Here is a 57,267-nt window from a genome sequence, read left to right as displayed (position 1 = left end):
TAACAAAGTCTAAGTACAAGGTTAATGCGCCCATAACAGCTAAACCAGAAACCGAAATTTCACCAGTTGCGCCGTATTGACGGTACATCATACTTAACTTTTGATTGTCCCATGCTGTTAAAATGATAAAAATAATTAACATAGCGTATGACAAGAAGTAGCTAATTGCAGCTGATGCCATGAAGAAGTTAACCAATGAGACAATAATCACACCGATTAACCCCATCATTGCAAACTTGCCAAAGCCGCTTAAGTTATTCTTTGTCATGCGACCATAAATCGACATGGCAATGAACACTAAAGCACTTGATGCGAAAGCTGCCCCAATTTCACCAATGTTATACACCAGTAAAACGGCCGTAAACGTCAATCCGTTCAACGCCGCATATGCCACAAACATGGCTAACGAGGCCGTTGGATTCTTCATTGAACGCCGACTAATCTGAACGACTAAAATTAATTCTGCAATCATCAAGCCCCAAACCATCCACGAGCTACCACTTGATAGGATTGTGTAAGTTTGTGCTTTAAACACAGTCACCATTAAAACAGCAATCAGTGCTGAAATTCCGACACCGACAGCCATCAAACCATACACTTTACTGAAAAAGCGGGCTTCGCTGTCGACATTCACAACGCGTCTTTCTTCCATGAATATTCACCTCTTATATTTCTAAACGGGCCCATAATCACCCGATTAGGAATATTGTAACAAATCCATCCAGAAAGACAATCAAAATGCCTAAATCTTAATTATCTTTAGGACTTAAATTACTCAATAATTCTTCGTAAGCATATTCGTATTTTTGCACATCACCAGCGCCCATGAAGACAACGACTGGTTGGTCGAAGTCTAAGAGCGGTGACATATTGTCTAATTTCAAGACGCGGCCACCTTTAGTGATTTTCGCACCTAAGTCAGCACTTGAAACCTTCCCTGCTTTTTCACGCACTGAACTAAAGATATCCGTTAAGAAGACTTCATCCGCAAGGTTTAAGCTAGCGGCAAAATCATCCATTAACGCAATTGTCCGTGTGAACGTATGGGGTTGGAAAACCGCTACAATTTGTTTGTCTGGATATTTTTGCCGTGCTGCATCCAATGTGGCTTTAATTTCTGATGGATGGTGCGCATAATCATCAATGATTGTCACGTCAGCAACTTTCTTTTCTGTAAAGCGGCGTTTAACACCCTTGAAGTCTGCCAATTCGCGTGCCACTTCTTTGCCATCAATTTTTTCTAAATGACTGACAGCAATTACGGCTAAACTGTTTAAGACATTGTGTTCACCGTAAAGTGGGACGTGGTAATGGCCGATGTTTTCGCCATGATAGTAAGCATCGAATTCTGAACCTTGCACCGTCCGTTGGATGTTGCGGGCTTGGAAGTCATCGTCTTCGCGTGTCCCATAATAATAAACGGGCACATTAGCTTTGATTTTCCGTAATTCAGGATCATCACCCCAAGCAAAAATCCCTTTTTGAACTTTGTAAGCTTCTGATTGGAACGCGTCAAACACATCATCTAAGCCTGTGTAATAATCAGGGTGATCAAAGTCGATATTCGTCATGATTAAATAATCTGGTGAATAAGCTAGGAAATGACGGCGATATTCATCCGCTTCAAATGCGAAGAATTGCGCATCTTTAATCCCTTTACCTGTCCCGTCACCGACTAAGTAACTCGTCTTAGCCACACCACTTAAAACGTGAGCTAATAAGCCACTCGTACTTGTTTTACCATGCGCACCGGCCACGCCGATACTTGTATAGCCTTTCAATAATTCACCTAAGAATTGGTGATAACGAACGACTGGCAAGCCCATTTCAAGGGCCGTTTTAATTTCAATTTGGTCATCTTGGAAAGCATTCCCGGCAATCACCGTTAAGCCTTCGTGTAAATTAGTTTCTGAGAATGGCAGAATTTTGATTCCTGCTCGTTCTAAATCGCGTTGTGTAAACGTATATTGATCGATATCTGAGCCTTGTACTTGATAGCCTAGGTCGTTTAAAACAAGTGCAAGAGCACTCATTCCTGAACCTTTAATCCCAACAAAATGGTAAACTGTGTCATTTGTTATCATCTTTTAAACGTCCTCTTTTCAATAAATCACAATTATCTATATGATTAAACTAATCCCTTATAGTTTACCATAATGCGGGTTTGAGCTAAATAATGAATGTTTATTTTTCTCTGTTATCAATTGATTGATCTCTAAAACGCAAAAAAAGCAGCCACAAAAATTAATTTTGTGGCTGCACTTAAACGGATTCTATAGGTCACACTCTAGCCTAATGCTAAATAATCTTCGACATTTTGGAAGTAGACTTTATACCATGTTAAGAAGGTAAAGATGGTCCAGATCTTCCGACGGCCGTTAATGCGTTGTTCTTTATTGGCATCTAACAAGGCCAATAACTTATCTTGATCAAAGAATTCTGCAACGAAATCTTCGCTAAAGAGTGCTTTGACTTTTTCATAATACTTGTCATCTTCTAACCATTGCTTAATTGGCACTGGGAAACCTAACTTAGGACGGTTGGCCCAAGCTGTTGGCAAATGTTCAGCAGAAGCTTGACGATAAGCGTATTTCGTATCATGACTATTAATTAAGTATTTAGTTGGGACTTCACCAGCGGCCTTAGCCACCTTAGGATCCAGGAACGGCACGCGTAATTCTAAGCTGTGCGCCATTGAAATCTTATCAGCCTTTTGCAAAATATCGTTTAACATGAAGTGATGTAAGTCGATATATTGCATTTGTGAGACTGGATCAGCATCCGCAACGTTATCAAAATCAGCTTGATAGTTTGCTTGAATCGTTCCATCATTTTGATAAGCAGGTTTCAAGAAAGTATTGGCTTCATCTGCCCCAAAAATACTTGGATTTTCGATATCAAAAATCACAGATTGACCCGTATAGAATTCACGCGGGTTCGCCAAATTCGTGTATAAATGGACGCGACCTGGGAAGGCTGGCATCTTCTTAACGGCTTTGGCTAAACTGGCACGCGCACCCTTAGGTAATTTCTTCAAGCCAGAAGTGAAGGCCTTAATTGTTGAATTGTGGGAGTGCATGCCGTAGTTGACATAGCCAGCGAATAATTCGTCGGCCCCTTCACCAGATAAGGCAACCGTTACTTTTTCACGGGCAAAGCGTGACAAGAACCATAATGGCACACATGATGGGTTCCCATCTGGTTCGTCCAAGTAATATTGGATTTTATCAAATTCAGCAAACGCATCATCGGCATTCACTTTGGTTTCATTGAAGTTCAAGCCTAATTCATCGGCAAGCGCCCGAGCTGCTGTGACTTCATTATAGGTTTGATCATCAAACCCAACACTGAAGACTTCTTGCGGTTGCAAAATACTTGTGACATAACTACTGTCGACCCCTTCTGATAAGAAAGCCCCAACTGGTACGTCAGCCACATTATGGGCTTTAACGGATTCTTCAACTGCAGCATCAATCTTAGCCACTTCTTCTTCGAAAGATAAGTTTGAAGGATTAAATGACATATCCCAATATTTTTCGATGTCCAATTGGCCATCTTGATAAGTGAAATAATGGCCTGCTGGGAATCTGAAAACACCCTTGAAGAACGTTTCTTGTAAATCATTGTATTGATTCATCATGAATGATTTTAAGGCTGTCTTATTTAGTTCTGGTTTAAATTCTGGATGGCGCATGAAAGTTTTAATTTCACTACTGAACATGAAAGTCCCATCTGCTAAAGTCGTGTAATAAAGGGGCTTAATGCCGAAGAAATCACGAGCACCAAATAATTGCTTAGTTTGTAAGTCATAGATGACAAAGACAAACATCCCACGCAATTTTGTAACAACCTCTTTACCCCATTCTTCGTAAGCATGCAAAATGGTTTCAGTATCTGAATCTGTTTTAAAGTCGTGACCAAGTGCGATCAATTCAGTCCGCATTTCACGATAATTATAAATTTCACCATTGAAAAAGACTAGCTTAGTGTGGTCTTCATTATAAATGGGTTGATCACCCTTTGCTAAATCAATGATTGATAAACGCCGAAAGCCTAATGCGACTTTATCATCGATAAAATCACCATCACCACTTGGTCCACGGTGTTTAATGACGTCCATTTGTTGGTTCAATACTTCTTTTTTCTTTGGTAAATCAAATAATCCACCAGCAAATCCGACAATCCCACACATATGTTTAACCCCTCTTTTGTGTTTTACTGCTTAATTGACTGCAAAACGAAATAACAATTAAAGGGTTTGTCTTTAACCAATTAATTGCTATCTATTATCATACTATTTTAATTTTAATAATCCCATAACAAAATCGTAAGATGGATTATTTTAGTAAGGCTGCGACTGCATCTGCTGTCACTTCACGGCCGACTTCCCAATCATCTGGTAAGACCATAATCCCTTTAGCAGGAGCACCAGCAACACCGATTTCACGGGCTGCACAGATCATGCCGTCACTTTGAACACCGCGGAGTTGACCAGGCCAGATAATTTTACCTTCTGGCATGACAGCACCCACTGTTGCCACAATTACTTTTTGTCCTTGTGCGATATTGGCAGCACCACAAACGATTTGAACGGTTTGATCAGGTGCAATCTGTGTTTGAGTAACGTGCATATGGTCTGAATCAGGATGCACATCACATTCTTGGACATAACCAACGACAATGTGTGGTGTTTCATCAGCCACTAAATCACCGGTGAAACCAGCTGCTACAAGTGCTTCATTTAAAACAGCAACTTGCTGTTCAGTTAGTGTTTGAACACCGTTGAATTGTAAATCGGGCAATAACTCATTCACCGCTAAGAAATTATAGCCGATGGTTTGATCTGCCTGATCACTAATCCGTACGATTGATTGTTTTTCAGTTGTCACTTGCTTTTCAACATCAGGTTGGGTCATTACCACTAAGATGTTGGGAAAAGCCGCTTGGTTCATACTTGCAATTAACATTTAATGACTCCTTCAAGGTTAGTTCAATGAATGAATAAATCCAGTAATTTCGCGTTTTGTTTTCCGATCTTTATTGACAAAACGGCCGATTTCTTTACCGTTATCAATCACAACAAAGCTAGGAATCCCAAAGATTTCCCATTCTTCACAAATATCGATAAATTGGTCCCGATCGATTTCAATAAAGTCGTATTCCGGGAATTCAGCTTCAATTTCTGGCATGGCTGGTTTAATAAACCGACAATCACTACACCAAGTTGCTGTAAAAAATAAAACATGTTTCCCTTCAGTAATCAGATGAGTCAGATTCGTATCTGTCATCGCTGCTAATTCTTTCATTATGCACCCCTTCAATTTTACTACTCGTTTTAATATAAGCGGTTTGTCCGTAAATGTCCACTCCTTAGGACCAAAAATTATGCTATACTATTTAAAGACAAAAACGACTGAGGAGTTTTTCTTTGAAAAAAAATGGGCAAACGTTTAAATATTTATTAACCGGCATCGGTTTTGCGCTGGCGGCGGCTGCCAGTGCGAAGCAATATCGGGCGCAACAAAGAATGATCAAATTAAACCAAATTTTAGAAGATGTTAAAGCCGGCTTAAAACATGAAGGCCAGATTGTGGGTTCTTGGATTGAAGAAAGTCCCCACTTATTCTCACAAAACAAACGGACCTTTCCAGTCTATCAAGGTGGCATCATCTGCGAGCGTGAAGATGGTACAAACCAATTTCGATTCAAGGTAGACGCAAGAACCGGCGTCGTGATTGAATTCTCACAAATTTAGAGTGCGCAGCGCGGTGGGCACGTTCTGAGGATTAGCTTAGTCAGACGAGTGACCAATTTATTGGTCGCTTGACTGACGTTGCTAACCGCAGGAACATACCGCGCGGAGCACGTTTCAACCAATATTATAATTAAAAAGGTACGCTATCCTAGATAAAATCTGGATAACGTACCTTTTTGAGTTGAAACGTGCTTTATCACACTGTCTTTTCCGGTTAGCTACAGAAAGGAATCGATGGTAAAGAACCCCCATCAATCCCTTTCTTAGGCTAATCCTCAAAGGCAACCCGTGTGATAAAAACACTCTTGCTGAAACGTGCTATTGACGCTAGATTTCTGCGCCTAACTACACCTGTCAAATTAGCGATTATATCACTCATTCGCCAGCCTATGTTAATGCTCAAAATCTGACCGAGCGTCAAGTGCACTCTTATCTAAAACGTGCTTTCAAAGCTAGCACCCTGTGCATAGCTACGTCCGGCAAACAACCAATTGCATTGGTTATTCACCAGACTAGGCTATTGCTCGGGTGCTGACCAGCTTTGAAAGCACTCTACTTGTAGTGTGCCTCTAATCTGTAAATCACTTGGCCGCGCTTGCTGAATTTTTCTTCGTATTCCGTTTGGATGTTGTCTTCTGCAAGTTCACTATTGTGTAAATCGAGTGAGATGTCGTCAAAAACCATCCCATAATCATTCAGGCTCATCAATGAGTATTCGAATAGACCTTGGTTATCAGTCTTGAAACGTAAGTAGCCCGTTGGTTGCATAATTTGTTGGTATTCCGCTAAGAATGACTTATATGTCAATCGGCGCTTTTCATGGCGCGTCTTAGGCCATGGATCAGAGAAGTTTAAGTACACCCCTGCCACTTCGTTTTCAGCAAAGAAAGTTGTTAAGGCTGCGCCGTTACCCAATAATAATTGGAGATTTGGCAATTTCAATTCAACTTGTTTTTGTAAAATGACGGCAATCGCTGATTCTTGGATTTCAACTGCGATAAAGTTCCGGTCTGGATATTTTTGTGCCATCTGAGTGATAAATTGGCCCTTACCTGAACCCACTTCGATGTAAATGGGTTGTTCTTTGGCAAAACGTATTTGCCACTTGCCGGCGATATCTTCCGGACTCACTAAAATCATGCTGGGGTTGGCCGCAATTAAGTCCGCCGCCCAAGGTTTATTTCTTAAACGCATTATGTTCTCCTTGTTGATGCCAATCAAAAAGGTTGGACACTTGCCCAACCTTTGGCATTTAATTTTTATTAATTATTTCAGAAATCACTGCTTCTAAGCGCAATATGTCACGGTTCATTTCAGTAAAACGACCACGTTGATAATGGTGCTTAATGCTTTGGAGTAGGTTCAAACTGCCGTACCAGTTGACGCGCATCATTAATTCAGGCGTCACCTCTAGGCCGTAGTTCTCAAGCCACTCGTGCCATTCTTGACGTGGAACATATTGAAATAAAATCATTCCGAAATCGACTGCAGGGTCGGCTAACATTGCCGAGTCCCAATCCACTAAGTAGAGTCGATTAATATCCGATAACAACCAATTCTTATGGCTTAAATCGCCATGGCACACCTCTGCAGAAGGTGCTTGTAATTGACGTAACGTTTGCTTCAAATAATCAGCTGTTTGTTCTAAAAATGGGTGTTGCCGTAAATCTTGCGGTAAGTCGTAAAAATAGGCTTGCAACATTTCGTTTGCTGACCAGACACGACCGCCAACTTTTTGTAACATTCGTTTCAATAGTTGGGATTGATGCACCCGTGCTAATAACTTAGCGACTTGTGGGCTATTCATCTCATCACGTTTCAAGGTTCGGCCGTTGAGCCACTCTTGTGCGGTTAAGACATCCCCACTCGAAATCCGCTTCGTCCAGATTAAGCGTGGTGTTATGCCTTCTGCCGAGAGCGCCGCTAAAAATGGTGATGTGTTGCGCTTTAGGAAAATCTTTTCTGACGCGCGAACGCCTAAAAATGCAGCGCCCGTATCACCACCGGCCGGACGAACTTGCCAGCCAGTATCCAGGTCAAAATTCATCAGCCTCGACTCCTCTTCAATAAAATAAAGCGCCAAAATACAGCGCTCACGTTGCTTCAACTGTCTAATAACTAAGGGTATCATATAATAATTAGCCAGTAGTCGTCAAGTAGGAAAGCATGCGTGTCACAGGGACTATGCCCCCAACCGTTTAGGCAAATAGAATTGAACAAAGCCAATCACGAGCACGAACAATGCTAAAACACTTAAACCAACTTGAATCGTCATCCCTAGTGTCACTAATAAAATGACACTAAAGAGTAACGCCTGAAGCAATAATAAAGTCCGCATTAATTGGCTGAACGCTTGAATTCGTTTGGTCGTTGGTACTGGGTATAGATGAGTGAAAATAATTTGATCATACTGATTGTAAAACGGTAATAATTGAAAACCAACTAGATAAATCAATAGAAGTCCGAGTGCCAAACTCAACCACCATATGTGACTGAAGCACAGAATGATGCCCCCTAAAACAACTAACCGGATATATAACCCGCTGAATTCTGTGCCCCGCAAAAAGCCACGCGCATATAAATAGAGGTAAGTATTGGCTGGTTTAGCTGTAATTGGCTTTAATAAGCCATCTAAATAGCGACGACGCTTAACCTGACTACTGAGCCCTGGCACATCCGTGAAGAGGTTATAGAGGCGGTAAATTCGTCCCATTCGTGAATCTTCTGCACCAACTGCCGCTAACCAATCGAATAGCTGTGTCTTTTGAACACGCGCCAATTGTTGTCGCTGATAATAGGCTAGTCCAAGCGCTACAAGCACTCCGACTAAATTTAGCCACTGATATAATTGACTGGCAATTATTGCCAAATCAAGGATTAACGAAAGCCCTTTTGTTGCCTGGGTTTCATCCGCTTGGTACCACTGACGCAACTGGATTGAAAAGCGGCGGTCTTTGATGATTACCAATGTAATCAAGGCAACGGCTATGTGCCATGCCGGGACCGTCTTAGTAATTAACAAGAGTGGCGCCACTAGAAGCGTCACAAAAGCCATTGCAATTAATGGTAACCAGCTACTATATAAACGTGCTGATTTCAAATACGTCACAAGGCCACTTTCTTTTGGCAATAAGAAGACACTATCCGCTTCTTTTAATAATGTTGCTAGGCGACCAAAACTAACTGCCGCAAGTAATACTAAACTCAATACAGGTTTTAGCCACCAAGCTTGTGGATCCAGTCCTTTGACGGCGTTAGCATATGTGTAGCCCAACGCTCCTAATAAAAAGATAATCGCAATCACGAAATGATCATTGAAAACGAGGCGCAAATACTTCACTTGTTCTTGAATATGTTTTTGCACGCGTTTTTGCCATAATGCTTGCATGGTTAACCTTCTTTCGTCATCTGCAGATAAATATCGTCGAGATCGGCGTCAGCCATGTTAAATTCAATCTTTAATTCTTCAAGCGTGCCAGTCGTTCGTACGCGACCCTGATTTAAAAGCACAAATGAATCAGCATATTGTTGCGCCGTTGCGAGAATATGGGTCGACATTAGAATTGCAGCTCCTTGTGCTTTTTTTTCAGCAATGATTTCTAATAAATCATGAATTGCCAATGGATCCAATCCAGTAAAAGGTTCATCGATGATAAACAAGTCAGCATTCGTCATAAATGCATTGACGATCATTACTTTTTGCCGCATCCCTTTTGAAAAGTGAACCGGGAACCAGTCTAACTTATTGTCTAATCGGAATCGTTTTAACAATGCATTGGCTTTAACCCACGTCTCTTCAACGTTTAAATCATAAGCCATCATTGTTAATTCTAAATGCTCCTTTAAAGTCAATTCAGGGTATAAGACAGGCGTTTCTGGCACATAGGCTACTTTTTGGCGGTATTGGTCAGGATTCGACTGTAACGTCACACCGTCTAAAGTAATTGTGCCTTTTTGTGGTGTCAATAATCCAATGATGTGTTTAATAGTTGTTGATTTGCCGGCCCCATTTAAACCGATTAAACCAACCACTTGATTGTTTGGCACAGTAAAGCTGACCTCTTTTAAAACGGGGACGTGCGCGTAGCCCCCCGTTAATTGGTTAATCTCTAAACTCATAATCAATAGCCTCGTTTTTTGGTTTTTAAAACTACTTTTTTAGTGAATCCTTTTTCATATCATATCTTAACACGAAGTAAACTGCGAGTGTATGCCCCCACTCAATATTTTTCCATCCGCTTACAAAGCTGATGGCAGTAGCGAAAAGCCCTTGTTTATGATAGCATTAAGCTGTATTGAGACTTCAAATAAGAGAAAGTAGGCATAATTAATGGATGATTGTATCTTTTGCAAAATCGTTCGAAATGAAATTCCGAACACAGTGGTCTATGAAGACGACGATGTCAAAGCCTTCTTGGACATCACACAAGTGACACCCGGCCATACCTTGTTGGTACCCAAAAAACACGTGGCGGACATCTTTGAATACGATGCTGATTTAGCTGCGGCCGTTTTCAGTCGCATTCCAAAGATTGCTAAGGCTATTAAAGCTAGCAATCCAGCCATCCAAGGAATGAACATCTGCAATAATAACGGTGCGGTGGCTTATCAATCCGTTTTTCATTCTCATATTCATCTTATTCCACGTTACACAGCGGATGATTCATTTGCAATGCAATTCGGTGATAATAGCGCTGATTACACTGCTGACCAACTACAAGCGATCGCAGATGGTATTCACGCACAATTGGAGGACTAATCATGTCATTTTCAGAAGGATTACTAGTTGGTGGCTTATTAGGGACGGCTTATGCCCTTCTCACCGCTTCTACAACCGGCCCCAAACGACAACAAGCGATTGCCCGCTATTTAAACGAGCTCTCAGAAAGTTCAACTGATGTTCAACAAAGTGCTGTTCAATTGCAAACAGCTTCGCAAAATTTATCAAATGAACTCAAAACAACTGCAGTCACATCACTTGGTGGTATCAGTGATGCATTGCAAACATTTTCATTTGAAGCAGCACCACGAATTGCTCAAATCGAAGAATCAGTTGATCGTTTGACACAAAACTTAAAAAAATAAATTCACCAAAAATTAGATTGTATGCAAGCGATAAGGTTAAGTATATCAACGATTCCCGCGTTTTTAGCGTAAAACCTAAATTTGAAAGTTCTGTGAAGTTTTAGACGCTTCGTTCAATTTAGTTAGTTTATGTGTTATATTAATTGGTGAATTCACTACGAATTTATTCATAAATATTTTGATAAGGATGTGTCATACAATGAAGAAATGGCTATTAGCCGCTGCTAGTTTATTAATGGTAGTTTCACTAGCAGGTTGTGGTAGCAAGACTATCGCAAGCCTAAAGGGTGGTAAAATCACTCAAGACGAATACTATAAAGAAATCAAGGAAACATCTGCCGGCAAGCAACAATTGCAACAAATGATCTTGCAAAAAGCGCTTGAAAACCAATACGGCTCAAAAGCCATCGATAAAAAAGTTAAGAAAACTTATGATGGTTACAAAAAACAATACGGTTCATCATTCAACTCTGTGCTTGCACAAAGCAGTATGACACCTACATCATTTAAGAACAGCATCAAAACACAATACTTAACACAAGCAGCACTAAAAGATAACAAAAAAGTAACCAATGCTGACTTGAAGAAACAATGGAAATCATACGAACCAAAAGTCCAAGTTCAACATATCTTAGTTGAAAAGAAAGAAACAGCTCAAGAAGTCATTGATGCACTTGCAAAAGACAACTCAACAAAGAACTTCAACGAATTAGCTAAGAAATATTCAACTGATACTGGTACAAAGAAAGATGGCGGTAAATTACCTGTCTTCGATAGTACTGATACATCACTTGACTCAACATTCAAGACTGCTGCTTTCAAATTAAAGACAAACGAATACACAACAACCCCTGTTAAGACAACTTATGGTTACCACGTTATCCGGATGATCAAGAACCCTGGTAAAGGTAAGATGGCTGATCACAAGAAAGAATTAACAGACATCGTTTACGCTTCATGGCTTAAAGACCAAACAGTGATGAACAAAGTCATCACTAAGGTACTTAAGAACGCTAACGTATCTATCAAGGACAAAGATTTATCAGACATCCTTTCAAGCTACGGCGTTAACAGCAAAGCTTCAAAATCATCATCTAAATAAGCATTAACAAAAAGACCCCCGCTGCGACAGCAGCGGGGGTCTTTTTGTACATTTATTCTGTTGGTTGATCTAAATTAGGATCTTCGACTGGGCGATAGAAACGCCGCCCATCCATTGCGAAGAGCCGTTCAGTAAACTGACCTGCTTCCGCATGTTGTAATGACTGGGTCATCATCGTGATACTTGCATCTAATTCATCAATTTGATGCAGAACTTCTGCTTCAAGAACTTGTGGCCGGACAGGTGAACCATATTCCATTAAACCATGATGGGCCAAGATAACATGCCGCAATAGCAACATATCCTCAGCATTCACGTCGATCTTTAATGTATCACAAGCCCGCACTATCTCTTCATCAACCAGTACAATATGACCGATCAAATTGCCACGAACCGTGTATTCCGTTGAAACAGGACCGGACAATTCTAGCGTTTTACCTAAATCATGCAAGATAACACCAGCATATAGCAATGCCTCATCAATTTGTGGATATTGGGCAGCAATCGTCTTAGCTAAGCGCAACATTGAAAGTGTATGATAGGCCAAGCCGCCACTAAACGCGTGGTGGTTGGTCTTAGCCGCTGGAAAACTGAAGAATTCCGCTTGATGTTTTTGCATTAAATGTCGGACCAGACGTTGCCAATTTGGGTTTGTAATCTCGAATAACATCGCACCAAATTCATCTTGCATCTCGGTTACTTGCACCGGTGCTTTAGGAATAAACTGGTCAACTGTTTGCGGTTCGTCCCCCGTCGTTAAGCGCAGTTTATAAATCTTAACTTGCGGATTATTTTGGTATAATTCCCGCTTACCTTGTAAATGAATCACCTGACCCGCCGTAAATTTAGCAACGTCTTCATCAGAAGCATCCCAGTATTTACCACCGATTTGTCCCGATTGATCTTGGAACGTAAACGCGATGAATTGCTTGCCGTTTTTAGCAATCCGCACGTCCGCCGTTTTAATTAGTACAAATAAATCCAGATTCTCGTCGTTTTGGTAATCAAATAATTTCTTTGCTGTCATGTGTCAGCCCCACTTCCTCTAGATTTAACCAATGATCCGCTTCAAAGTGCGCTTGCGTCCGCGGATTGGCCGTTAAATAAATCACTTGGTTGGCCGCACTGAGTCGTTGGAGTAATGTCCAAACGGCGATTTGGCGTTGATCATCAAAGTTGACAAAGCCATCATCCACCAATAAAGGTAATGAGACTACGTCAGCTACCTCTTCTGCAAACGCAAAGCGTAGCGCAATGTATAACTGCTCTGCAGTCCCCTGTGATAATTCACCGACTTCAAAAAGCACTTGATCCGCCCGTAAAACCGTCATCAGTGTGTCATCGAAGTTAATCTTAATATACCGATTCTGGGTTAGAATTGCAAAATACTGCGTTGCCTTTTCCAATAAACGGGGGAACCGTTCTTGTGAAGCGGCCTTCAGCGTCGCTTGAATCCAATCAATTGCTAACTGCTTAGCAAGCCACTCTTGGGCTAAATCAGTAATCTTAGCCTGTTCTTGTAATTGTCGCTGTCGCTGTTGTTGATAACTGTCATTATCGACAAGTTGCGCTTGCGTCACGCGTAGTTGCGCAACAGCTTGTTGCTGTTCTTGTAACTGACTTGTCAAACTTGCCACTTGTTCTGTAATTTGAGCGGCTTGTTGCTTAAGCTGTTCTTGACTAGCGATTGCTTGTAAAGCCGGCAAGTCCGTTGCCAATTCGCGTTTTAAATCAGCTTGACGTTGTTCATTAGCACGGCGCTGTTGCTCATTAGCAACACAACTGGCTAATTCTGCGGCGATTGTTAAGTTAGCCTTTGCTAGTAATGCTGTTTGTGCAGCGTCTTGTTCTTTAATCGTGTCTGTTAAGCGTGTCACTTGTTGTTGATAATACCGGTAACTCTCGTTGCTTTGTGCAAGGTCTTGTGTGAGTTGGGTAATCCGGGCTTTGAATTGGCTCACCTGGGACAAGTTCTCTTCATGACTGCCCTGTAACGCCCCCACCCAATCACGGGCAAAAGCAAACGCATCCCAATACATATTTAGTGCCGCTTCGATTGCTTGATTTTCGGCTTGTTGTTGTTTGAGCGCCATGGTCAATTGAGTCATCCGGCTTAAAGCATGCTGCATCGCTAAAACTTGACTGATTGGCATCGCCGTTTCGTAGCCAGTTTGCGCCAATAATACCGCGCTTTGTTCGTGCATCGTCTGCAATATTGCTTGTTGTGCTTGTAAGGCAGCTGTCTTGGTTTGCTTTTCAGCCTGCAACACATCCAACTTAGCGAGCGCTTGTTGCCAAGCTTGTTTTTGCACTGGTTGGTCATGGTCAGATTGTTTATTTTGCCACATCATGTAACCACCATAGCCAAGTGCGGCTAGTCCAACGACCGCAATGACTTTCAGAGCGCCCGGCAAGAAAAGACCAATCATGAATATGACTACGCCAATCAGCATACTCAATTGACTGGCACGTCCATCAGTCGTTGGCGTTTCTTGTGGTTCAACCTGACTAACTGCCGCGTTTTGCGTGGCTAATTGCGCCTCTAAATCAGCCAGTTGCTTGGTCAGCACTTGACTGGTCGTGGTTGCCCCATTCATTTCAGCTTCGGCTTGTTCTAGTTGTGCGCGTTGCTCATCTGTCAACGGATTTGGTAGTTGATCCGTTTGCCATTGATACTGCGCTGCTAATTGGGCTTTTTCGCTAGCGAGTTGTGCGCTTTGGTTTTGCCGTAATCCAAGTAATTGAATTTGTTTTTGCTGTTCATTTAATTGTTCAAACAATGGCACCAACGTCTCTTGATTAGCTTGATAAAATCGAAATTCACCTGTTTGATCCAATGTTTCTTGAACAGTTGCTACCTCGGATTTTGCTTCTGCTAACGCCTTTGCATTGCGTTCTCGTTCGACCACTAATGCTTGGTATTGTTCGTCAATCGTTAAGTCAAACGGCGTTGCCTTTTCAAGTTTAGTTTGAAGTGCTTGCCATTCCGCATAACTTGGCCAACGATCAAGCAAATGTTGCAACTGCGCTTGGCGTTGTTTTAATTCAGCCACTTGCTTTTGGTGTTCCGTCATTGTCGCAACGGTACTCTGCAATAGACGTGCGTTCGTTTCATATTCTTGATAACCACGACTAGCTTCGTTAACGGATTGCACTAACTCTGGATAATTCTTCAAAGCAACATTCAATGGCCACTTACGCCCAGAGGGTTTGAAAATTTTCTGACTGTCCTTATCCAGTTCCTTGGCAAAGTCGAGCCACTCATGACTCCCCACCGCACCAATCGTCAATAAATGCTGCAAAAAATCAGCCTGTTTTAGATTAAATATCTGATTTAAATCCTGTTGGTTCGTTTCAAAAATCTGCGTAAACAAAGCTTCATCCGCTGGTGCCAAGAGGTCAGCTAAGTAATCAGCGCCAAATTCTTGGCCTTGATCGATGACCGTTACGTCGCCCCCAAACTTACCGGAAAGCCGCCGAATCACAATATCGCGATCATGATAGCTAACCAGTAATTCACCACCGTATTGCGCGCCGTTTTTGGGCACATATTGTTCATACCGTTGTTTAGCGGTCGCAAAGCCGAATAACACGCCTTTAATAAAGGCTGTAAGGGTTGTCTTCCCCGCCTCGTTTTGACCATAAAGGACTTGATAGTCGGTATTCAAATCAATCGTCTGATCATGCCACTTACCGAAGCCCAAAATGGTGACTGTCTTAATTCGCATGGCTAATCCCCCATCTTCTTCTCTTGTAGAATTGTCGTGACTAAGTCCTTGAGATCCGCTTGAAATTCTGGTGTTTCAATTGCTTCCCGGATAAAGTTTTCCTTCATTAACGGCTTTGCTTTTTCCAGAATATTGTCCGGTGTCAAGATAGCTTCAGCCGCTTGGTCCCAGTAGGCTTGGTCAATCTGACTAAATTGCTGTTGTGCTGCAAACCGCAACTTCAACGCGTATGGCCAATGCAGTGGTTCACTATTTTCCAATTGGTCTTGTAAGACTGCCAATAATTCACCATTATTAATCCGTTGCAATAAGTCACTCGATAATCGCTCCGCGTGTGTTAGCTCTAGCGCCACTAAACTAGCATGATCACTTTGCATCAATTGGGCACTCAAAGCCGTTTGCAATTGAGTTAAGCTCATGTCAGGTGTCACCTCAAACTGTTGACGTTGCCACTCAATGACCGTCGTTGGTTTGAACGTTAAATCGAACTGACCATCTTTGGTGTCCACTAAATAAAAGCCTTTTTCACCAGGTTCATTCTTATGCCGCCCTTGTAAGTTCCCCGGGTAAACAATCGCTGGTCGTTCTTGGAGAATCTGGCGCTTATGAATGTGACCTAATGCCCAATAATCGTAATGGCAAGCGTTCAATTCACTAATCGTAAATGGTGCGTAGTGATCTGTATCGGCCGTTGCTTTTTGACTACCGTGCAACGTCCCAATCGTGTAAGTTGTGCTGGCACGTTGTGGAAAATCAACCACTCGATCAGCTGACAACCACCGTTGATCATAACTGAACCCTACAATGGTCACACTCTCATGTCCTTTGGTAGTCAGTTCAAACGACTCTACTTGTGCTCCAAAAACATGGACATTGGCGGGCAATTCAAAATGCACTTGATTGGCATCCCAGTAATCATGATTCCCGTAACTCAGATAGACCGGAATGTCGACATCTGCCAAACGTTCAAATTGTTGTTTTAAAAATTTCTGAACTGGCAAACTCTGCGCTTCTTGATCAAATGAATCACCAACTAATAATACAAAATCGACGGCTTCATCGATGGCTGTCTGAATTAATTTTTTAAACGCCGTGAAAGTTGACGCATGGATTGTTTCCCACAATGCTGTCGGTGCTTGTTTTAATCCGACAAACGGACTGTCGATATGGGCGTCAGCTGCATGGATAAATTTCATCTTGAAAAACCCCATTCTTTTGGCCGGTCGTAACCAGCTTAGATAAGCTTCATTATACCATTGCCACGCGGTGTGATAAAGGCGATCAGAACAAACGTTCTGTTTTTAGGCAATAAAAAAGCGGTGAATCGAAATCAATCGATTCACCGTTTGAAACGTGCTTCTGGTTGCAACAACTTCCGCTTAATTTAAAAATCGCGTTAATCCTAGAACCTGGATTAACGCGATTTTTGTATTAATGCTCAGTTGCTGACCGCAATCAGTCACACTCTTATTTGAAACGTGCTTTTTGAAACTGACTTTTCCAGTTAACTACAAAATAAGACTGATGACAAAATACGCCATCAGTCTCATTTTTAGGTTAATCCTCAAAGTCAAACCCGTTTCAAACGCATTCTATGCTTGGTAGATATCTGCGATTGGTTTTGAGATGATTTGGTTTAATTCATCCATTGTTTGGCTTAATTGACGTTCTTGTTCCATCAAGTTCTTGATTGCGTCGATGTCCCCAATTTTTTGAGCAAGTTCTTGGATTTCTTTAATTTCGTCGTCCGTTAATTCTTGACCTTGCATTTGTTTTTGTTGAAGTGTCATTTGTTGCGTTTGGAATTTCTTAAACATTGTGAAGGCAATATCGTCTTTTTTCAATGCTGCAAAGGCATTTTGTAAGCCTAAAAATTGTGGTAATTCTTGCAAGTGCGTTGCCATTTGGTTGGCATCATCATAAATATTAACTGTCATTGTACTGACTCCTTTTTCCATGTATTTAATTGAAAAAACCTTTCAAATTATTATACCATTGATTGGCTGTATCTTTCGCTTTATTTATCCCATCTTTAAAACCCGATTCAATTGAATCGACTAATTCGTTCGATGTCCCACTCTGTTCTTTTTTCGCCAACGATTGAGCATCTTCAGTATCAAAGTCCGTCTGTGCTGTGGTTGGTAAGAGTTGTTGCATCTCATATTTAAAGATTGGTGCTAAACCGTCAATGCTAGTGTTCTTCATAAAGTGATCTTGATCCGTCTTGTCATACCCCATCCAAGTCGCAACAACAATATCCGGCGTATAACCGACTAACCATTGATCTTTGGTCCCAAAGCCATAACTATCAGGCACTTCAGTACTACCAGACTTCCCTGCGACTTGATAGCCGTTGGGTTTCGCATAACGCCCAGTCCCATTATTATAAACGCCCAACATCATGCTAGTCATTTCTTTGGCTGTTTTTTGGCTCATAATCCGTGTCTTGGATGGTTCGGTATTATCAACAATCACGGCGCCACTCGCATCAACAATCTTCCGAATAAAATGTGTTTCAGACAATTCACCGTTATTCGCAAAAGCCGTATAAGCACTGGCCATTTGGTAAGGTGAAACCCCACCTTGCCAACCACCTAGAGCCATCGCCAAGTTTTGGTCACTCTTGGGTACTGAAATGCCGAATTTTTCGACCGACTTAATGCCGCGTTTGAGGCCGATTTGATTTAATAACCAAACCGCCGGCGCATTTGTACTGTTGGCTAGCGCCTGATACATTGGCATCGATCCGGTATAAACGTTATCCGGGTTCGTTGGTATATAGTGGTTAGTCCCATAGCTTTGCTTCTTATCTTCAAGTGATGAATCATAGTGGTAGCCATCTTCTAAGGCTGGCGTATAAACCGCCAATGGCTTGATGGTTGATCCCGGTTGACGCTTCATCTGTGTAATGCGGCTATAACCACGGATTGTATACTCACCACGACCACCAACGACGGCTGATACCCCGCCGGTTTTCGGATCAATTGCAACTGAACTACCTTGAACTAAGGTGTCATCCGCAGCGTTATCAGGGAACAACCAATTTTGTTTAAAGGTGGTTTCCATCTTACTTTGTTGGGATTGGTCGAGGGCAGTATAGATCTTGTATCCGTTCTTAACGAGGTCTTCTTCTTTCAACCCAAAGCGGTTAATGGCTTCATTCACAACCTCATCAAAGTAATACGGATAACGATACCCATCCGACTGCTCGTAGGTATTCGTCACGACAAGTTGCTCTTTCTTAGCAGCGTCGGCTTGTGCTTGCGTCAACTTGTTATTATCGACCATCAAGCCGAGAATTAAGTTCCGCCGCGCAGTCGCATTATCTAAATGGTCAGCCGGATTATAGAAACTAGGGCTCCGCAACATCGCTGCAATCACGGCGCCTTCACTAGCATCTAATTCACTCGCATTCTTACCAAAATACCGTTTTGACGCATCCTGAACGCCCCACACCCCGTTACCGAAGTAGGCATTATTCAAATACATCGCTAAGATATCCTGTTTGGAATAGACCTTGGTAATCTGAACAGCTAAGAATAATTCCTCAAACTTCCGCGAGAACGTCTGCTTCTGACTCAACTTGGCATTCTTGGCGAGTTGTTGGGTAATCGTACTCCCACCACCGGTAATCTGCCCATGATGAATCACTAACCCAACTGCTGCTCGTGCTAGCCCTTTAATACTGAATCCATGATTGGTATAAAAGGTCCGATCTTCAGTCGACAAAACAGCATTTTGAATCTGCGGCGATATCTTATCAAGATCGACATAAGTCCCTTTTTGCGAATATAACGTCCCCGCGCGTTCATCCTTAATGTCATAAAGCGCCGTTGGGGTTTGTAAGTTGGCCTTAATCTCACCGACGTTAGCCGTCTTCGCTTTAAACGTGAGCCAGCTGCTCATCGCGAAAATGAGAATTAAAACAGCGAGAATCAGCCATCTCGTCAATTGTAGTCGATACCAGACATAACGAATCACGCGCCAGACGCGTTTCATAAATTGTTTAATCGCCAACCAAAACGGCGAAGCTTGCTTGTTCATGCGATCCCTCTTCTTACGGTCAAAATTAATCTTGTTTAATTGTAGCATATTCGTCAATTGACACTGATGCCAATCGAAGACATTAACAATCTTTTAAAATTTACTTTTACACCAATTTTCGCTAAACTAATAGCTTAAAGGTGGTTGAACTCTAATGATAATTTACCAAAAAAAAGTGACTTTAGCGCCCGACTTTAGTCCGATGTCTGTCCGCGGCCTGCTGAATCACTGGTTAGTGCCGCAAAAAATGCAACATTTCTTGCGGATTAATCAAGATATTTTGGTCAACGGACATTATCTCGCCTTCAACCGACACGTTGAAGCTGGCGATCAAATTACGATGAACTTCTCAGAAGTTTCCGTTAAGGTCCAAGACTACGAACTTGATGAACGGCAATCTTTTTCCGTTTTATACGAAGATGATGATTTACTGGTCGTCAATAAACCGGCGGGGATTAAAACCCATCCGAACGGTCCTGGTGAAAACTTCACCCTAATGAACCAAGTGGCGGCCTATCTTGCTAAACAAGATAAAAAGGCCTACATGGTCCACCGCATCGATCAAGCAACCAGTGGCGTGCTCTTGATTGGTAAAACCCCAATCGTCATCGGCATTTTAAACCGACAGCTTAGTCAAAAAACAATGTCGCGCCAATACATCGCTATTGCTAACGATCCGGAACAAACACTCTTGGAACATGCAACGATTAACCTCCCAATTGGTGTCGATCCATACAATAAGCGCAAACGCACGATTGATTACATCACAGGTTTATCCGCAGTGACCCATTACCAATTACTGCATCGAAAAGGACCTGCAGCAACCTTGGCAGTCAACCTCGAAACAGGGCGAACACATCAAATTCGCTTGCACCTGGCGGCTGATGGTCATCCCATTTTGGGTGATCCGTTGTACTTTCCAACCGATTCAACACAGCGCCTACTACTCCACGGGCAAACGTTGCGCTACACAGAGCCCTTCACGGATGAACAAAGAACAGTAACAGCCCCCATCCCAGACATTTTTAACCAGTATGTAGATTAAAGAGTGAGTTATCAGCCGGATATCTCCTGAGGATTAACACAGAACATGTTTAGCTCAACAAAATAAGGCGTTGCGACAAAAAATTACTTTTGTCGCAACGTCTTATTTGTTTGCTTATCTCGCTGTTGCTAGATGTTGTGCGAAACGTTCGTTTAATTCGGCTGCTAGTTCCTCACTAGGGCTAATGATAACAATCGTATCGTGACCCGCCAGCGTCCCGACAACTTCTGGGTACCCCAAATCATCGATTAAGGCTGCTAATAAATTCCCGTTACTTGGGAGCGTCTTAATTACGTTTAACATTTGCACTTGTGTAATGGACAAAGCCACTTCACGCAGTTTATCTTTTAATTTCTGAGTTTGGGTGCGTTCGTCATCGTGAAAAATCGTATAGCGGAGCTCACCGTTCACATCCCGTGCCTTAACGATTTGCATCTCCCGAATATCACGTGAAATGGTCGCTTGCGTTGCATCAATCCCATCTTGTTTCAACGTTGCTAATAAATCCTCTTGCGTCGAAACAACTTGCTGATTAATGATTTGTTCGATTCGTGCTTGGCGATCTCCTTTTTTCACGACTGCCACCCCTTTTTACCTTAATTGGCTCTATTATACCAGTTTTTATCAAAATTCGATAGACAGCGCTTTATATAATTCAAAAAAGCGCATGTTCATAACTTTTTTACCCACAAAAAAAGAGCGCCGATTACTCGTGTGCCCTTTTAAGATTAAGCTTTCCGTGCTTTTCGTACTTTAAATGTGATTAAAATTGCGACCGCAACAGCAACCCCTGCCAAAATTGAGAGGAAGAACAAACCAATATTATTGGTTGCACCTAACACCCCAACGATTGGGCCACCATGTGGCACTGCATCGGTGATTTTGAAGACCATCCCGACTGCACTAGCAACTGCTGAACCAGCAATGATACTTGGGAAAACTTGTTTTGGGTTAGCTGTTGCAAATGGAATGGCGCCTTCAGTAATCCCAATCAAGCCCATTAAGATAGCTGGAATCCCAGCTGATTTTTCTTCTTCTGTATAAAGATCGCGACGAACAAATGTTGCAATCCCCAATGCCAATGGTGGAACAGCAACGGCACAAGCAACAGCACCCATGATTTGTGGATGTCCAGCCGTAATCGATGCCACCCCGAATAAGAAGGCCACTTTATTAACTGGGCCACCCATATCAATCGCGACCATCGCACCAATCACAACGCCAAGAATCACACTCGTTTCTGGATTTTGTGAAAGGGCCGTTAACATATCTTGTAGTGCCGTCATCAACCATGAAATAGGTGCGCCTAAAACGAGAATTAAAACGGCTGAGATAATCCCAACCCCTAATAACGGAATGACAAAAATTGGCATCACTGGCCATAAATCTTTTGGTACGGGCCATGAATTAAACCATTTAACCAAGTAACCAGCCGCAAAACCAACGATAATCGCACCAATAAATCCAGTCCCGGCTTTTGTACCAAGGATGTCTGTATTGTTGGCGACCATTGCACCGATCATTGCGGGTGCTAAAGCTGCACGCCCCGAAATAGCATAAGCGATATAACCAGCGAGAATTGGAATCATTAAGGTAAAACCAATCGTCCCAATCTGATTCATACTACTCCAAATGGTATGTGGTGGAATCACCATTCCTGCTTTAGTCGGATGCCCACCAATCGCGATTGACAAGGCAATAAACAACCCACCGACAACGACAAACGGAATCATATGGGAAACCCCATTTAATAATTGCTTAATAATTGGACTTTGTTCATGACTGTCCTCTTGTTTAGCTTCTGTTTTCGGCTGATTCTTGCCATAAATACCTGCCGTTAGTGCTTTTTCAATCAGTGTATCAGAATCTTTAATAGCTTCAGCGGTCTTCGCATATAGTACTGGCTTGCCATTAAACCGTTCTTCCCCATCAACGGCAACGTCAGCGGCAATAATCACGAAATCGGCATCAGCCACATCTGCGGCGCTTAATTCATCCTCTACCCCTGAAGCGCCTTGTGTTTCAATCTTAACTTCATATCCGCGAGCTTGCCCGGCTTTTTGCAGTTTTTCAGCTGCCATATAAGTATGGGCAATCCCAACTGGACATTTTGTAATCCCAACAAACTTTTTCATCTTCTAAATCCTCCTAGTTAAATTCGATTTCATCGTTAACTAACGTGTAGAGTGCCATTGCATCATGCCGATTTTGCTTCAAATTATGAATAAAAGCGTCATCCATCAACTTGCGCGCAAACTTCGACAACACTTTTAAATGCGTCTTATTAGGGTCATCGAGCGGCATAATTAGGGCAATCGCGATTTCAACTGGTGCGTCATCTAATGCTTCCCAATCAACACCAGTTTCAAACGTGACAATTCCGACAACTGGTTGAGTTAATCCCGCCACTTTCGCGTGTGGAATCGCCACCCCATTCCCAAAACCAGTTGTGCTCTCAGCTTCACGCGCATTGAATCCCGCGGTTAATGCAACCCGATCTAACCCATTCTTATCAGCAAATAATTGCGCTAGTGTTGCTAATGCCGTCGGTTTATCATCCCCAACAACGATATCTGTAAAAATATTTTCAACATCAAATTCTTTCATCTGGTAACACTCCATTCTAATTTTTCTGATTCAATTGTGCCAAGATGGCGAGGGCAGCCGTCCCATCAGATGCTTGTGCGACTTGCTTTAAAAGACGGGGGGTTTCAATCAATTGGTCTAAATCATGATAAATCGCCCGCATTTGGCCATGAACAGTTTCGTTCAAGGCCATAAAGAAGACGAGCTGCACTTTGTCGTTGTGTTGCCAATTAATACTTTGGGGTGCAATCAGCAACCCAATGGCTGGCTTGGTAATTAATTGTGAATCCGCATGCGGTAAAGCTACTCGACCAAGTGCCGTACTTGCTAAAGCTTCTCGGGCCAGCGCTGCCTGGACAACCGTTGGCTTTGCATACCCTTGATCAATGAGCCGCTGACAAATTAATTCAATTGCGCCTTGATCCGTTAACTGCTCTTGCGTGACAATTGTCAGTTCGGGTTGCAATAAAGCTACTAAGTGATTGGTAGGCGTCGGTTGTTCAGTAATCATCTGGCGAATGATTCCAATATCATGCCGATTTAACAAAGGACTGACTTCAATCACCGACACTGACAAACCTTTAATCGCAATCGTACTGATGACTAGCGATTCCTTAATCGGGGTTGCAAGTAGTTCTCCCAAGGCAATAATACGAGTAATCCGTAATTCTTGAGCAAACGTTTTGGCCAACCGTTGCCCTAATAATTGCGATGTCCCAATGCCACTACTACAAACCACCACAACACTCAAGCGTGCATCTTCTGAATGTCGTTCAAAAAAAGCTTCAAAGTGTAAACTAATAAAGGCTAATTCGTCCTCATTCATTTGAATCTGATACTGATTTTCAAGCACCGGCTTTAGTAATACTGCTTGATCAAAGGCTTGCGGAAAATTCTGGCGAATTTCATCAGTATATGGGTTATTAATACTCAATCCCATTGCAAGCCGGCGAAGTGCCGAACTTAAATGAACCGCCAACCCCTGAATTAATTCCTCATCAACTGCTAATTGAGCAAGCTGTTGCCGTAATAGTTGTGGCAGCCCGACTGATTGCCGCAACTCGGTCTGGATAGTTTGAACAGATGTATCCTTCGATTGGACCGTTACTAAATGACGGTTGAGATATTCCTGTTCAAAATCCGGAATTGTCAATTCAAATCGCCGTTCTAAAATCTGTACTAACAGCTGTGTTTCGGCAATGAACGGTGTCACCACTGGTTGGGCTCCATTGCTTCCACCAGTTGGTGCTGGCATCATCAGATGAATCGCTAACGACTGAAACTCGTAATCAGTAAATGATAGCGTACTTTTTTCAATTAATTCCGTTAAAGCTGTGAGTATGTTTTTAATCAAGGCTGGTTCAAACAGTTGATTCAGATTATCCGGTAATTGAGCATGACGCACTAACTGTCCATTTAACTCTTTAGCCTCAGTCCGTTTTCCCCAATACTGACTGATTAACTCCACCGTTGCTTGCCGCTTTTGATGCTCAGAACCGATTAAGGATAAACCGGTATGCGTGATTGCCAATTGAAGACCGAATTGCGCGAGTTTTTGCTTTACCTTTTTCAAATCATTCTCGACTGTACTCCGACTCACGTATAGGGTATTAGAAAGTTGTTGAATCGTAATCGATGCTGAACCTAATAATAATTTAGCCAGAATGCAATGACAGCGTTCTTCCTTGGATTGGGGACGATCATTGGCCTTTTTTTCAAGATGATTGGCTAATGTCGCGACATCCCCGGTAAAATAAATACCGTCATTCGGTTTTCGAACGAGTTTCACATTAAAGGACTCTTTCGATATCATTCAAGGTGGTTGCAATGGTGCGCTCTGAAAGCTGTAACTGTGCGGCAATGTCGACATAGTACGTTTTATGCTGGGCCAAAATATATTGAATAATAGCGTGTTCTCGTTTGTTCATGCTTATCGCAACTCCTCGTTTCAATCCCTCTACGCTATCTATAGTCTAATGTTTATGTATCCGCTTGCAAACGTAATTATTTGCAAGATTATTCTGGTAATTATTGCGCAATGCTCCATAAGCTTTTCTTAATCAACCGGTTATGCTGGGGATTGTTTATTTAGTTGCTAGCCTAATCCAATCCATTACCTTATCCGGTCAATTTATCGCACAAAAAAAGAGCATCTTAATTAAAAGATGCTCTTACTAGATATGTTTTGCTCGCCATATTCAATGGTAACCCCCTAAATCAAAAGACTACAAACATAATCCTTTAACGCGGGCTGTTAAACCTCAAAATGTGCCGACACGAACATATTCAATTATTTTTTGATATTGTAGAATGAGTTGATACCTTTGTATGAAGCTGTATCGCCTAATTGTTCTTCAATACGCATTAATTGGTTGTACTTAGCTAAACGATCAGTACGGCTCATTGAACCTGTCTTGATTTGGCCAGCGTTTGTAGCAACAACTAAGTCAGCGATTGTTGTATCTTCAGTTTCACCTGAACGATGTGAAACAACAGCTGTGTAGCCAGCTTCTTTAGCCATTTCGATTGCTTCTAATGATTCTGTTAATGTACCGATTTGGTTAACTTTAACAAGAATTGAGTTAGCAGCGCCCATCTTGATACCCTTACGTAGGTAATCAGTGTTTGTTACGAAGAAGTCATCACCAACAAGTTGAACTTTTTCGCCAAGTTCTTTAGTGATTGATGCCCAGTCTTCCCAGTTGTTTTCATCGATAGGATCTTCGATTGAAATGATTGGGTATTTAGCAACTAAGCCTTCAAGGTATTTAACGAATTCAGGTGTTGTGAATTCTTCCCCAGTTGACCAACGTAATTTGTATGTCTTGTCTTCGTTGTTCCATAATTCTGATGAAGCAACGTCGATAGCGATTGAAATATCTTCGCCTGGTTTGTAACCAGCTTTTTCAATAGCTTTGATCAAGTATTGTAAAGGTTCTTCGTTGTTTGCGAAGTCAGGTGCGAAACCACCTTCATCACCAACAGAAGTAACTTTACCGTCAGCTGATAAAAGACTCTTCAATGCTTGGAAAGTTTCTGAACCCATACGGATAGCTTCGCGTACAGATTTAGCACCAACAGGCATAATCATGAATTCTTGGAAATCAACTTTGTTATCTGAGTGAGCACCACCGTTGATAACGTTCATCATTGGTGTTGGTAATACGTGAGCGTTAGGGCCGCCAAGATATTCGTACAATGGTAAGCCTAATTCGTCAGCAGCAGCACGTGCAGCAGCTAATGAAATACCTAAGATTGCGTTAGCGCCTAATTTACCTTTGTTTTCTGTACCATCTAATTGAATCATAGCAGCATCGATACCGCGTTGATCTGTAGCGTCGAAACCAATGATTTCTTTTGCAAGAGGACCATTAACGTTTTCAACAGCTTTTAAAACACCTTTGCCACCAAAACGTGATTTGTCGCCGTCACGTAATTCAACAGCTTCATGTTCACCAGTTGAAGCACCTGAAGGAACGATTGCGCGACCAAAGCCGCCATCTTCTGTGTAAACTTCAACTTCGACAGTAGGATTGCCACGTGAGTCTAAAACTTCGCGACCTAAAATATCAGTAATAATTGACATGTAATTTTCTCCTTTTTTGGCTAATGCTAAGCATTAGCGCTTTTTTGGATGTCAGGCAAAGCCTACATCTATTTTAGCTAATTTTACGCCATTCGTAAACAGGAATGCGTTAAAAATTAGTCGTTAAAGTGAACTAAGTCTAAGAATGAAGCAGGTTCCATACTTGCGCCACCAACTAAACCACCATCGATGTCTTCTTTGCCCATGATTTCTTTAACATTTGCAGGTTTAACTGAACCACCGTATTGGATACGAACTTTGTCAGCAACTGTTTGGTCGTATAACTTAGCAACTGTTTGACGAACAACAGCACAGATTTCTTGTGCTTGGTCAGCAGAAGCAGTTTTACCAGTACCGATTGCCCAGATTGGTTCGTAAGCAATGACCATTGAGCTAACTTGGTCAGCTGAAAGGCCTTTAAGACCTTCTGTTACTTGGTTTGAAACCCATTCTTCAGCTTTGCCAGCTTCACGTGTTTCAAGTGATTCGCCACAACAGAAGATAGGTGTCATGTTGTTTTTGAAGATTGCGTGTGCTTTTTTATTGATATCTTCATCAGTTTCGTGGAAGTAATCACGACGTTCTGAATGACCGATGATGACATAATCAACACCCATTTCATTCAATGTTTTTGGTGAAGTTTCGCCAGTGAATGCACCAGCATCTTCGAAGTAACAGTTTTCAGCAGCAACTTTTAAGTCTGTGCCTTTAGCTGCTTCTAATAAAGCAGGTAAGTCAACAGCAGGTGCACCGATAACTGATTCTGTTTGATCAAACTTAGGTAAGTTGGCTTTGATAGCATTCACGAACTCAGTTGTTTGAGTTGGGTTCATGTTCATTTTCCAGTTACCAGCAATGATTGGTTTACGCATGAGAAAATCTCCTCTTAATTTTAAATTATTTGTCTGAAATAGCAGCGATACCAGGTAATGTCTTACCTTCTAGGTATTCAAGTGATGCGCCACCACCAGTAGAAATATGGGTTAACTTGTCGCCAACGCCTAATTTCTTAACTGCGGCTGTTGAATCGCCACCACCGACGATTGTTGTAGCGCCTGATAAGTTACCTAAGAATTCGCCGATTGCCAATGTCCCTTTAGCAAAGTTGTCCATTTCAAACACACCCATAGGGCCGTTCCAAACAACAGTCTTAGCATCTTTAAGGACGTTTTCGAAGTCAGCAATTGCTTTAGGTCCGATATCTAATGCCATGTAGCCATCAGGAATGTTACCTTCAACAATTTCTGTCTTAGCATCGTTTGAGAATGCGTCTGCAACAACGTTATCTACAGGCAATACTAATTTGTCGCCAGCTTTTTCGATTAATTCTTTAGCCAATTCGATCTTATCTTCTTCAACTAATGAGTTACCAATTGATAAACCTTTAGCAGCGTAGAAAGTATAAGTCATACCACCACCGACAATGACTTTGTCAGCTTTAGCTAATAAATGTTCGATAACACCGATTTTGTCAGAAACCTTTGCGCCACCTAAGATAGCAACAAATGGACGTTCTGGAGCGTCAACTGCTTCGCCCAAGAATTTGATTTCTTTTTCTAATAAGTAACCAGCAACTGCAGGTTTGTTATTAGCTTTCATAGCTGTTGCAATCCCAACGTTTGATGCGTGAGCACGGTGAGCTGTACCGAAAGCGTCGTTTACGAACATGTCGCCTAATGATGCCCAATATTCGCCCAACTTAGGATCGTTTTTACTTTCGCGTTTGCCAAAGTCGTTGTCGATGTCTTGGAAACGAGTGTTTTCCATAACCAATACTTGACCATCAGTCATCGCATTGATTGCATCTTCTAATGCTTTGCCTTCGTTTGAAGCAACGAAAGCAACGTCTTTGTTTAATAATTCGCCAAGACGTGCAGCAACTGGTTTCAATGTCAATTCTTTCTTATCTTCGTCACTCTTGATACGGCCCAAGTGAGAAAGTAAGATTGCCTTGCCACCATTGTCGATGATGTATTGGATTGTTGGTAAAGCAGCTACGATCCGGTTATCGTCACCGATAACGCCGCCTTTGATTGGTACATTAAAGTCAACACGTACTAAGACTTTTTTGCCTTTAATATCTTTTAAATCTGCAACTGTTTGTTTTGCCATGTGGACAAACCTCCTAGATTTTCATAAAAAAAGGCGGAAGGAGTTTACCTCCTCCCGCCTTATAAAATGCTATCGCATTCCTAAGTTCACAAAAGTGAAATTAGATTAAGCTAGCAAATTTTTCTAATGTACGGATCATTTGAGCAGTAAAGCCTGATTCGTTGTCATACCAAGCAACAACTTTGACAACTTGGCCTGCGCCACCGCCAACGATTTGTGTTTGAGTAGGATCGAATACTGAACCGAATTCTGTACCAATGATATCTGATGAAACGATTTGATCATCGTTGTAACCAAATGATTGGTTGCCTTCTGTAACTTTCTTAACAGCAGCGTTGATTTCGTCAGCTGTAACTTCTTTGTCAAGAGTTGCAACTAATTCTGTCAATGAACCAGTGATAACTGGGACACGTTGTGCGTGGCCGTCAAGTTTACCCTTCAAGTCAGGAACAACTAAGCCAAGAGCTTTAGCAGCACCAGTTGAATGAGGGATGATGTTAGCAGCAGCAGCACGTGCAGCACGTACGTTACCACCACGATCAGGACCATCTTGTAATTTTTGTGTAGCTGTGTAAGCATGGATTGTTGTCATTGTACCAGCTTTGATACCGAAAGCATCGTTAACTGCTTTAGCTAAAGGTGCTAAACAGTTTGTAGTACATGAAGCTGCTGAGATGATGTTATCGTCAGCTGTGATTGTGTCATCATTAACACCGTAAACAACTGTCTTAACAGCACCAGCAGGAGCTGAGATAAGAACTTTTTTAGCACCAGCATCGATATGAGCTTGTGATTTTTCTTCTGATGTGTAGAAACCAGTACTTTCAAGAACTAAGTCAACACCATCATTCTTAACCCAAGGAATATTACGTGCATCTGATTCAGCATAAACTGGAATGTTCTTGCCATCGATAACGATGCTGTTTTCTGTAGCTGATACTTCGTGGTTGAATTGACCATGAGCTGTATCATACTTTAATAAGTGTGCCAACATGTCTGGTGATGTTAAATCATTGATAGCAACAACTTCCAATACATCACTGTTTGTTGCGTAAATACGACGTAAAGCTAAACGACCAATACGTCCGAAACCATTAATCCCTACTTTTGTAGTCATAATAGAATTTCCTCCTTTAGGAAATGAAAAATTTTTTATTTTAAAGGGTTGCCCCTTGTAAAATCGAGTTTGCGGCACCTTCATCCGTGATTAACCACGTCTGTTTAGGTGCAAGGTGCATGTACGCTTGGATTGCTTGGGCTTTAGAAGTACCACTTGCAACCGCCAGTACACACGGAATATTCAATAAGTCACGAATCTGTAATCCGATTCGCGGAATCTTGTACACGACTTCGCCTTGTGCATTGAAGAAGTAACCAAAGGCTTCACCCACCGCATGCTTTTCTTTAAGCATCTTGATGGTTTCAATCGGCATCTCACGACGTTCAGCCATCGCAATGGCTTCACCAATACTGTGTAAAACACCCCGGCTTCGTTCAATCAGTTTTAACACTTCTTGAACACTTGGTTCTTCTAACAAAGGCGCGTACGTCTTCTCACTCACCTGTTCAGGCACATACAATGCCCGATGCTTACCACCTGTCTGCTTAGCCATTTCGGCACAGACTGCATTGGCCTGAATATCAACACTTTCACCAATTCCCCCTCGAGCTGGCACAAAGATTAGATTGCGCTGTTTCGATAGATCAGTTGAAAGTTCATGAGCTGCTTCAGCCATCGTCGTTCCGCCCATCACTGCCACAATACTTTGCCCTTGTGGTAATAATAATTGTAACGTACTATTGACTAATTTGCCCATTTCGGTGAGGACTTTTGGTTGTTCATCACTATTGCCAGAAACAATCAAGCAATGTTCAATGCCTAAGACTTGACTCAACTGACGTTCAGTCTGATGTAACCCTAAGAATTGATCCATTACTTGTCTTAACTGATCGAGGATTTCATTCCCCTTCACGGTTAAAACCATACCTGATTTAGACGAATTAAGCAAACCTTGTGCTTTCAGAAAATCCGTCTCAGTTCTAATTACTCGCTCGCTCATCTTCAGTTGTTCCGCAAGCGTTCGTCGGCCAACTGGCGCGAGCCAATCGATATGTTGTAACACCTGGTAACGTTTCTTAATGATACCGACGAAATCTGGCGCAACCGCTTCTATTGCAGATAATTCATCGCGCAATTGCTATCGCCTACTTTCCGTGGGACATAAAATGTCCATCTGTGTCATTAGTCGACCCATGGTTGGCAAAAAATAAAAGGCAACTTACTAAAACTAGTAACTTATCCTTTTGAACAAGACCATTATAACAAGTGCAGAAAACAGATGCAATGCTTTGGGGTTGATGAATACGTTTTCTTTCCGAATATTTTTTAAACGTTGATTTATCGCGATTTATCAAAATTTACACTTGAAATTTCCGCTTAACTCCGCTAATATAATATATTGTACTGTTGAGTACGCGGAATGCGTCGCTAGTGTAATGGATAGCACCCAAGATTCCGGTTCTTGAGATCCGGGTTCGACTCCCGGGTGACGCATAATTATTAAAAGATAGGTTGGTATAAACGTGCTTAGGCACTGATATATCAACCTTTTTCTTTTCTCTAAATAGATTGTTATTCACAGTGAATACGACAAACCGTATTCAAAACCGTATTCACGTATTCAACAAAAATCACGCACGGGGCATATACATAACTTACTGCAGGCGGTCATATTAATGGCCGTCTTTTAATTTGGGCTAACTTCATTAAACAACGGCCTATATTAAACATAGACCGTCAAGGATCATACTAGCAACTACTAGCATTAGTTTCCGTCGTAAATCGCGACTGTATTCATTAGATAAGGGGATGTCCCCAAATTTGGGGCGATGTTTTAGGGGTAACGGTTCGTTACGCCATCACATTTCTATCTAAAAACATCTGGCTCCTATGATGGAATTACGGACAAACTGTTCGATATAATACATCATAAAGGAGCTTTTTATTATGGGGCAAATTCTATAATTAATCCGAACAGAAATTAAAAAGCCCAAAGCAATCACTTACAATGGTAGTAGCTAATTCCAACCAATATAGGGAGTGATTACTTTGGGTACATCTACTTTATCACGTTTTCAACGTGGCGCACTAGCACAACTGGTCAATGAGGGGAATAAATCTTACCAAGTAATGGCTGACGCCTTAGGCGTCGCCAAAGCTACGATTAGCTATGAGTTGGACCGAGTTAAACCTTATGATCCAGAATTAGCTCAGCAAGATGCAGATCGCAAAAGGCGGAATTGCGGTCGTCGTTCGATGCTGACGGCAGCATTAGCGACTTTAATTACCAATCACTTACGATTAACCTGGTCACCAGAAACCATTGCGGCCGCTTATAACTTGAGCACTGCGTCAATTTATAATTGGCTTAATCGTGGCTGGCTCCCCTTCAAATTGACTGATCTACCCAATCGGAATGTCCGCCAGCACCGAGTGAGCGAAAATCGTGGGAAATTTACAAGTGGGACTTCCATCGAACAACGGCCAACAACTGTTAATCAACGGTTAGCTTTTGGTCATTGGGAAGTAGATACGGTGCTTTCTAGTCGAAGTGAGTCACGATCATGTCTGGTTACATTCGTAGAACGTAAGACCCGACTTCTATGGGCCATCAAAGCCCCTAATAGAACGGCTAAGGCTCTAAACACCGCCTTTGGCAAGTTTATGGGGGCCTTCGGTCCCCAAGTAAAATCCATTACTGTTGATCATGGTAAAGAGTTTGCCAATTATCAGGCCTTAGAACAGGATTATCAGATCAAAGTTTATTTTTGCCATCCATATTCACCATGGGAGCGAGGTTCCAATGAATATTTTAATAGACGGTTACGCTGGTTCTTCCCGAAAAAGACCAATTTTAGCCAAGTAACGACTGATGAGATCCTAGCAGCACTTGAACTAATTAATCAACGACCATTAAAAATACATCATCAACAGACTGCCATTGAAAGATTCCGGGCTTGTTCGGATTAAACTTGTAATTTGCCTCTAACAAAAGACTATTAACGCTTAATTCTTCATTTTTTTGTCGATTTTCGGTCGGCAAAAACTTTAAATGGTATTGAACGGTCTGTTTAGCTAGTCCTAGCTCGTCCGCCAACTCTTTTATCGTTTTTAAGTCTTCACTCATGGTTTAAGTCCTGTCTTTTAACCGTTGGTAGATATTGTTCAATGGCTTTTTTAAGGTACTTACAGATATTTTTCTTTGAGTAGTCCTCTTGTTTAGCTCTCACATAAGAGAGGTGGTCTTTGACACCATTTAGCCCTCTTAATTCTTTCAGTTCGTCATAAAGCGGATAAACGTTTTTCTGTAAGCCTACCAATATCTTTTTGTCAACAAGGTCAAGATAAGACAATAAGAAATGTTCTATAAGTAACTTAGTATAAGGGCTATCCATTGCCTGCAAGACTAATTGGTCTTCTGTTTCAGCTTTACGTGCTTTATCTTCTTGATAAGCCCTATCGTCCAACTTGTAACTGTTATCGTCTGCCATGCGTTTCTTCTCGATATGAAATACTATACTATCAATCGAACGTCCTTTTTTGACTTTCTCATAAGTCACGTTAAAAGAGGTATGTTTTGTGATTTCTTCTAGAGGTTCTTTCAATACTCTCGTTTCAAAGTGAGTGAATCGTTTGTATTCTATTATCGTATCAGTCATTATTCTTAGTTCTTTAACCGATATTGAGGGATTGCGATAGCTTTCTACTTGGTCGGCTCTCCGTCCACCCTTCACGCTGTAATACTCGTACTGGTTGTAATTCATGGATAACCAACGGTAGAAAATAATGGAATACTTGCTATTTAATTCTGCAATATCTGACGGTAGATTGCAAATTTAATCCGAATTTTTGGACAAATTTGTTCGTACTTTTATGTCCGGATTCTTGACATAGGAGCCAATTTTGTGGCGCTCGATTTGCTTCCATCGCTTCTGTGGCATCTTCACCATTGTACTTTACAGGCGCCATTAGAAATCCGTCTGCTATATAATCAACGTCATCATCTGCCATTGTTGTAGATGACGTTGTATCATGATTGTCGTTTGATGACTCTGTTGATGCCATACTATTACTAGATTCACTAATCGATACTTGTTCTTCATCGCTACTATTATGTCTAATTGCAATCGCCGGATCTGCAGATGGTTCCTTTGTTGATTCAGTTCTAGCTGTTGTGCTTGAACTAGTGGCTGATTGTTCAACCACACGTTTCATTGGCATTGCTTTAGAAAAATAAACTGCACCTCCTGCAATTATGATTAGGATAACAATCGTTTGAATAAATAATGCTTTTCTTCTTTGCGATCTAACCTGAATAAAATCGTCGCGCCATTGCGGATTGTTCCGTCGCTCTTTATAAAAAGCATATGTATGTTTGGTCCGAGTTCGCGCGCTTAAATATTTTTTGGTCATTATTTCCACAAGATAGCTTTAGCGATTTCATTCATACTATTAACTTAATAACTATAACAAACTCTTCATTAAATACAAAGATTAATCGGTATTACACGCTTCTATATTTGTTGTACAATTATCTCATTACGAGTCCAATTGAGGAGCACCCATTCAATGCAGTATTTTAAAACCCTATTTACAAGTACATTCACTTTTTTAAAGCAGTCCCAGGCCTATTTTCGTAGTGTGTTATTGATGCATGGCTTTTTGCTTTTAATTTGTCTACCGCTTTTGAGTAAAGCCAGCTACTTCATTCTGGTACATAATCAGATCCAGTTTCTCGCGTTGAGCAACTTACCAGCGCTTATTCATCAGCATCCGATTGCGCTGTTAGCACTCGTAGGAATTGCGCTACTAATTTTATTGCTGGCTTTCTTCGAATTCACGTTTCTTCTATTAAGTGTGTACTTTATTCAGATTAAACGGCCGCTAGCTTTGCAGGCATTGCTGAAGATGACTTTTGCGCAACTCAGGCACCTTCGAATTGGCACGTTCTTTTTCTTTCTATATTATTGTCTTTTAATTTTACCGCTGGGCGGGCTTGGCTATCATTCTGATTTATTGACTAAGTTTAAAATACCGGCATTCATTCTGGATTATATTCTCATGAATCGGCGAATTGTCGCGGGACTTTTCATTCTTGTCTATTTGGGCTTATTATATCTCGGCTTACGGCTGATCTTCACCCTACCAAACATCATTCTTCAGCAGATGACTTTCAAAAAAGCGTTGACCAGTAGTTGGCAGTTTACACATCAAAAAATTGGCTCATTACTGGGGCGTCTACTCTTAATCGGTGCCGCACTGATTGGCTTTACGGGACTCACTTTTTTCCTACTCATCCAACTACAAGCGTTGATTGAAACCCACACATCAGTGGGACTGCCAAGTGCCGTGGTCATCATGACCTTGTTGCAAGCTGCTATGCTCATCAACTTGGTGCTTTCGACAGTCGCCGTCTTTTTCATCGTCATTGATTATTTGTTGGCCGACCCACAATTTGTGCAACCGACGTTCAACTATGCAACCTTAAAATTAAGCGTGCCGCTCAGTGGTCGTTGGTTATTATTCGTAGCAAATTGCGTTTTAATCGGCGTTGGGACTTATAATTGGGACTATCTCCGTTCAGTAACCATTCAGCAGCCGCTAAGCATTTCCCACCGTGGCGTTTCGCAAAAAGACGGCGTCCAAAATTCGATTAGTGCGCTGCGAAAAACTACCCGATTAAAGCCCGATTATGTTGAAATGGATGTGCAATTGACTAAAGATCACCAATTCGTCGTCTTTCACGACTTCCAACTTGCCCCACTCACTGGGCACTCAGGGACCCCGCAGTCTAAAACACTGGCGCAACTGACTAAAATGACCGTCCATGAACATCGGCAATCCGCACCAATTGCTTCATTTGATGACTATCTTGCACGCGCCAATCAGCTTCATCAAAAACTACTGATTGAAATTAAGACACCCACCACCGATAATCCCGGCTTGGTGCAACATTTCCTGAATAAGTATCAGGCCAATATCGAAGCTCACGGTCACATGGTGCAATCCTTAAACTGGCACATCGTCGAGGCCGTTAAAAAGGCAGCACCGAAGATTCAAACGGGCTACATTCTCCCCTTTAATTTTATCGGCCCACCAATTTCGAACGCTGATTTTTATGCTGTTGAAATGACAACTATCAACAGTCACTTCATTCAAGCTGCACATCAGGAAAATAAGGCCGTCTTTGTCTGGACACCCAATGATCAACAAGCCGTCCACCGCATGATGTATTTCGGTGCAGACGGCGTGGTCACCGACAATCTCACCGCGGTTAAGCAAGCTAAACAACAAAATAACCAACGACACTACGCCGATAAACTCGCATATTATGTGATCGGTATTGGGTAATATAGTAAAAAAGGATTGGGAATCGATATTTTTATCGATCCACAATCCTTTTTTATTAGCGATTCTTTCTAAGCCAACGTCTTACACTTGAATAGCCAAGCGTAAGCCCCGTTAAGAGCAATACACCAGCTGAATACACGAATCCAATGACAATCACCGTCTTCATCAAGCCTATTTGGCGAACCATGTCAGCACAAAAAGCTTGTGTTGCTGCCCATTTTTTTCCTAACTTATAAACGAGCAGGATATTAACCACAAAAAAGTGGCAATCAGATCCTGCTTGAATTTTTCTGACATCTTTAACGCCCCAATGTGTCTTATTGCTGTTCATTATAACAATGGCTTTTGCAAAAGAAAAGGTCACAAAAAAGCAGCCATCAATCTTCAATTGACAGCTGCTTGCACTTTATTTGTCTAAAAGTCGTTGTGCTTTTTGGGCGGCGACGTTCATGATGTTCCAAGGACGGTCAAAACCTGGTTGGAAGAAGAAGTCAGCGTATGCTAAATCATCGATTGTCATCTTACCTTGAATGGCAAGTGAAATGGCGTTGATGTTTGCCGTCACGTCAGCTTTAGACATGATTTGCGCACCGAGTACACGCCGTGTTTCTGGATCAAAGGTTAATTTGAAATCGACCACTGGATTTTCTGCTTCAGGGACGAAGTGTGGGCGATATGTTTCAGAAACCAAAACAGATTGGGTCTTCACACCCATTTTATCAGCTGTTCCTTCTTTAATCCCAGTTGAAGCAAAGTGATAATCGAAGACGCTCAATGCTGATGAACCTGAAACAGCGGGTACCGGTTGGTTGGCGGTGACTAAGTTCTTAGCAGCATAGCGACCTTGGCGACGCGCATTCGTTGCTAAAGCAATTGGCATTTCTTTGCCAGTTGGTGCGTATTTTACAACCGTTGCATCCCCGACTGCAAAAATATCGGGTTGGCTTGTTTGTAAGAATTCATTGATTTCAATCCGGCCGCTGCGGTCGAGTTGTAATGTATCTTTTAACCAGCCTGTGTTAGGCCGAATCCCCGCAGCTTCGATGACTAAGTCAGCATCGTATTCAGCTTGATCGGTCACAACTTTAGTTAGCTTACCGTCAACGCCGACATATTCTTTGACGCCTTGACCAACTGCAGGATAGATATTGTGCGCTTGCATTTCAGCCGTTAATTGATCTGTAAATTCTTGATCGAGATAGAGACTTAATAGACGTGGCAAGACATCAACAACTGTAACATGTTTGCCAGCTTTAGCAAATGCTTCAGCCGCTTCAATGCCAATATAACCAGAACCGATCACCACAACATTTTTAACGGTTGGATCAACTGTCCTCGCCTTTAATTTAATCGCCCAATCACGGCCACGCATTGCGTAGACATTCTCTAAATCACGGCCTGGCACTGGTAATTCAAATGGCACAGCGCCGACACTCAAGACTAACTTATCGTAACTTTCTTCACGCGTTGTATTATTCTTTAAATCCTTCACTTGGACCGTATGTTGATCGGCGTTAATCGCGGTGATTGCTTGTTGTAGGTTGACTTCAACCCCTTTTGCCCGCATGCCTTCTGGTGTCGCATAACTGACATCATCAACGTTTTTGACGGTCCCTTCTAAATAGAGTTGCATCCCGCAGGATAAGAACGATAGGAAATCGCCTTGTTCGTACCATTGGATGGTTGCATCCGGATAATCGAGTAAACTTTCTTGAACAGTTTCAAATCCACCATGAGATGAACCGACAACGATAATTTTCACATTGATCACTCCTTATTCTATTTTACACAACTCAAGTATAACGCAGATGATATTAATTACAAATAAAAACGCATTCTCGGCTGACTTTCAACTGACCATTCTTAAATTCCATGCTAGAATAGTGACAAGCTTTACAATAAAAAAACAATGGAGATTGCTATGGCCTTTATCAAACGAAACTTCCCCACTTTTATCTATCTAGCAACACTTTATCTCACCTATCAGATTCTAAATACTTTGATTCGCATCTTTACCAGTACCGATATTCTCGTCTACGCCAAAGAATCATTAACTATTTTCATCGTTTTCTTCGGTATTTTCTATTTCTCATATATATTGTTCGGCGTTGGCTTATTATACGCTGGCCACGTCATTTCGAAATAATCGGGCAACTACGAAATTTCACTCATGATTTTAAACATCCTCACCACTTTTAGTACCCTTACCACGATTATTTTAAAATTTTCTGGGGCGCAGATGCCGCGTTTCTTACTTTCAACCACTTTTTTCATCATTTTGACCACCATCTCATTAGCCACAACTTCCAAACTGCTACAACTGCGCACCAAGCGAATTGACAATAAGTGACTGCCAAAGGTGAAGTAGCGTCTTTTTATGTTAAGGAGACATTTTTCATGAACGGTAAAATTGATTACTACCAACTCTTTCAAACAATGTATCGGCAATATGGGCCGCAACACTGGTGGCCTTCTGATTCCCATTGGGAAACAATGGTTGGCGCGGTTCTAGTTCAAAATACAAACTGGCAAAATGTTGACCGCTCGCTCGCCAATCTACGATCAAGTACGCACTTCGAGCCAAACAATCTGCTTTCTCTTTCGGATGAAGCCCTTATGTTGGCTATTAAACCCAGCGGCTTCAATAACGCTAAAAGCAGGACAATTAAAGGGCTGTTTCGATTTTTAGCGACAGTTGATTTTGACTTAGACACGCTCAATCGGATGACAACCACCACTGACCTACGGCGCCAGTTACTTGCCATCAAAGGCATTGGTCCGGAAACAGCCGATGTCATTTTATTATATGTCTTCGACCGCCCAGTCTTTATCGCTGATTTATATGCCCGCCGCTTAATTGCTCACCTAGAGCACTGTTCTTTAAAAGACCTCCACTATTTAAAGGTACAACAGGTTATTGAACCACAGCTCTTACCCCAAATGACTGTTAAAGACTGCCAAGAATTTCACGCCCTAATTGACGATCATGGTCCAGCCTTTCTTGCAGCACAAAAATAAGCCGGCATCCGTTTTTAGACGGATGCCGGCTTTTTAATTATCCAACAACCCCTTTGCTTGTATCAGTTGGGTGGAAGAGTTGGTCAATAATACCCGAAACGCGGGTTAAATCAACATTCCCGCCTGAAACTAAAGCCACAATATTTTTATCTGTTAACCATTGAGGATCAATTTTACCACTCAGCAGTGCTGCCGTTGGTAATGCACCAGCGCCTTCTGTGACAATCTTAGTCCGTTGCATGAGATTCTTCATCGCAGTTGCGATTTCTTTTTCGGAAACTAAAATCATTTCATCGACTAGATTTTGAACCACTGGGAAAGTCAGTTCACCTGGAATCGCAACGTCTGTCCCATCGGCTAGCGTGAAGTCCGCATGATGGCTGGTGATTGTGCCTGCTTCAAATGAAGCCGTCATCCCGTGCACGTTTTCCGATTGAACCCCAATGATGTGAATTGAGGGGTTAAAGGATTTCAAAGCCGTCGCAATGCCGGAGATTAAGCCACCGCCGCCAACCGGTACAATCACCGTATCAACATTCCAAATCGCATCCAAAATCTCAAGGCCGATTGTCCCTTGGCCGGCCATGACTTCGCGATCGTCGTAGGGGTGGACAAATGTTAAGCCCTTTTCGGCTGCTAACTGCTCCATGTACAACCGCGAATCATTAAAAGTCGTACCATGTAAAACAACGTTCGCCCCATAACCGGCGGTCGCTTGTTGCTTAGCAAGTGGTGCTTCTTCTGGCATCACAACGGTCGCATCAATCCCTAATAACTTCGCGGTCAATGCGACCCCTTGCGCATGATTGCCGGCTGAAGCTGTAATGATGCCTTTAGCCCGTTGCTCTGGCGTTAAATGGTTAATTTTATTGTTCGCACCACGGAATTTAAACGATCCCGTCAGCTGCATATTTTCCAATTTCAAATAGACATGACCGTGCGCCACATTACGACTCAAGAACATCGATTGAATTAAAGGTGTTTCGCGAATATACGGTTTAATGGTTGCCCGTGCTTCCTCAATATCCCGGATATCGCAAATGTCTGCGGTTTTTAATACTAATTGATTCGTTGCCATTCTGGCCACCTCTTCCATTTGAATTGACACAAATGTCTGCGGATAGGTTGTGCTATCCTTCACAATTAAATGTAAGCCACTTATCAAGCATTGTCAAAACAAAACGGCCTTAAATTAGAACGCTTTCATTTGGTGGTTATTAAGTTCTCATTCTAGTTGTTTAACCAGCAAGATAGTGATAGAATACCATAAAATAAAGTGATGAGGTGCTCAACATGAACGAAGCAATTTTAGTTTCAACTAGCCTACCACTCGTCATCGGTAGTGGTTTTGGACACGGACACAAAGAACAACAATTCGTTCAGCAACTAAACGTAGCTTTGCAAGCTGCTAAGATGAATTGGCACGTCTCTCTTGATGATACTTTTGGGGATAGCCAAGCCATTCACCAAAAACAACCGCAAGCTTTAATTCTCAAAAATGGTCTTCAGCACCAATTTAATCAAAGTAATTTTGACTCAAACCGGATTTATCAACTCGATGCGCTAGCGTTATCAACCCTGTCGACAAAAGCAGTGGTTAACTTTTTAGCGAAACTATCGGCTTAGCTCAAAAAAGAGCGTAACGCTATATAAACGTTACGCTCTTTTTCACTAATAACCATATCTAATCGTCGACAACGCCGTCATTTCTTTTAACTTAGCTTGTTGACTGGCTGATAGCTGCAAGCCTTCTTTTTGAACCACATTCGCAATTGCAATGTTCATCCGGCTTAAAATGAATGGCACGGCTGTTGTTTGTGCTTCAAGTTCAGCTTGATAGCTGTTACTGCAATGGTACCGTTTGGTCATCTTGTTTCAAGTCAGTTAATAACGTACTGATTATCGTAATTGCTTGATTCCCCCGTTCCTGTCCACCTGCATACCACTTCATATTTGCTCACTCCCCATTTTAATGAAAACCACCAAAGGTTATCGAGCTAGCAATTAAACCGTAGCCCAAATTAAAATCGCGCAGTCTTTTTCGATCAAGTTTTATTAATTTCTGATGGATATAGCCGTATAGATTACGATTTTCCTGCGGCAATGTCAGTGGGACGATATAGTTTTCATGGTAACTGTTATAGATCCCTAAACAAACGTTGAATTCTGCTCCTATGTCAATAAATGGCACATCTTTTTCTAAACACTCGTTCTAATTCTGTCGGAATTAAACCAACTGATGTAATTTGAGGTTCGGATTACCAAGTCCTCAAAATTGGAAAAAGTTGTTTGAAAGGCAAACTCTCTCTTCAACAATGAGTGAAAAGCTTCAATTGGCCCATTATCATAAGGATAACCTTGTTTTGAGTATGAGTGGCTAATCTGATGCCGTTCAAGTAAAGTTTCAACTTCGTTGCTGGTGTACTGTGAACCCATGTCAGAGTGAAAATATTGTGGCTTTTGATGATATTCAAGCGCCTGATTAATCGTTTCTACAACTAACGTCGCCTCCATCTGACGACCAATCTTGAAAGCAAGAACTTGATGAACCTTTGGTTCGTAAATAGAACTGAGATAAACCCAGGTTCCTGGACGTAATTCCAAATAAGTAATGTCAGCACGCCATATCCTTGCATTGGGCTGGTGCTTGATTAAATTGGGGCGTTGTGAATGATCCACATGAGTGCCAGGTTTTTTAAATCGCCGATTCATTAAAGAGTGAATCTCCATTTCCCTCATTAATCGTAAAATTCGTTTTGACCCAACACAGATGCCTGACTTGCGAAGCACCATCGTTATTCGTGGATAACCATAGGCACGATAATTATTTTCCCAAATCAATTTAATTTTTTCTTTGAGTTGATTATCAACACGTTCGTGTTGACTAGGTTGATATCTTTTCCAATGGTAATAGGTGCTGCGCGGTAATTTCAGTGCCGAAAGAATAATTGATAAGCGGTGTCGCAATAACTGATCTTCTATGAAGACAAGGCAATTAATTCGTCCTAATGCTTTCCCAGTAACACCGCCGCAGCTTTTAAAATTTCGAGTTCCTCCTTTAATCGCTGATTTTCCTTTTGAAGTTGTTTGAATTCTTTGGACGTTACTTCAGTACCGTCTTCTAGCTCAACTGATTTAGCGCCTTTAACCCAGTTATGAATTGCGGCTGGAGAAACACCGTATTCCTCGGAAAGCGAGCGAATAGATCTTTTCTCTTCACGATGCATCTTCACAATGCTGGCTTTAAAATCATCTTGATATCGTTTCATTGGAATGCTCCTATCTTGTTTTATTAATTATGGCACAACTGTTCAGAAATTTATGTACCAAATACTAGGATAGGAGCAATATCTGTTGCACTATTGTTCAATATATTTTGGCTGAAATCACTTTTGATAATCGATATGGTAAACTGACTAATAATAGTCCCAACCGCAACTAACAATAACTGGATCACGATAATTAGAATTAAATTAGCTGTATCAGTCGTTTTTATCTTATTTTCTTTTTGTTGATGAAAATGCCACCCTAATCGCATTAATACCATTACAAGTAATGACGCATCTGAAATAAACAGATATAATATTGAAAAAATAATCGCTATTAAAATATCTAATATGATCCGTTTAAATGTTATCTTTCTTTGAATATATCTATATAATAGAAAAATTAATAAGATAGCAACAAAATTTTGCATTAAGGAAACCGATACATCCGTATATAACATGCTCACCAACAACCTATCTTAACGATGGGTAAAAATTTGTTTAATCTTATGAATAAAATTAGAACTATTTCCTGCCATACCACCGTTTATTTTTTGCAATTCTTTTTCTGAAAGTTCTTTAAAGATCATCATACTTTCTCCTATTCTTTAGTCTAATCAAATTATACATAATTCACAAGATTAACTTATTTTTTAAAATTAACGTTATCATTTTTATGATTAACGTTAATTACGGTTTATAAAAAATAAAAAGGTTGGCATAAAATGATTTTATGCCAACCTTTTTATTAGGAATATTTAACTAATCCGAAAATTTATACAACACATATAATAAGCAAGCTATCTTAAACATTAGGTCCACTTTTCCTGCCCAATTACTTTCAATATTCGATGAATAAAGTAAGAAGTGTTCCCCTAAACTAGCAATGCCTAAAACAATTAAAACTGCTAAAACCGGTTGTGAGTCGTTCAGATAGACAGCGACAATAATGATAATTGACATTACCAAAGAAAGAATCTTTTGATAATTCTGAAATTGATTCAGTAATAAGCTCAAATGACATCCTCCTAATCACAATAGTTCTCAGTACTTTAATTGGCCAACTAAGTCTCTGACAAACTTTATTATGGACCAAGATTCGATCAATATTCAAAAAAAAGATTAACGTTTAAAATTAAACGTTAATCGTCATAGCGCTTATTTGCATCATTGACAAATAACTAAAAGGGAACTATAACTAGTGTGAATTATTGTAATACGGAGGGGTTTAAATGACAAGTTTATCAATTACAAAAGAAAACATCCATACACTTTACAACAGTCTAATGGCGCATCCGGATAAATCAAATGCACTGTTAGATATTACCGATGTTTTACTCCAGGTTTATCTTAAAATCGACACGGTAAGTAATCCCGAAGCACTCGTCAATCGTCTCGCAAATTATATCTATAGTGTTGGCTTTGGTAAAATTCATCTCACTAAGGATGAGGAACACTTACTAATTGATTTAGGAGCGTTTGGCCAACGTGCTGGCTGGAACGGCGTTTATCGTGGTGATTATACTGCCAAAGCCGATTTCTTCAACTACGCCGATCCACATAAATACGCTAGAAATTAAAAGAGTGTGACATCAACCGATTATCTTCTGAGGATTAACACAGAATGGCGAAGGATTGCACAGCAATCGTTTGACGTTCAGGGTTAACCGGAAGGAGATAGCTGGTAGAACACGTTTAGAGTGTGGTATCAGCCGATTAAAGTTCGACCATCCAAAAAGGGATTGAGACAAAAGCAACTTTTGTCTCAATCCTCTTTTTTAAACCAATCCATTTCCAATCCCATGTAACCCCGCACGGTTCACAATTTTGAAGTCACCTAATTTGAGCGTTGTTTGTTCTGTGACCACCGTTTCTAACTGTTCAATCGAAAATGGCGATGTAAACTGGAAGCTATCCCCATATTGATCAAAATAACTAACAACATTGCCAAAGGCTTGTTTCAACGTTGCAGCATCAATTGGTTGTTCCACAGACATCAGATAACCGCGCTGCCCGTTACCAGTCAGTGACGTTGTTGTAAAGAATTTAAAATAGTCTTTCGTACTCATTCAACATCCCCCCAATCTTCAATTATTGATATTATAGCGCTTTCAAAATATGATTGCATTATCTTTCATCAATTCCATTATAATTGCAATTCATCACCGTTACCCCTACAATCTGGTTGTATTACTCAAAGGAGATTGGATCGATGAATACTTTATTTTATGCTTCTGGTGCTAGCTCACTTATCGCACATATCTTACTTGAGAAGAGTCGGCTGCCCTACACCGTTACGCCCGTTAACTTAGATCCCCATACCACATCACTTGGTGATTATCATCAGCTCAATCCGAAGAATTACGTCCCAGCCTTACAAACTGAATCGGGCGAGTTCATGACTGAATGCGCCGTTATTTTGGAATACATCAGTCAACAAAGTCCGCTGCCATTAATGGCGGACTATGCCACTGAACAGTACTGGCAACAACGCACTTGGCTGAATTACATCGCCACTGAATTGCATAAAAACTTCATCTCACCATTTCGTAAAGGCAATTGGCTCCCCAATACACCCGAAAGCCAAGATTTAGTCCGTTCGCGAGTTCTCCCACGGCTTGCTTATGTTGAAAAAGCGTTAGCGGACCAGTCCTTCTTAGTTGCTAATCAGTTCAGTGCACCAGATGCCTATCTATTTGTCATGACGAATTGGTGTCAACGACTCGCATTTTCATTGGCTGACTTCCCTAATCTGGATCGTTTTGATCAACACATGCGACAAGACCCAGCCGTGCAATCCGTCCTCAAACAAGAAGGCAAACCACATTCATTGAAAGCTTAATCACCAAAAAAGGAATCAGCAGTCGCTGATTCCTTTTTGAATGATTTACATCACATTAATCGTGACATCAATATTGCCACGAGTTGCCTTTGAGTATGGGCAAATTTCGTCTGCTTTTTTGAGATACTTCATTGTTTCTTCTTCTGATAAACCTTCGATGTGACCGAAAAGATCAACACCAATATAATAATTGGCAGGGCCATCACTATAAAGGGAAACAGTCGCCTTAATCGTGGGTTCGCCTTTAATATGTTCTTGGTTAAGGACAACATCTAAGGCACTGTTAAAGCAAGAACTATAGCCGGCTGCAAAGAGTTGCTCTGGATTTGTACTCTTCCCTGATGGGTCTGTCCCTGGTGACTTGATTACATATTTCTTTGCTTGATCGGGTGAATAAACGAAGCCATTGCGGCCCCCTTCATTAATCATCGTTGTTTCATATTGTTTTGCCATTTAAGGTCCCTCTTTCTTTTATTGAATACCCTTACTTTAGCACAGCAAAATTCAGAACCATAATGATTTGTTTATACAAAAAAGGCGCCAGCCAAAAAATAGATTTTGGACTGGCGCCTTTCTTGTTAATCCTCAGGCTATAACCGGCTGATATTCACACGCTATTTAATATAAGCCGTCTTGTAGCTCCATTGTGCGCCAGCTGTGTTATGCACAACGTCTTTGACCTTTGGATTCTTCAAGTATGCCGTATCATTTTGATAGAGTGGTGTAATCCCTTGGACTTTATTCATGACTTGCGCAGCCGTCACGAGGTCCGCCCAACGTTTGTCAGGATCGTTCGCATCGGCATTCATTGCGCGGTCAAGGGCAGCTTTGTATTCTGGATTGTCGAAGCCGCCGGTATTACTTGCAGCCCCTGGTAACATGATTTCTAAAAACGAAATTGGGTCTTTGAAATCTGCCCCCCAACCTGCGAGTAATAAATCATAGTCGCCTTTTTTATCACGACTCGCTGAAACTTGGCTTGGCACGGTCTTTAATGTCAACTTGAAGCCTGGTAAGACTTTTTCAAGTTGACCTTTGAGATATTGACCAACATATGACGCGTTGGCATCATCGGAATTAAGCGTTAAGGTGAGGGCAACTTTCTTTTGACCAGTCGCTTTCAATGCTTCATGCCAATGTTTAAGCGCTAATTTTTGATTGTAATCCACGGTATCTGGCACGGCTTGTGATTTAGCAAAGTCCACCTTCTTAGGGGAGTCGGCTAAGCCCACTGGCACGAAACCAGTAATATCGTTTTTCTTCGAACCGAATAGCCGGTTATTCAACGTCTTACGATTAATCGCTAACGAAATCGCCAATCTAAAGTCTTGGTTATTCAAAAGTGCTTTTTTCTGTTCATCTGCTGATTTGAAGTTATATTTAATGTAGTTCGTCAACGCATAAGGATATCTATGGAATGCTTTATCATCCCGATAATTATCAATTTGTTGATTATCCAACTGGGTTAAATCCAGTTTCTTTTCCTGATAAAGATAAAGCGCGGTGCTGGTATTTTCTAACACGGTATAGTTGACTTGGTCTAATTTTACCTTTTTGCGATCCCAATATTGATTGTTCTTCACAAATTGCCACTTCTCACTCGTCCCATTCCAGTTAACTAACTTAAACGGACCAGAGTACACCATGTATTTCGCATTCGTCGCATACTTCTTACCATATTTTTCAACCACTTTTTGATCCTGTGGGGCAAATAATGGATAAGCCATCAAGGTTTTCATGTAGGCCACAGGTGTGGATAATGTGACTTCCAACGTGTGCTCATCCACTGCCCGTATGCCGAGTTGGTCTGGTGCCAGCTCACCTTTTGCAATCGCTGGGGCATTTTGGATATTACTGAAAAGGTTTGTATAAGGTGATTTGGTTTCTGGTTTCAATGTCCGTTGCCATGAATAGACAAAATCTTGTGCCCGAATCGGGTCACCATTACTGAACTTGGCATCACGCAGTTTAAATGTCCACGTCTTACCATCAGCTGAAACTGAACTCGATTTCGCTAAGCCTGGTTCAATTTTACCGTTCTCACCAAGCCGGAATAAACTTTCATAAATGTTCCCTGTTTGACCATATCCCGTTGAAGTCGAGATATCAATGGTATCTAGTGGTGCTTGCGCGCCAAGCTGAAGAACCTGTTTGGCTTGCACCCCCGAAACTTGGCATAATAAGAACACCCCGAATATAAAAATTGCACTAACACTAAGTTTTAAGAACTGCCGCCCTCTTTGCATGACACGCCTCCTTACATTTAATAAGTAGAGCATACCAAATCATCAGTCAAAAGTTAAATAATAAGCCTAAAAAAGCGCCGACAAAATTAATTTTGCCGGCGCTTTTGGTTTAAACATGCTCTGTAAGTCATACCCTTCCGGTTAACCCTAAACGTGCTTTTCAAACCATGTTCCTGCGTTTAGCGCTGTGAATCAAATCATCGACTGCGTCGCTAATTCGCTTCCCTGTGCTAATGCTCAAAAGTTGACCAGCTTGAACGCACTCTTATCCGAAACGTGCTTTCAAAAGCATACTGCTGTGCTTAGCTACACAAGTCAAATGATTGCTTTCAGCAATCATTCGTCTTGTTAGGCTAATGCTCGCAGTATACCCGCTTTTGACGCACTCTTTAGTTCATTATTTCAAACAATTGTTTTCTGAATTCTGGACCATACATGACTGCTCCGACTGGGATGGCGAAGTCTAGTGCTTCGTTAATTTTAGTCGTCCAGGTTGGTCCGAAGCCCCCACAGAGTTCAATAAATTGAATGCCTTCTGCCTTCAATTGCTTAGCGACTTCAATAATTGAACCATCTTCTTTAGCACGTGGATCGAACCCGACGGTAATCATCTCGCACGTTCCCATTGGATTACGGTTAATCACCGTATTTTATTCAGGTGAAAAGTCTGGTGAAAAATAGAAAAACGCCCATTTATGCAAATTTGCTAATGCCATTGTTTCGTCCTCCTTGTTTGCTTTCATCATAGAGAACAATCATGATAGAGGCAATTTTACTGCCTCTTACAGCCAGCCATTATGCCGTGCAATCTGAATTGCTTCAACGCGGTTGCTTGCATCCAATTTGCTTAAAATCGTAGTTGGTGCGCAATCCCAAGCCCTGTCATGCCCGGCATCTCAATATCTAACAAAACAACATCTGGTTGGAGGGTTTCAATCTGATCAAGTGCGACTTGTCCATTGACGGCGGTTCCGGCCATCGTCAAATCATCCTCTAAATCCAGAATGCCCGCTAAAGCGGTATTCAATAGTTGCTGGTCTTCTGCCAAATAAAGTTTAATCATGCCCTTCCCTCCATCTTAAGTGGCACCGTCATCGTCAACTGTGTGCCCCGGCGACCATCGACCATCAACTCTCCATCAATCGTTTCTAACCGTTCGCGCATGCCCACAATCCCATGACTCTTATATTGATCTTCGCTTTTCAATCCGCGACCATTATCTTCAATCTGCATCTGAAAAGTCGTTGCGGTTCGATTAAAAACCACGTAACACTCCGTTGCCTGACTGTAGCGAATTATATTGGTCACGGCTTCATGTAAACATTGCGCAAGCACTTGTTGATTTTGTTGTGGAATCCCCTCAAGTTGGTCTTCATTTTTAGTCAGCAGTAAAATACCTGCAACGCTGAGATTCCGTTCTTGATTGATCAATTCCTCAGCAACGGTCACTTGGCGTAAACCAGCGACAATCTCACGCACCATTTTTAAATTCTGACGGGAGGCTTGTTCAATCTCGAGTAGTTATTCGGGTACCGCGTCCGGTTTTTTCGCCAATAATTTACGTGCATATTCCGCTTTTAGCGTAATCATTGAAAATGACTGACCTAAATTATCGTGTAAATCCCGTACAATTCGTTGCCGTTCGTTCTGCTTAATCATATCGGTTAATCGCTGATTGGTCTGCGTTAATTGGTGATTTTTCCGATTGAAACGCTGAATCGAGCTAGCCGCAAATGGTGAAAAGATGCAGAACAAGCCGTACACCATTAAGCCAATCAGATCATCGCGTCCCATATGACCACCATAATACCAATATAGGGTGACCGCTGGTATGATTAGTGACAACAGATAAGCGTAGTAATAGCGCCAGAAACTTCGGCGGCGCATGGGAATCGAACCAAACACCCAGGCAGTATAAATATTCAGATAAAACGCCTGGATAATGACTGCTAAAATCGCACTGGTCACCATTTGTAAGATAATCCAGAATGCGCGATACCGCGATGCGACATACCCATTGCGATAAGCCACCAAGAAAATCAGAATCAAGCCCATAATCGCTTGCTGCTTAACCGTTTGATACGGAAACGCATAACCAATTGGAAAGAGCAAGAAAATCAACCAAACATATGGAAATAAGCCATATTGGGGTGGCATGGCAATGTAGCGTTTAAAAAAATTCATGCATGCATCACTCCTCTTTTATGATGGTTTAAGTATACGACAATTGCCAGTAATAACCCAGCCCAGAGCAACGTGATGCCATATTCACCCAAGTGTGCGGGTTGATGCGCAATCAGCGCTTGGCCAATATGATTAATCGGATAAACCGGCAAATGCTTGCCAATCACGCGAGCTGTTTTGGGCATTATTTCTGTTGGCCACCATAATCCCCCTTAAATTGCTAAGGGGAAAGCTAACAAACTAGACACCAGTTGAATCTGATTTTCATCTGTTAAAAATGAAATGCTAATCCCAATTAAACAAAGGGGGATGCTGGCAAACCACAACCAGCCCGCCGTTAATAACCAACTGGACCACACTAAATGAATTTGATTACTAATCCCAGCAACTATGAAAATGACGCCGATCGTTAAAGCATTGATTAAGCCTAAGTTCAACAACTTAGCCCCATAATAAGTCCGATGACTGGTTGGTGATAAATCGATTAAGGAAACCAAGCCATCCCGTGCGTCATTATAAAGTAATGTCGATAAAGTAAACGTGTTGCTGAGAACTAAACTATAGGTCGCCATACTGACCATGTATTGTCGATTGAATGCTGCATTCATCACACCCTGTTTCATTACTTTCGTAAACAAGAGATAAAACGCAATCGGCATTAAGAGTGAAAAAATAACAAAGCGTGGATTACGCCAATATGCGCGTTTAAAGTCTATTTTTGTTTGTACCATCATTGTTTGCATTTTTTAGTCCTCCATCATTTCGCTATAAATTTCATTTAATGAGCTTGCTTGAACCTGCACATCATGAACCTGGATCCCCATCATTGGTGCTAATTGACTTAAGATCGGATCGCTCTTGGTAACTTGCAACAGCACCTTGGCCCCAGTCTTCGTCACGCGGATCACGCCTGGCCATTTTGCAAAAGTAGCTGCTGGTAAATCAGTCGTAAAGCGAATCTGCGTTCCTTTAAATTGTTGTTGTAATGTTGCCAAGTCACCATCGAATTGGAACTGGCCATCTTTCAATAATAAAATCCGGGTTGCAATGTGTTCAATTTCCTCTAAATAATGCGACGTGACAATAATCGTCTTGCCGGCTTCTTTTAACTGTTCAATTTGCTGCCAGAATTTTTGTCGGCTGCCAACATCCATTCCAACGGTCGGTTCATCCAAGAATAGCAAATCCGGATTGCCTGCCATGGCTAAAGCAAAGGAGAGGCGGCGTAATTGACCACCTGAAAGTTGGGACACCATCTTATGAGCCTGTGCCTTCAAATCAGCTAGCGTTAATAATTCAGTGACTGACCGTGGCTGTTGATAATAACTGCAAACCAATTCTAATTCTTCGATGACACTGACCCGAGCCAATCGGACATTTCCTTGCATCATCGCACCCAATAAGTTGAAATGTTCTTTCTCCGTTGGCTTCTGACCTAAAATCCGAATCTCGCCAGCCGTTGGTTGGAGTCGGCCTAAAATTAAATTAATCAATGTTGACTTGCCGGCGCCGTTTGCACCCACTAAGCCAACAATCTCACCAGGTTGAACACTTAAGTCTACCTGATTTAAAACAACTTGTTGTTCGAATTGCATTGTCACTTGTTTAATTTCAATCATTGTCATCACCTCATTTAATAACCCTAGTATAGAAGTGATTCCGTTTTGTCGTTAGACGATTTTGTCATGACTTACAGATGACAAATGTCATGTCTTTGGTGTTAAAATAAAGCTGATTCGTTTTAACTCGGAGGTTTTAATTATGACACCAAGCCAACCAGCAGCACCATCATTTTTTACGAACCGGTCTACCCAAGCCATCGCGCAAGATTTATTAGGAACTCACTTGCTTTATACCAGCCACCAAGGCACACTTGGCGGCCTCATTGTGGAAGCAGAAGCCTATGTCGGCACCGATGACACTGCCGCGCATGCTTACAATGGGCGCCGCACACCCTTTAGCGAGCCGCTCTATCATGAGCCTGGTACAATTTATATCTATCAATTACGCGGTTTCTTTCTATTTGATATCGTGACCCAAGCAGTGGATCAACCACAAGGCGTCTTGATTCGCGCCATCGAACCGACCCACGGCATTGAACAAATGCGCCTCAATCGCCCGAAACCTGGCGTCGAACTGACTAACGGCCCCGGTAAATTAATGGGCGCCCTCGGCATTCACGATAAACAACTGACTTTTCAAAATGTGGCGGACGCCCCTTTAATGATTGATTTAGCGCATCGTCGCCACCCCAAATCAATTGTCACCGCGCCACGAATCGGGGTCAATTATAAAGCAGCGAGTGGTCAACTTCCTTATCGCTATTATGTCGCTGGTAACCCGTATGTGAGTGGTCTGCCTAAGCGCCAGTGGGACTTAGAACAACATGGTTGGCAATTTTAGCGCCAATGTCAATTTTTAATTGAAAACGATTTCAACAATGCTATAATAATCTTGTGAATTAAATAATTAAGTTAGAAGATCATTGCATGAAAATTAAAGCAGCTGTTGTTGAACAACAAGGCGCACCATTTGTCATTAAAGATAACATCGAACTCGCACCACTCCACCCAGACGACGTTCAAGTCCACATGGTGGCTAGTGGGATTTGTCACTCAGACGAAGCGCTTCGTAAAGGCGACGCCATTATTGGCTATCCAATCGTCCTCGGCCACGAAGGTTCCGGAATTATTGAAAAAGTCGGTTCAAACGTTCAAAGTTTAAAAGTTGGCGACCATGTCGTTCTCTCATTCTACGCATGTGGCATCTGTGAAAACTGTCTCAAAGGCGTTCCAACACAATGCCTCAACTACGCAGAAAATAACTTATCCGGCGTGCGCCCTGATGGTAGTTCCCACTTTACTGAAAATGACCATCACGTTGCCGATATGTTCGATCAATCTTCATTCACAACCACAACCGTTGTCCGCGAACGAAATGCGGTTAAAGTCCCTGACGATTTAGACTTACGCAAACTCGGACCACTCGGTTGTGGATACGTGACCGGTAGTGGCACTGTTTTAAATACTTTAAAACCAAAACCTGGCGACACAATCGCCGTCTTCGGGACTGGTGCTGTTGGACTCGCAGCCATGATGGCCGGTAAAATTTCGGGCTGTACGAAAGTGATCGCTGTCGATATCATCGACGACCGGCTCGCACTCGCTAAAGAACTCGGTGCAACCGATACGATTAACAGTCGTCAAACAGACGACGTTGTCGCAGCAATCCAAGCCCTCACAAATGGGCGCGGCGTGAACTTCTGTGTCGATACCACGGGGATTACACCAGTCATGGAAGATTCAATTAAGGCGCTTTGCCAAGGTGGGGTGTCAGCAACAATTGCCGTAACCCCAAACCACATCGATCTTGATACTTGGAACGACTTATGTGTCAACGACAAATCCGTCGTCGGCGTCAACATGGGTGACTCCATTCCGCAAATCGACGTCCCTCGTTTAATCGAATTCTACCGTCAAGGCATGTTCCCCTTTGATAAAACCGAAAAATTTTATCAATTCGAAGACATCAACACTGCCAACGAAGCCTCTATTAAAGGTGAAACAGTCAAACCCGTTTTGATTATTGACCCGGACTATCAATTCTAAGCAATCAAAAAGACCGCTTATTCAGCGGTCTTTTTTAATTTTTCTGACGCCAATAATGGCCAAGTGTTATCAACATCATCAAGACGATTATTCCTCTGAGTAACCAAAGACCCAATAGCGCGCCAAACACAATGGTAACTGCAGACACTAATGGCTTTTGGAAAATAAACGCAAACCCTAATATAATAATCAATACTGGCATGCAGTCCAGCTCCTTTTCTTTTTGAAAATTGCATGTTAAATTTAAAGCAATCATATGAAGTGAGGTGTTAGTAGTGCCAGCTATTCCCGATAATCTACTTGCCGCGACCATGGGGCGTAAACTCGCTACGGTTCGTCGTGCGCAAGGCTTGTCCCAACATCAATTAGCCCAGGATATTTGTTCGCAACCGATGATTAGTCATATTGAAAACGGCACTTATATTCCAAACGCCATTTTGTTAGCAAAACTCTGCGAACGGCTTAATATGCCGTTAGAACAAGCGCTGTTAAGTCATTATCCCGAAATTGATCAACAACCCGAATTCAATCAACAAATTAAACAACTGTGCAATGCACACGATTATCGCGGTATGTTAGATTATTTGGATACGACTGGCTTGGCCGAACACCTTGAACTGGCGACCGATTTACAGACCTACTACTACTATCATGGCATCGCAGTATTCCAAGAACTTCATACAACCACGGATAGTTTACGGGAACTACAAATGGCACTCGACTATACGTTTACACCGCGCCAACAAGTTTTAACGCCTACTGAGATTTTGATTCTCAGTAGTATCAGCTTTATTAAGAGTACGCCCCATACTAATCAAACTGACTTCGAACACGTCCTCGCAATTGTGAATGCAGGGCGGTTCACGCACTATGACGAGAACATTAATATCTTATTCTACCTGTATAGTCTGGCACTCTATCAAGATCACCACTTTCAAAAAGCTTTTGCCATCGCCAATCAAGGAATTGACTGGCTCAGCAATCATGATTCACACTACATGTTAGCCGACTTATTCTTGCTAGTCGCCAAGACAGCGACTGCGCTCAATGATCCGCAAGCCGCTACGGCAGCTAGTCTGAAAAGCGACACTCTAGCAGAGATCTTCAATCAATCCCGCTATCATTTCTAAAAGGTTAATAAAATCCGGCCCTGTGAATGCTCGTTCTTAGCAATCATTTGGGCTTTTTTAACATCTTCAAAAGAATAAGTCGTTTGAATATCGGCCTTAATCTGCTTGGTCGCTAATAGTTGTAATAGGTATTGATAACCGCCAATCCCGATTGAGCCATTACTGAAATGAAAATCTTACCCTGGCTTGGTGGGTAAGAATTGGGTTGTCGACAACGACAGTATTCTTAGTGAACCATAACTTGTAGAGATTAATTGGAGGAGTGCTTGCTGGCCAACTGTGTCGATGACTTTATTGGGCTGACTGTTATTGCTGAATTGTGTGGCTAAATCGGCTTCATAATTCAAAACGCTATCGGCACCTAATTGACGAACAAAAGCCTGATTCTCGGCACTGGCCAAGGCAATCACTGTGGCCCCGGCTAACTTCAATAACTGAATTAAATAGGTGCCAACGCCGCCAGAAGCACCGGTGACTAAAACCGTATCCGTTGATTGAATCTGGAGGACTTTAATTGCGTGGAGCGCTGCGTCGGCACCCCCAACGAGCGTTGTCGCATCTGCTAATGTGACTTGATCAGGTACTTTGAACAACAGTGGCGGAATTTTATTGTTGATAACCTCCTGCGCTGAACCATTCGGCTGCATCCCAATCACCCTTTGACCGATTAAACTTGAATGCCGTAGTCGGCCAACTTGTTCAACGATTCCACCGAAGCCATAGCCAATCACAATTGGTAATTGTATCGGGCGAATCTCGGTCAGCGCCCCGCTTTCCGTCTGCCAATCATAGGGCAGCACCGGGACGAACTTGTTGCGAATCATCACTGACAACGGCGTCAGCGGGCCTTCTTCAATTGACTTAATCTGGAGGGCTTCAATCCCTTGATAATTTTGTTGAATAATCCCTTGCATATCACTCACACCTTTCTTTTGCCTTACAATACAAGGAAATTCACAAAAATAAAAATAAGAATACGAATATTTGCAAAAAAAAATCGACCTAGTCTCATGTTAGACTAAGTCGATTTTTTACATATGTTACTCAGAGTATGCAACCTGCGAAACACGCTTCATTTTGCGGCATACCTAGTGATTGAATCTAAAAAGATGCCCAGTCGCGCTGTGACCGGTCATCTGGCTTATCTAGAGATAACTTGATAGTAGATTTTGTAGATTCTTATATTGGGTAGTTTACCTAAATTTTCATTGGTGATGGTCCCTACAGCGACACTTACATTATTGGAACTCGGTAGCTCGTCATAAACGACCTTGCCATACGCTAACTTAAACGTTTTAGCAAATTGGTTAACCTGTTTTTGTGCAATCGCCATTGTATTGGGTTCCATAAAAAACAGATTAGTCATTTGCGTATGCTCAGTTTCTAAATAGCCCTGCATATATTTTGCATTTTTAATATAGCCTTTTTCTGAATTCAACACCATATAATCGTTGCCACTTCGATAAATATAACCCTTGATAGTTTTTGCTTTACTTTTAGGTTTTTCATCAGTCAGCGTCATAATACCGTTTTTCGGCGTAACTGTTTTTGTTTTTTCAATCTTTTGTGTGTTTTTTTCATTTGTGGCGTCTTTTTGACATCCTGATGTAAAAGCCATCATAAACAACAATGTTATTGTCAAAAAAATAGCTGATTTCTTCAAATGGTCGCCCTCCTACCCGATGCTTGTCACAGTATACACTGCTTGCTTGATTCGTACAAATCTAGCGTTGAAAAAGCCCCACCGAATCGGTGGGGCTTTTTCAACAACTTTTTTAATACCAAGCTGGTTTATCACCGTCTGTATTGGGTTTATTCAATCCCAATGAATCGCCGATGGCTTCATTTGGCGATTGAATGAGGCGTACCACCTCTGCAGCAACGCTCTTTCTAGAAACCTCGGTGCCTTTAAAGATATCATGGCGGTGCGTGATTTCATAATCGATTTCATCCTTATCATCCAACCATGCTGGCCGAATAATTGTATAATCCAACTCGGATGTTGCGATGACTTTTGCTGCCGCTGCATAAGTTGGTAAGTAGCCATCATCTAACATCTGATGATTCCACTTACCATATGCCCCCGGAACTTCATCATAAATCCCCAATGTTGAAATCCAGATTAACCGTTTGACGTTAGTAGCCTTCATAGCGGCCACCACCGCTTTGGCTTGCGCTTCAATATTCCGACCAGCTAGATTGGCGTAAACCACTGAAACGCCCGTCATTGCTTTTTCTAAATCCGCTTGATTACCAGCATCGCCATCAATCATTTGTTCACGATCGGCGTCTTGAACCGTTAGGCGATTAGCATTGCGCAAGAATAACACCAATTGCGCATCCGTATTCGCTAATAATTGTTGCCGTGCTAATTGTGCAATCTGTCCGTGCGCGCCTAAAATCAAAACTTTTGTCATTTATATTCCCCCTATTAATGATTACAAACAAATTGTAGTCGCTTTCAAAATACTTCACAAACAAAAACACTTACTTTTCGTCAATCATTTTAAATTTCTCTC

Annotated in this window: 60 protein-coding genes, 1 tRNA gene and 2 pseudogenes (1 of these 63 running past the window's edge); 16 read left to right on the top strand and 47 right to left on the bottom strand. The window is 41.7% G+C overall.

The window, feature by feature from the left end:
* The 5 genes from LCU_RS00985 to LCU_RS00965 all read right to left on the bottom strand — a co-directional run.
* A protein-coding gene (locus LCU_RS00985; protein ID WP_004270349.1) for a Bax inhibitor-1/YccA family protein crosses the window boundary here: on the bottom strand, positions 1 to 652 show its 5' portion. It extends 47 nt beyond the left edge of the window; the window shows 652 of its 699 coding nt (coding positions 1–652); the start codon lies at positions 650 to 652; the stop codon falls past the left edge of the window.
* Positions 653 to 749: 97 nt separating this feature from the next.
* Positions 750 to 2,084 carry a UDP-N-acetylmuramate--L-alanine ligase gene (murC, locus tag LCU_RS00980; RefSeq protein ID WP_081303857.1) on the bottom strand — a complete coding sequence of 445 codons (1,335 nt, stop codon included), beginning with the start codon at positions 2,082 to 2,084 and terminating at the stop codon, positions 750 to 752.
* Positions 2,085 to 2,287: 203 nt separating this feature from the next.
* The gene (gene asnB, locus LCU_RS00975) at positions 2,288 to 4,192 is read right to left on the bottom strand and encodes an asparagine synthase (glutamine-hydrolyzing) (protein WP_056966322.1); all 1,905 of its coding nucleotides are present in this window, start codon (positions 4,190 to 4,192) and stop codon (positions 2,288 to 2,290) included.
* Positions 4,193 to 4,337: 145 nt separating this feature from the next.
* Positions 4,338 to 4,967 carry a YtpR family tRNA-binding protein gene (gene ytpR / locus LCU_RS00970; RefSeq protein ID WP_039098155.1) on the bottom strand — a complete coding sequence of 210 codons (630 nt, stop codon included), beginning with the start codon at positions 4,965 to 4,967 and terminating at the stop codon, positions 4,338 to 4,340.
* Positions 4,968 to 4,985: 18 nt separating this feature from the next.
* Positions 4,986 to 5,306 (bottom strand): thioredoxin family protein, encoded by a 321-nt coding sequence (locus LCU_RS00965; protein WP_004270331.1) that lies wholly within the window; start codon positions 5,304 to 5,306, stop codon positions 4,986 to 4,988.
* Positions 5,307 to 5,428: 122 nt separating this feature from the next.
* Here LCU_RS00965 and LCU_RS00960 point away from each other — a divergent pair, with 122 nt between their 5' ends.
* Positions 5,429 to 5,755 (top strand): hypothetical protein, encoded by a 327-nt coding sequence (locus LCU_RS00960; RefSeq protein ID WP_054644513.1) that lies wholly within the window; start codon positions 5,429 to 5,431, stop codon positions 5,753 to 5,755.
* 552 nt (positions 5,756 to 6,307) lie between these two features.
* On the opposite strand, the gene trmB is transcribed toward LCU_RS00960, so the two are convergent.
* The 4 genes from trmB to LCU_RS00940 form a co-directional block, all read right to left on the bottom strand.
* Positions 6,308 to 6,949 carry a tRNA (guanosine(46)-N7)-methyltransferase TrmB gene (trmB, locus tag LCU_RS00955; RefSeq protein WP_054644512.1) on the bottom strand — a complete coding sequence of 214 codons (642 nt, stop codon included), beginning with the start codon at positions 6,947 to 6,949 and terminating at the stop codon, positions 6,308 to 6,310.
* A 58-nt stretch (positions 6,950 to 7,007) separates the two neighbouring features.
* Positions 7,008 to 7,802 (bottom strand): phosphotransferase family protein, encoded by a 795-nt coding sequence (locus LCU_RS00950; RefSeq protein ID WP_004270323.1) that lies wholly within the window; start codon positions 7,800 to 7,802, stop codon positions 7,008 to 7,010.
* 135 nt (positions 7,803 to 7,937) lie between these two features.
* Positions 7,938 to 9,143: an ABC transporter permease gene (locus LCU_RS00945; RefSeq protein WP_054644511.1), complete on the bottom strand. Its 1,206-nt coding sequence runs from the start codon at positions 9,141 to 9,143 to the stop codon at positions 7,938 to 7,940.
* Positions 9,144 to 9,145: 2 nt separating this feature from the next.
* Complete coding sequence (locus LCU_RS00940; protein ID WP_054644510.1) at positions 9,146 to 9,874, bottom strand: ABC transporter ATP-binding protein; 729 nt, start codon at positions 9,872 to 9,874, stop codon at positions 9,146 to 9,148.
* 211 nt (positions 9,875 to 10,085) lie between these two features.
* On the opposite strand from LCU_RS00940, the gene LCU_RS00935 reads away from it, so the two are divergent.
* The 3 genes from LCU_RS00935 to LCU_RS00925 all read left to right on the top strand — a co-directional run bounded on the left by LCU_RS00935 (position 10,086) and on the right by LCU_RS00925 (position 11,942).
* Positions 10,086 to 10,514, top strand: coding sequence for an HIT family protein (locus tag LCU_RS00935; protein ID WP_056966320.1), 429 nt, complete (start codon positions 10,086 to 10,088; stop codon positions 10,512 to 10,514).
* 2 nt (positions 10,515 to 10,516) lie between these two features.
* Positions 10,517 to 10,840 (top strand): YtxH domain-containing protein, encoded by a 324-nt coding sequence (locus LCU_RS00930; RefSeq protein WP_056966318.1) that lies wholly within the window; start codon positions 10,517 to 10,519, stop codon positions 10,838 to 10,840.
* A 199-nt stretch (positions 10,841 to 11,039) separates the two neighbouring features.
* Complete coding sequence (locus tag LCU_RS00925; RefSeq protein WP_004270335.1) at positions 11,040 to 11,942, top strand: peptidylprolyl isomerase PrsA; 903 nt, start codon at positions 11,040 to 11,042, stop codon at positions 11,940 to 11,942.
* A 52-nt stretch (positions 11,943 to 11,994) separates the two neighbouring features.
* Here LCU_RS00925 and LCU_RS00920 read toward each other — a convergent pair whose 3' ends face one another.
* From LCU_RS00920 to LCU_RS00900, 5 genes are all read right to left on the bottom strand, one after another.
* Positions 11,995 to 12,969, bottom strand: a complete 975-nt coding sequence (locus LCU_RS00920) for a 3'-5' exoribonuclease YhaM family protein (RefSeq protein ID WP_054644509.1) — start codon at positions 12,967 to 12,969, stop codon at positions 11,995 to 11,997.
* Complete coding sequence (locus LCU_RS00915; RefSeq protein WP_054644508.1) at positions 12,947 to 15,670, bottom strand: ATP-binding protein; 2,724 nt, start codon at positions 15,668 to 15,670, stop codon at positions 12,947 to 12,949. The genes LCU_RS00920 and LCU_RS00915 overlap by 23 nt, the downstream gene beginning before the upstream one ends.
* A gap of 2 nt (positions 15,671 to 15,672) precedes the next feature.
* Positions 15,673 to 16,866, bottom strand: coding sequence for a metallophosphoesterase family protein (locus tag LCU_RS00910; RefSeq protein WP_039098161.1), 1,194 nt, complete (start codon positions 16,864 to 16,866; stop codon positions 15,673 to 15,675).
* A gap of 396 nt (positions 16,867 to 17,262) precedes the next feature.
* The gene (locus LCU_RS00905; protein WP_004270950.1) at positions 17,263 to 17,607 is read right to left on the bottom strand and encodes a YlbF family regulator; all 345 of its coding nucleotides are present in this window, start codon (positions 17,605 to 17,607) and stop codon (positions 17,263 to 17,265) included.
* 25 nt (positions 17,608 to 17,632) lie between these two features.
* Positions 17,633 to 19,714 (bottom strand): PBP1A family penicillin-binding protein, encoded by a 2,082-nt coding sequence (locus tag LCU_RS00900; RefSeq protein WP_064777006.1) that lies wholly within the window; start codon positions 19,712 to 19,714, stop codon positions 17,633 to 17,635.
* Positions 19,715 to 19,868: 154 nt separating this feature from the next.
* On the opposite strand from LCU_RS00900, the gene LCU_RS00895 reads away from it, so the two are divergent.
* Positions 19,869 to 20,759: an RluA family pseudouridine synthase gene (locus tag LCU_RS00895; protein ID WP_056966717.1), complete on the top strand. Its 891-nt coding sequence runs from the start codon at positions 19,869 to 19,871 to the stop codon at positions 20,757 to 20,759.
* 114 nt (positions 20,760 to 20,873) lie between these two features.
* Here LCU_RS00895 and argR read toward each other — a convergent pair whose 3' ends face one another.
* From argR to LCU_RS00850, 10 genes are all read right to left on the bottom strand, one after another.
* Positions 20,874 to 21,335, bottom strand: a complete 462-nt coding sequence (gene argR, locus LCU_RS00890) for an arginine repressor (RefSeq protein WP_056966715.1) — start codon at positions 21,333 to 21,335, stop codon at positions 20,874 to 20,876.
* A 152-nt stretch (positions 21,336 to 21,487) separates the two neighbouring features.
* Positions 21,488 to 22,894 (bottom strand): PTS fructose transporter subunit IIC, encoded by a 1,407-nt coding sequence (locus tag LCU_RS00885; RefSeq protein ID WP_054644506.1) that lies wholly within the window; start codon positions 22,892 to 22,894, stop codon positions 21,488 to 21,490.
* Positions 22,895 to 22,907: 13 nt separating this feature from the next.
* Positions 22,908 to 23,366, bottom strand: coding sequence for a PTS sugar transporter subunit IIA (locus LCU_RS00880; protein ID WP_004270946.1), 459 nt, complete (start codon positions 23,364 to 23,366; stop codon positions 22,908 to 22,910).
* Positions 23,367 to 23,382: 16 nt separating this feature from the next.
* A complete protein-coding gene (locus tag LCU_RS00875; protein WP_056966714.1) occupies positions 23,383 to 25,134 on the bottom strand; it encodes a BglG family transcription antiterminator in 1,752 nt (583 codons plus the stop codon).
* Position 25,135: 1 nt separating this feature from the next.
* Positions 25,136 to 25,273, bottom strand: coding sequence for a hypothetical protein (locus LCU_RS09855; RefSeq protein ID WP_155519257.1), 138 nt, complete (start codon positions 25,271 to 25,273; stop codon positions 25,136 to 25,138).
* A gap of 362 nt (positions 25,274 to 25,635) precedes the next feature.
* Positions 25,636 to 26,931, bottom strand: coding sequence for a phosphopyruvate hydratase (gene eno / locus LCU_RS00870; RefSeq protein ID WP_039098165.1), 1,296 nt, complete (start codon positions 26,929 to 26,931; stop codon positions 25,636 to 25,638).
* A gap of 116 nt (positions 26,932 to 27,047) precedes the next feature.
* A complete protein-coding gene (gene tpiA / locus LCU_RS00865; protein ID WP_004270956.1) occupies positions 27,048 to 27,803 on the bottom strand; it encodes a triose-phosphate isomerase in 756 nt (251 codons plus the stop codon).
* 25 nt (positions 27,804 to 27,828) lie between these two features.
* Positions 27,829 to 29,043, bottom strand: coding sequence for a phosphoglycerate kinase (locus LCU_RS00860; protein WP_004270948.1), 1,215 nt, complete (start codon positions 29,041 to 29,043; stop codon positions 27,829 to 27,831).
* Positions 29,044 to 29,143: 100 nt separating this feature from the next.
* Positions 29,144 to 30,160 (bottom strand): type I glyceraldehyde-3-phosphate dehydrogenase, encoded by a 1,017-nt coding sequence (gene gap, locus LCU_RS00855; RefSeq protein ID WP_004270957.1) that lies wholly within the window; start codon positions 30,158 to 30,160, stop codon positions 29,144 to 29,146.
* Positions 30,161 to 30,200: 40 nt separating this feature from the next.
* Positions 30,201 to 31,238, bottom strand: coding sequence for a sugar-binding transcriptional regulator (locus LCU_RS00850; protein ID WP_054644500.1), 1,038 nt, complete (start codon positions 31,236 to 31,238; stop codon positions 30,201 to 30,203).
* Between the two features lie 287 nt (positions 31,239 to 31,525).
* Between LCU_RS00850 and LCU_RS00845 the strand changes: the two genes are divergently transcribed.
* A tRNA-Arg gene (locus LCU_RS00845) sits at positions 31,526 to 31,597 on the top strand.
* 555 nt (positions 31,598 to 32,152) lie between these two features.
* A complete protein-coding gene (locus tag LCU_RS00840; RefSeq protein WP_011373852.1) occupies positions 32,153 to 33,073 on the top strand; it encodes an IS30-like element ISLsa1 family transposase in 921 nt (306 codons plus the stop codon).
* Here LCU_RS00840 and LCU_RS00835 read toward each other — a convergent pair.
* The 3 genes and pseudogenes from LCU_RS00835 to LCU_RS00825 form a co-directional block, all read right to left on the bottom strand.
* Entirely contained in the window at positions 33,003 to 33,230 is a 228-nt protein-coding gene (locus LCU_RS00835) for an ArsR family transcriptional regulator (protein WP_128486073.1), read from the bottom strand. The two genes, LCU_RS00840 and LCU_RS00835, sit on opposite strands and share 71 nt — an antisense overlap.
* A pseudogene (locus LCU_RS00830) lies at positions 33,223 to 33,924 on the bottom strand (RepB protein); the annotation flags it as partial. The pseudogene LCU_RS00830 and the gene LCU_RS00835, both read right to left, overlap by 8 nt.
* Positions 33,902 to 34,516, bottom strand: a complete 615-nt coding sequence (locus LCU_RS00825) for a hypothetical protein (protein WP_128486072.1) — start codon at positions 34,514 to 34,516, stop codon at positions 33,902 to 33,904. The gene LCU_RS00825 and the pseudogene LCU_RS00830, both read right to left, overlap by 23 nt.
* Positions 34,517 to 34,672: 156 nt before the next feature.
* Between LCU_RS00825 and LCU_RS00820 the strand changes: the two genes are divergently transcribed.
* The gene (locus LCU_RS00820) at positions 34,673 to 36,454 is read left to right on the top strand and encodes a glycerophosphodiester phosphodiesterase (protein ID WP_128486071.1); all 1,782 of its coding nucleotides are present in this window, start codon (positions 34,673 to 34,675) and stop codon (positions 36,452 to 36,454) included.
* A 55-nt stretch (positions 36,455 to 36,509) separates the two neighbouring features.
* Here the strand turns inward: LCU_RS00820 and LCU_RS00815 are convergent, their stop codons facing one another.
* Both LCU_RS00815 and LCU_RS00810 read right to left on the bottom strand, forming a co-directional pair.
* Positions 36,510 to 36,842 carry a hypothetical protein gene (locus tag LCU_RS00815; protein ID WP_035186900.1) on the bottom strand — a complete coding sequence of 111 codons (333 nt, stop codon included), beginning with the start codon at positions 36,840 to 36,842 and terminating at the stop codon, positions 36,510 to 36,512.
* An 18-nt stretch (positions 36,843 to 36,860) separates the two neighbouring features.
* Positions 36,861 to 38,216, bottom strand: a complete 1,356-nt coding sequence (locus tag LCU_RS00810) for an FAD-dependent oxidoreductase (protein ID WP_056966736.1) — start codon at positions 38,214 to 38,216, stop codon at positions 36,861 to 36,863.
* A 159-nt stretch (positions 38,217 to 38,375) separates the two neighbouring features.
* Between LCU_RS00810 and LCU_RS10030 the strand changes: the two genes are divergently transcribed.
* Positions 38,376 to 38,600, top strand: coding sequence for a hypothetical protein (locus LCU_RS10030; protein ID WP_244924707.1), 225 nt, complete (start codon positions 38,376 to 38,378; stop codon positions 38,598 to 38,600).
* A 251-nt stretch (positions 38,601 to 38,851) separates the two neighbouring features.
* Positions 38,852 to 39,472 (top strand): endonuclease III domain-containing protein, encoded by a 621-nt coding sequence (locus tag LCU_RS00800; protein ID WP_054644687.1) that lies wholly within the window; start codon positions 38,852 to 38,854, stop codon positions 39,470 to 39,472.
* A gap of 37 nt (positions 39,473 to 39,509) precedes the next feature.
* Here the strand turns inward: LCU_RS00800 and tdcB are convergent, their stop codons facing one another.
* On the bottom strand, positions 39,510 to 40,550 hold the full coding sequence (gene tdcB / locus LCU_RS00795; RefSeq protein ID WP_054644688.1) for a bifunctional threonine ammonia-lyase/L-serine ammonia-lyase TdcB: 1,041 nt from the start codon (positions 40,548 to 40,550) through the stop codon (positions 39,510 to 39,512).
* 215 nt (positions 40,551 to 40,765) lie between these two features.
* Between tdcB and LCU_RS00790 the strand changes: the two genes are divergently transcribed.
* Complete coding sequence (locus LCU_RS00790; RefSeq protein WP_004271076.1) at positions 40,766 to 41,098, top strand: hypothetical protein; 333 nt, start codon at positions 40,766 to 40,768, stop codon at positions 41,096 to 41,098.
* A 45-nt stretch (positions 41,099 to 41,143) separates the two neighbouring features.
* Here the strand turns inward: LCU_RS00790 and LCU_RS00785 are convergent, their stop codons facing one another.
* The 3 genes from LCU_RS00785 to LCU_RS00765 all read right to left on the bottom strand — a co-directional run bounded on the left by LCU_RS00785 (position 41,144) and on the right by LCU_RS00765 (position 43,328).
* A complete protein-coding gene (locus LCU_RS00785; protein WP_004271075.1) occupies positions 41,144 to 41,341 on the bottom strand; it encodes a hypothetical protein in 198 nt (65 codons plus the stop codon).
* Between the two features lie 330 nt (positions 41,342 to 41,671).
* Positions 41,672 to 42,741, bottom strand: a protein-coding gene (locus tag LCU_RS00775; RefSeq protein WP_112234043.1) for an IS3-like element IS1163 family transposase whose coding sequence is annotated in 2 segments (ribosomal slippage) — positions 41,672 to 42,513 and positions 42,513 to 42,741 — 1,071 coding nt in all. Because the reading frame shifts where the segments join, the coding sequence is not laid out codon by codon here.
* Between the two features lie 476 nt (positions 42,742 to 43,217).
* Positions 43,218 to 43,328 carry a bacteriocin gene (locus LCU_RS00765; RefSeq protein ID WP_157696700.1) on the bottom strand — a complete coding sequence of 37 codons (111 nt, stop codon included), beginning with the start codon at positions 43,326 to 43,328 and terminating at the stop codon, positions 43,218 to 43,220.
* Positions 43,329 to 43,970: 642 nt separating this feature from the next.
* Between LCU_RS00765 and LCU_RS00755 the strand changes: the two genes are divergently transcribed.
* The gene (locus tag LCU_RS00755; RefSeq protein ID WP_054644151.1) at positions 43,971 to 44,318 is read left to right on the top strand and encodes a bacteriocin immunity protein; all 348 of its coding nucleotides are present in this window, start codon (positions 43,971 to 43,973) and stop codon (positions 44,316 to 44,318) included.
* A 198-nt stretch (positions 44,319 to 44,516) separates the two neighbouring features.
* Here the strand turns inward: LCU_RS00755 and LCU_RS00750 are convergent, their stop codons facing one another.
* Positions 44,517 to 44,807: a hypothetical protein gene (locus LCU_RS00750; RefSeq protein WP_004265964.1), complete on the bottom strand. Its 291-nt coding sequence runs from the start codon at positions 44,805 to 44,807 to the stop codon at positions 44,517 to 44,519.
* A 143-nt stretch (positions 44,808 to 44,950) separates the two neighbouring features.
* Here LCU_RS00750 and LCU_RS00745 point away from each other — a divergent pair, with 143 nt between their 5' ends.
* Positions 44,951 to 45,580 (top strand): glutathione binding-like protein, encoded by a 630-nt coding sequence (locus LCU_RS00745; protein WP_054644150.1) that lies wholly within the window; start codon positions 44,951 to 44,953, stop codon positions 45,578 to 45,580.
* Positions 45,581 to 45,625: 45 nt separating this feature from the next.
* On the opposite strand, the gene LCU_RS00740 is transcribed toward LCU_RS00745, so the two are convergent.
* The 9 genes and pseudogenes from LCU_RS00740 to LCU_RS00705 form a co-directional block, all read right to left on the bottom strand.
* Positions 45,626 to 46,033 carry an organic hydroperoxide resistance protein gene (locus tag LCU_RS00740; RefSeq protein WP_004265904.1) on the bottom strand — a complete coding sequence of 136 codons (408 nt, stop codon included), beginning with the start codon at positions 46,031 to 46,033 and terminating at the stop codon, positions 45,626 to 45,628.
* Between the two features lie 161 nt (positions 46,034 to 46,194).
* Positions 46,195 to 47,826, bottom strand: a complete 1,632-nt coding sequence (locus LCU_RS00735) for a peptide ABC transporter substrate-binding protein (RefSeq protein WP_056967088.1) — start codon at positions 47,824 to 47,826, stop codon at positions 46,195 to 46,197.
* A gap of 389 nt (positions 47,827 to 48,215) precedes the next feature.
* On the bottom strand, positions 48,216 to 48,437 hold the full coding sequence (locus LCU_RS00730) for a DUF6506 family protein (RefSeq protein WP_231118790.1): 222 nt from the start codon (positions 48,435 to 48,437) through the stop codon (positions 48,216 to 48,218).
* A gap of 245 nt (positions 48,438 to 48,682) precedes the next feature.
* Positions 48,683 to 48,889, bottom strand: a pseudogene (locus LCU_RS00725) (response regulator); the annotation flags it as partial.
* The gene (locus tag LCU_RS00720) at positions 48,886 to 49,308 is read right to left on the bottom strand and encodes a sensor histidine kinase (RefSeq protein ID WP_054644148.1); all 423 of its coding nucleotides are present in this window, start codon (positions 49,306 to 49,308) and stop codon (positions 48,886 to 48,888) included. The gene LCU_RS00720 and the pseudogene LCU_RS00725, both read right to left, overlap by 4 nt.
* 39 nt (positions 49,309 to 49,347) lie before the next feature.
* On the bottom strand, positions 49,348 to 50,010 hold the full coding sequence (locus LCU_RS00715; protein ID WP_056966843.1) for a histidine kinase: 663 nt from the start codon (positions 50,008 to 50,010) through the stop codon (positions 49,348 to 49,350).
* Positions 50,007 to 50,195: a hypothetical protein gene (locus LCU_RS10025; RefSeq protein ID WP_235805434.1), complete on the bottom strand. Its 189-nt coding sequence runs from the start codon at positions 50,193 to 50,195 to the stop codon at positions 50,007 to 50,009. The genes LCU_RS00715 and LCU_RS10025 overlap by 4 nt, the downstream gene beginning before the upstream one ends.
* A gap of 27 nt (positions 50,196 to 50,222) precedes the next feature.
* Positions 50,223 to 50,753, bottom strand: coding sequence for an ABC transporter permease (locus tag LCU_RS00710; RefSeq protein ID WP_232505298.1), 531 nt, complete (start codon positions 50,751 to 50,753; stop codon positions 50,223 to 50,225).
* Positions 50,754 to 50,756: 3 nt separating this feature from the next.
* On the bottom strand, positions 50,757 to 51,629 hold the full coding sequence (locus tag LCU_RS00705; protein ID WP_081038337.1) for an ABC transporter ATP-binding protein: 873 nt from the start codon (positions 51,627 to 51,629) through the stop codon (positions 50,757 to 50,759).
* A 142-nt stretch (positions 51,630 to 51,771) separates the two neighbouring features.
* Here LCU_RS00705 and LCU_RS00700 point away from each other — a divergent pair, with 142 nt between their 5' ends.
* Positions 51,772 to 52,413, top strand: coding sequence for a DNA-3-methyladenine glycosylase (locus LCU_RS00700; protein WP_056966841.1), 642 nt, complete (start codon positions 51,772 to 51,774; stop codon positions 52,411 to 52,413).
* An 86-nt stretch (positions 52,414 to 52,499) separates the two neighbouring features.
* Positions 52,500 to 53,618: an NAD(P)-dependent alcohol dehydrogenase gene (locus LCU_RS00695; protein ID WP_054644144.1), complete on the top strand. Its 1,119-nt coding sequence runs from the start codon at positions 52,500 to 52,502 to the stop codon at positions 53,616 to 53,618.
* A 34-nt stretch (positions 53,619 to 53,652) separates the two neighbouring features.
* Here the strand turns inward: LCU_RS00695 and LCU_RS09845 are convergent, their stop codons facing one another.
* On the bottom strand, positions 53,653 to 53,820 hold the full coding sequence (locus tag LCU_RS09845; RefSeq protein WP_004265902.1) for a hypothetical protein: 168 nt from the start codon (positions 53,818 to 53,820) through the stop codon (positions 53,653 to 53,655).
* A gap of 73 nt (positions 53,821 to 53,893) precedes the next feature.
* Between LCU_RS09845 and LCU_RS00690 the strand changes: the two genes are divergently transcribed.
* Positions 53,894 to 54,748, top strand: a complete 855-nt coding sequence (locus tag LCU_RS00690) for a helix-turn-helix transcriptional regulator (protein ID WP_052202678.1) — start codon at positions 53,894 to 53,896, stop codon at positions 54,746 to 54,748.
* Positions 54,749 to 54,924: 176 nt separating this feature from the next.
* On the opposite strand, the gene LCU_RS00685 is transcribed toward LCU_RS00690, so the two are convergent.
* The 3 genes from LCU_RS00685 to LCU_RS00675 form a co-directional block, all read right to left on the bottom strand.
* Positions 54,925 to 55,662 (bottom strand): zinc-binding dehydrogenase, encoded by a 738-nt coding sequence (locus tag LCU_RS00685; protein WP_004265890.1) that lies wholly within the window; start codon positions 55,660 to 55,662, stop codon positions 54,925 to 54,927.
* A 227-nt stretch (positions 55,663 to 55,889) separates the two neighbouring features.
* Complete coding sequence (locus LCU_RS00680) at positions 55,890 to 56,411, bottom strand: hypothetical protein (protein WP_004265974.1); 522 nt, start codon at positions 56,409 to 56,411, stop codon at positions 55,890 to 55,892.
* A gap of 112 nt (positions 56,412 to 56,523) precedes the next feature.
* On the bottom strand, positions 56,524 to 57,165 hold the full coding sequence (locus tag LCU_RS00675; RefSeq protein ID WP_004265962.1) for an NAD(P)H-binding protein: 642 nt from the start codon (positions 57,163 to 57,165) through the stop codon (positions 56,524 to 56,526).
* Positions 57,166 to 57,267: the final 102 nt, after the last annotated feature.

The organism is Latilactobacillus curvatus JCM 1096 = DSM 20019, assembly GCF_004101845.1.
GTDB lineage: Bacteria > Bacillota > Bacilli > Lactobacillales > Lactobacillaceae > Latilactobacillus > Latilactobacillus curvatus.
The sequence above is the reverse complement of the archived record's forward strand: the minus strand, read 5'-3'. Positions and strand labels throughout refer to the sequence as shown.

Bases quoted from the DNA above. Each gene is read 5' to 3' on its own strand.
- LCU_RS00835 (WP_128486073.1), bottom strand. From the start codon at position 33,230: ATGAGTGAAGACTTAAAAACGATAAAAGAGTTGGCGGACGAGCTAGGA.
- LCU_RS00675 (WP_004265962.1), bottom strand. From the start codon at position 57,165: ATGACAAAAGTTTTGATTTTAGGCGCGCACGGACAGATTGCACAATTA.
- LCU_RS00910 (WP_039098161.1), bottom strand. From the start codon at position 16,866: ATGAAATTTATCCATGCAGCTGACGCCCATATCGACAGTCCGTTTGTC.
- LCU_RS00740 (WP_004265904.1), bottom strand. From the start codon at position 46,033: ATGGCAAAACAATATGAAACAACGATGATTAATGAAGGGGGCCGCAAT.
- LCU_RS00950 (WP_004270323.1), bottom strand. From the start codon at position 7,802: ATGAATTTTGACCTGGATACTGGCTGGCAAGTTCGTCCGGCCGGTGGT.
- LCU_RS00755 (WP_054644151.1), top strand. From the start codon at position 43,971: ATGACAAGTTTATCAATTACAAAAGAAAACATCCATACACTTTACAAC.
- LCU_RS00880 (WP_004270946.1), bottom strand. From the start codon at position 23,366: ATGAAAGAATTTGATGTTGAAAATATTTTTACAGATATCGTTGTTGGG.
- trmB (WP_054644512.1), bottom strand. From the start codon at position 6,949: ATGCGTTTAAGAAATAAACCTTGGGCGGCGGACTTAATTGCGGCCAAC.
- LCU_RS00900 (WP_064777006.1), bottom strand. From the start codon at position 19,714: ATGAACAAGCAAGCTTCGCCGTTTTGGTTGGCGATTAAACAATTTATG.
- LCU_RS00930 (WP_056966318.1), top strand. From the start codon at position 10,517: ATGTCATTTTCAGAAGGATTACTAGTTGGTGGCTTATTAGGGACGGCT.
- LCU_RS09855 (WP_155519257.1), bottom strand. From the start codon at position 25,273: ATGAACAAACGAGAACACGCTATTATTCAATATATTTTGGCCCAGCAT.
- LCU_RS00905 (WP_004270950.1), bottom strand. From the start codon at position 17,607: ATGACAGTTAATATTTATGATGATGCCAACCAAATGGCAACGCACTTG.
- LCU_RS00860 (WP_004270948.1), bottom strand. From the start codon at position 29,043: ATGGCAAAACAAACAGTTGCAGATTTAAAAGATATTAAAGGCAAAAAA.
- asnB (WP_056966322.1), bottom strand. From the start codon at position 4,192: ATGTGTGGGATTGTCGGATTTGCTGGTGGATTATTTGATTTACCAAAG.
- LCU_RS10025 (WP_235805434.1), bottom strand. From the start codon at position 50,195: ATGCCCAAAACAGCTCGCGTGATTGGCAAGCATTTGCCGGTTTATCCG.
- eno (WP_039098165.1), bottom strand. From the start codon at position 26,931: ATGTCAATTATTACTGATATTTTAGGTCGCGAAGTTTTAGACTCACGT.
- LCU_RS00925 (WP_004270335.1), top strand. From the start codon at position 11,040: ATGAAGAAATGGCTATTAGCCGCTGCTAGTTTATTAATGGTAGTTTCA.
- gap (WP_004270957.1), bottom strand. From the start codon at position 30,160: ATGACTACAAAAGTAGGGATTAATGGTTTCGGACGTATTGGTCGTTTA.
- LCU_RS00940 (WP_054644510.1), bottom strand. From the start codon at position 9,874: ATGAGTTTAGAGATTAACCAATTAACGGGGGGCTACGCGCACGTCCCC.
- LCU_RS09845 (WP_004265902.1), bottom strand. From the start codon at position 53,820: ATGCCAGTATTGATTATTATATTAGGGTTTGCGTTTATTTTCCAAAAG.
- LCU_RS00935 (WP_056966320.1), top strand. From the start codon at position 10,086: ATGGATGATTGTATCTTTTGCAAAATCGTTCGAAATGAAATTCCGAAC.
- LCU_RS00685 (WP_004265890.1), bottom strand. From the start codon at position 55,662: ATGCAAGGGATTATTCAACAAAATTATCAAGGGATTGAAGCCCTCCAG.
- LCU_RS00745 (WP_054644150.1), top strand. From the start codon at position 44,951: ATGAATACTTTATTTTATGCTTCTGGTGCTAGCTCACTTATCGCACAT.
- LCU_RS00695 (WP_054644144.1), top strand. From the start codon at position 52,500: ATGAAAATTAAAGCAGCTGTTGTTGAACAACAAGGCGCACCATTTGTC.
- LCU_RS00800 (WP_054644687.1), top strand. From the start codon at position 38,852: ATGAACGGTAAAATTGATTACTACCAACTCTTTCAAACAATGTATCGG.
- murC (WP_081303857.1), bottom strand. From the start codon at position 2,084: ATGATAACAAATGACACAGTTTACCATTTTGTTGGGATTAAAGGTTCA.
- LCU_RS00720 (WP_054644148.1), bottom strand. From the start codon at position 49,308: ATGGTGCGTGAGATTGTCGCTGGTTTACGCCAAGTGACCGTTGCTGAG.
- ytpR (WP_039098155.1), bottom strand. From the start codon at position 4,967: ATGTTAATTGCAAGTATGAACCAAGCGGCTTTTCCCAACATCTTAGTG.
- LCU_RS00735 (WP_056967088.1), bottom strand. From the start codon at position 47,826: ATGCAAAGAGGGCGGCAGTTCTTAAAACTTAGTGTTAGTGCAATTTTT.
- LCU_RS00715 (WP_056966843.1), bottom strand. From the start codon at position 50,010: ATGAATTTTTTTAAACGCTACATTGCCATGCCACCCCAATATGGCTTA.
- LCU_RS00915 (WP_054644508.1), bottom strand. From the start codon at position 15,670: ATGCGAATTAAGACAGTCACCATTTTGGGCTTCGGTAAGTGGCATGAT.
- LCU_RS00785 (WP_004271075.1), bottom strand. From the start codon at position 41,341: ATGACCAAACGGTACCATTGCAGTAACAGCTATCAAGCTGAACTTGAA.
- LCU_RS00945 (WP_054644511.1), bottom strand. From the start codon at position 9,143: ATGCAAGCATTATGGCAAAAACGCGTGCAAAAACATATTCAAGAACAA.
- tdcB (WP_054644688.1), bottom strand. From the start codon at position 40,550: ATGGCAACGAATCAATTAGTATTAAAAACCGCAGACATTTGCGATATC.
- LCU_RS00965 (WP_004270331.1), bottom strand. From the start codon at position 5,306: ATGAAAGAATTAGCAGCGATGACAGATACGAATCTGACTCATCTGATT.
- LCU_RS00885 (WP_054644506.1), bottom strand. From the start codon at position 22,894: ATGAAAAAGTTTGTTGGGATTACAAAATGTCCAGTTGGGATTGCCCAT.
- LCU_RS00820 (WP_128486071.1), top strand. From the start codon at position 34,673: ATGCAGTATTTTAAAACCCTATTTACAAGTACATTCACTTTTTTAAAG.
- tpiA (WP_004270956.1), bottom strand. From the start codon at position 27,803: ATGCGTAAACCAATCATTGCTGGTAACTGGAAAATGAACATGAACCCA.
- LCU_RS00710 (WP_232505298.1), bottom strand. From the start codon at position 50,753: ATGCAAACAATGATGGTACAAACAAAAATAGACTTTAAACGCGCATAT.
- LCU_RS00730 (WP_231118790.1), bottom strand. From the start codon at position 48,437: ATGATTACCGTCGGGTTCGATCCACGTGCTAAAGAAGATGGTTCAATT.
- LCU_RS00920 (WP_054644509.1), bottom strand. From the start codon at position 12,969: ATGACAGCAAAGAAATTATTTGATTACCAAAACGACGAGAATCTGGAT.
- LCU_RS00700 (WP_056966841.1), top strand. From the start codon at position 51,772: ATGACACCAAGCCAACCAGCAGCACCATCATTTTTTACGAACCGGTCT.
- LCU_RS00750 (WP_004265964.1), bottom strand. From the start codon at position 44,807: ATGAGTACGAAAGACTATTTTAAATTCTTTACAACAACGTCACTGACT.
- LCU_RS00825 (WP_128486072.1), bottom strand. From the start codon at position 34,516: ATGACCAAAAAATATTTAAGCGCGCGAACTCGGACCAAACATACATAT.
- LCU_RS00790 (WP_004271076.1), top strand. From the start codon at position 40,766: ATGAACGAAGCAATTTTAGTTTCAACTAGCCTACCACTCGTCATCGGT.
- LCU_RS10030 (WP_244924707.1), top strand. From the start codon at position 38,376: ATGGCCTTTATCAAACGAAACTTCCCCACTTTTATCTATCTAGCAACA.
- LCU_RS00765 (WP_157696700.1), bottom strand. From the start codon at position 43,328: ATGATCTTTAAAGAACTTTCAGAAAAAGAATTGCAAAAAATAAACGGT.
- LCU_RS00895 (WP_056966717.1), top strand. From the start codon at position 19,869: ATGATAATTTACCAAAAAAAAGTGACTTTAGCGCCCGACTTTAGTCCG.
- LCU_RS00705 (WP_081038337.1), bottom strand. From the start codon at position 51,629: ATGATTGAAATTAAACAAGTGACAATGCAATTCGAACAACAAGTTGTT.